Genomic DNA, 57,671 nt, shown 5'->3' with positions numbered 1-57,671 from the left:
CCTCCAACAGCCATGTCGACATCATCCAGCAGGTACGCCCCTATATGGAGGCAATCACCGAGCGCACCGGAGAAACATCGGTGCTGGTCAACCGCAACGGCACCCATCTGATGCTGCTGCACTCGGTGGTGTCGCCGCAGCCGCTGCGCGTGGCGCCCTCCTCCGGCAGCTTTCTCAGTGTCTACGCGACGTCGGGGGGCAAGGCGCTGCTGGCCAAGATGAGCGACGAAGCCGTAGTGCAACTGCTCGGCCCGGTGCTCGAGCCGCTCACGCCGAGCACGCCGGACCTGCCGCACCTGCTTGAACAACTGGCTGAGGTCCGCGCGCGCGACTATGCCTGCGACGCCAATGAGCACATGATGGGCGTTGGTGCCATGGCCGTGGCCCTGCAGACCTCGCAAGGGCAGTACGCCCTGGCGCTGGTTGGTCCGGTATGGCGGGTCGAGGCTCAGCATGAGGCGTTTCGCCAGGCGTTGTTCGAGACCCGCCAGACTTTGACGCGCGCCTTGGGCGCAGGCCTGCGCCCAGACGAGACGTCGTCAATTTGAAACAAAATGCCACTATCTTGATTGGCACAAGTGCCGAACCTAAAGGCAACATGACACTCAGAGAGTCGCCCCTGCCACAGGATAACAGGCAGGAAAAACAAAGACAGGGAGACCCAGGCGGCTGCACGCAGCACGCATTGGCCGGGTGTGTCAGCTAACCCAAAGAGAGTTCAAGACCCATCCTATGAAAACTTTGAGCAACTGTGCCCGGCAGTTGAAACGCTACTACTACGCATTGCCCGCCGTGCTGCTGGCCGGTACCTGTTCTTTCCTTGCCTTCGAAATCAGCGACAGCCGTGCGGCTCCAGTGGATGGCACGCAGACCCTGGTGTTCCTGCGCCACGCCGAGAAACCCGCCGGTGGCCTTGGCCAACTCAATTGCCAGGGCCTCAATCGCGCGCTGAACCTGGCAGAGGTGCTGCCCCAGCGGTTCGGCAACGCCGATTTCGTGTTCGCCGCCGACCCTGGCCGGCACGTGGAGGAAGGCGAGAACGACGAATCCTACAGCTACCTGCGCCCGCTGATGACCATCAGCCCCAGCGCCATCAAGCTCGGCCTGCCGGTGAACATCGAGTACGGCGCCAACGACACCCAGGACCTGGCCAAGGAGCTGATGCGCGACAAGTACCACAATGCAGTCATCTATACGGCCTGGTCGCATGGGTACCTGCCAGAGCTGATCAACGAGGTGGCCGGCCGCGCCGTAGGTCAGAAGATGAACATCACCGACGACTGGGAGTCCGGCGATTTCGATTCACTCTACGTGCTGACCCTGACCTGGCACGACGGCAAGGCCAGCCTGCTCTCGCGCAACGTCAAGCAGGGCCTGGACAACGGCCATACGGCTTGCCCGGCCTGACCACTGCCAGGGTCGTGTGAGCGGCACCAAGCGTTGCGAGGGAGGCTCGGGTATACTGCCCCTCCCTTTCAACGTGCTTGCCCCGGAGTCACCATGCCTGTCAGTCAACACCCCGATGCCGATCCGATCGTCCAGGACGCCGAGCTCGACAGCCAGGCAGCGATCCCGGCGTTCACCTTCCCGTTCAAGCCCGGTGCCTTCGCAGCCAAGGAAGCGGCGCGTTACCCTGGCGCCGGCAAGTCGAACCACGACAAGACCCCAGGCCGCGCGCCGAACGGTACCCGCCGCTCCATGGGCAAGCGCTAAGGCGCCTGCCGCAGGCAAAACCCTAGAATGCAGAACGACAAAGCCACCCTTGGGTGGCTTTGTGGTTTTCAGGGCTTGTGCCGCTGCTGCGAATACTGCCGCGCGATGATCGGCACGATACGCCGTCCGTCGTGCCAATAGCGCCCTGCCAGGCGACGCGGCTCGCTGAGGATGCGGTGCAGCCACTCCAGTGAGAGCTTCTGCACCCACATCGGCGCGCGCTGCACCTTGCCCGACAGGAAGTTCAGCGCAGCGCCCGTGCACAGGCCCACGCCGTGGGCACGACCGCGGTCGGCGATCATCTTGCACAGCAGTTCCTGGCGCGGCGAACCGACCGACATGATCACCAGTTGCGCCCGGTGCTGTTCGACGAACTGCAGGGTGGCTTCCACTTCTGCAGGGTTGTCGATAAAGCCCATCGGCGGGTTGTAGTGCAGGAACGTCACCGCCGGGTAGCGCTGTGCCAGCACCTGCAGCACATCGGTGGTCGAACCGACGACCGTTACGGTCCAGCCTTCACGCTGGGCTTCGTCCATCACCGACACGGTCAGGGTGCTGCCGGGAATGGCCTCCGGTACACCGGCGTCGAACTTGCGCAGCACGGGCATCAGTACCCGGCTATCGCAGACCCGGTAGGCCGCCGCGTCGTAGGCGTTGCGAAAAACCGAGTCGTTTTCAAGCAGCACAACGTGGTTCACGTTGGCGGTAACCACGTAGCCAAACGGCTTGTTCACGTCGCCCTTGATGGCACGGATCAAGTGCGTTTGGTCACCTTTGTAAAAATCTATTCCAAAAACTTTCATCCAGGCCGTCCTATCAGTTCTAGAATGCGTTAATGCAGCGCCATAGAAAGGCTGCGGGAGCTTGGACGATTCGGCTTATTCGTCTGAAGCATGGTAATTGACTGGTTTCCATCCATAGGCTGAGCCAATGAACAGCAAAAGGTTGTATTCACGTGCAGATTCCGGGCGCGCAGTACCTTTCGTGCCTCAACTCCACCCATCTCGTTCTCGTCGTGCACTGCTGAGTGCGGCGATGGCGCTGGTGCTGGGCTCGGGCGCCGCATTCGCGGATGTGCCGATGGTTCAGATCAACGTATCGGGGGCAGAGTTCTCCGAGAATGCGTTTCCGGGCGTGGAAGGTACGCACTATTTCTTTCCGCGCGAAGGTTTCTTTGCCAATTGGAAGCGTCGTGGCATTCAAAGCGTGCGTTTCCCGCTCAAGTGGGAGCGCTTGCAGCCCACGCTGGGTGGGGCATTCGACCCGACCTATGCCAAGTTGATCGACAAGATGCTGGTGCAGGCTGCACAGGCGAACATGCAAGTGATCCTGGACGTGCATAACTATGGGCGCTACCGCGGCAAGATCATCGGCACCAAGGAAGTCACCGTGGCTCACTACAAGAACCTCATGACTCAGATGGCCCGCCGCTGGAGCCCCTACAGTGCGCTGGCCGGCTACGACCTGATGAACGAGCCGCACGACGAATCCGATGCCATCTGGCCGACCGCGGCGCAGGCTGGGATCGACGCCATACGCAGCATCGACAAGACTCGTCCGATCTACGTCGAGGGCCGCTCGTGGGCCAGTGCCGAACGCTGGCCGCACTATAACGACGAGTTGCTCAAACTCAAGGACCCGTCGAACAAGCTGATCTTTTCCGCGCATATCTACATCGATCCCGACGGCAGTGGTAACTACAAGAATCGAATTTCCGGCAAATGGGATCCGGATATCGGGGTAAACCGGGCCAAACCCTTCGTCGAGTGGCTCAAGCGCAATGGCAAGAAAGGCCACATCGGCGAGTTCGGCGTTCCTGACAATGACCCGCGCTGGCTGGACGCGGCCGAGCGGCTGCACAAGTACCTGGCCCTGCAGTGCATGCCGCTCACCTACTGGTCGAGCGGCCCTTACTGGGGTGGCTACTTCATGGCGGTCGAGCCGATCAACGGCAAGGCGCGTCCTCAATGGTCGGTCATGGGCAGGTACCTGAAAGAGCCGAAGTGCAAGGCTATCGGCCCGACCTGATCGGCAGTCCCATGGGGCCGGCCGGTCGTCCCAGCGGACGATCGGCCGGTTGCGATGCCGGCACCCTCACCTGACCGTAATAGACGAATGCCGCAACCGCGAGCGCTGCGATGTTGCCGTCGTACATCATGGCCGGCGACAGGAACAGATTGATCAGGTTGAAGCACATGTCCAGGACGAAGGCAGCCAGCAGGTCGCCTTTGTTGCGGCACTGACGGCTGATTCTCCAGAATCCGACGAAGTACACCAGAATGATCAGCGGCATGATGAAGCCGTAGCGATACAGCACGCCCAGCAAGCCCACGTCCGACAGGTAGAAGTACGAGCTGTACAGGCGCGAGAACCCGCCCTGCCACTGCAGCGACAACGCCCCCATCCCTACGTACCAGTTAGCCGCGGTGTCACGCAGGATGATCGCCGTGGTATCGGCACGCACCCCGCCCGGCTCGGTCGCTTCCTGCACCAGGGCCATCAGTCGCTCGTACTGCGCTTCGAACGGCGCCGGCATCACCATGTAGGCGATCCCGCCCACCACGATCATTGCCAGGCCCAGCTTGACCAGCACATGCAGGTGCGCACGGAAGATCCACAACGCCGCCAGGGTCCACACCAGCATCGTGTTACGCGTCTGCAGAACCAGCCACAGGTAGGCGGCGAACAGGCCGAGCAACAGCACCGGGACCAGTTCGATACGACGGCGCAGGCGGTACATCAGCATCATCGCGCACAGCGACACATACGACCCGCCAATGCTGAAGCGATCCGGACGCAACGGGTTCAGGCCGTAGTCCTTCTCGTCGACGTTGAACGCGACCGCGGCGTTTTCCGGGACGATCTTGAAGTAGTAGAGAAAACCTACCGCGACGCATGCCAGGCCACCGATCAGGAAATAGCGCTCGAGCTGCTCCTGGGTCGGTTGTGCCTTCAACATCAGGTACAAGGCCGGGAAGAACAGCAGGTAGAGGAAGTTGCGGCGCTCTTCGAGCAGGCCGTAGAACAGCGGCTGCTCGAAGTGATACCAGGAGAACAGTGCGGACATCACCGGCAGGGCCACGCCCATGAACAGGATCCACATACTGGCCCGCGACTGCCACGGGCGTTGCCACATGGCCAGCAACAACACCGCTGCGCCCACCACACCGGCCAGGTACAGCTCACGCAGGTACGGCAGCCCCGCCAGCTTGTTGTCGGTCAGAAAAACGAAGCCGGAGTTGACCACCACCAGCAGGCACAGCAACGTGCGCGGATTGAACAAAGCCTGGAGCATGTCCGTTACCTCGTGGACGATAGATCACTCAGCGCCATTTGAACGCCAAGCCCTCGGTGATGCCCTTGATGCCGAACTTGATGTTCTTGGCACTGCCGCGGTTCTGCAGCACGGTGATCGCGCCCAGCGCAATCGCCGAGACGAAGGTGCACGCGGTCGAATGAAAGCGCTTGTTGTACATGATGGCCGCGCGGTTGCGATAGAAGTGGAACATGTGGCTGCGCCCACGGGTGCTGCCGCTGTCGCCATGGCGAGCGAAGCTGTTCAGAGCGACACGACCATGCCAGCCCACGGCGGCAGCGCGACGCTCCCAATCCACTTCTTCGGAGTACATGAAGTAGCGGTGGTCCATCATGCCGACCTCTTCGATCACCTCGCGGCGCACCATCAGGCTGGCGCCCATCAGGTAGTCGGGCTCGGGCAGGCCCGCTGTGGCCAGTTGCGTGCGATCCAGGTTCTTGCCCATCAGCTTGGTCTTGCCCAGCCAGGGGAACAGCATTCCGCCACCCACGCACTGGACCACCTGTGGCCGGTCCGAATACACCAGCACGGACGCCGAGAAACCGCACTTGGGCGACTGTTCCAGGGTATCGCGCAGCGCTTCCAGCGCACCGGCCTCGACGGTCACGTCGTTGTTGAGCAGCCAGATGTAGCGATAGCCTGCGCGTATCGCGTAGTCGATGCCCACGTTGTTGCCGCCGGCGTAGCCGTGGTTGCCTTCGTTGACGATCAGTACGCGCTCGTGCGGTGTGTCATAGCTGCCGGCGGCGCGCTCGTCGATCACCCGTACGTCCGGGCCGGTCGAGTCATTGAGGAACTGCTTCAGGCGCGACACGCTGTCGTCCTTGGAATCGTTGTCGATCACCACGACCGGAACGCGGCAGTGCGCGTCCAGAGCACGGATGCAGTCGATGGTGGTATCGGCGCCATTCCAGTTGAGGATGATCGCGCATACGTCATTATTGGATCTGGTCATGCTTCAGCCTCCTGTAGAGTGCCACGCTGGCGGTTCTGCCAGGCACGCGCCTTGAATACGACGATCGACAGCATCGCCAGATAGATGAAAATGTTTGCCGCCGCGATGGCCATCACCACCGCCAGGGCCGAGCCGCCCCAGAAGGCGCCCAGGGCCACCGCGCCGAAGCGCAGCGAAGTCGCGAAGACTTCGAAGCCCAGGAAGTAGGCCTGCAGGCGCAAGGCCGGGATGGCCACTTCGCACGGCATCGCCGCGAACCGGGCCAATTCCGCCAGGGCCAGCCAGCGCGCGTATTCGCCCGCTTCGTGCCACTGGGCACCGAAGGCCACGGTGAACAGCCAGGGCCCGGCAATGACCAGGATCAGGAAACCCGCCGAGCCGATCGCCGTCATCGCGCCGACGCCCTTGAGCAGCAGGCCGACCACCGCTTCACGCGCATGGACTGCGGCGGCGATGCGCGGGTAGAAGACGCTGCCCATGGCCTTGCCGATGAAGTTGCTGGGCATTGCCAGCACTTGCAGGCACAGGGCGAAATAGCCGGCCGGTATGGCGCCGAACAGCGAGGCCAGTACCAGTGTGGGCATGTGCACCGACAAGGCGTTGATCAACACCTGCGGAGCACGGAAAAGTGGGAAGTCGCGGTATTCGCTGGCCAGTTGGCGCAGGGTCTTGCGCGGCGCTTCGTCGGTTTCGGCAACCTCGGCCGGGGCCGGTTTGCTCATGGCCATGCCGATCAGGATCAGCAGGCTGTGCACCACGTAGTACAGGGCACTGGTGACCACCAGCATGGTTGCGCTGTTGTTGAACAGGCCGCCGACACTGCGCATGCCGTTGTACACCAGCGCATGGCTGGTGGCGGCACGGGCGGTCAGGCGATAGCGACCATGGCGATAGAGCCACTGCTGCAGCACTTCGAGCACCGCCGAGCTGAACATTACCAGCGGCAGCAGCATCAGATATGGGGTGAGCAGTGACAGGTTCCAGCGTTCGGCCAGCATCGGCCCCCACCACAACAGCACGCCGGCAACCAGTATGGAAACCAGCAAGGCGACCACAGTCGCCAGTTTGGCCAGTCCGCTGGCGTCGCGGTGGGTCTGCGGCAGGACGATGGCCATCGACCAGGTCAGGCTGCAAGCCGGAATCAGAATGATCGTCAGGCTGAGGAAGGTACCCACCACCCCGAACGCTTCGGGGCCGTAGATACGCATGATCACCGGGATCAGCGCGAGGTTGATCAGCTGCGCGCCGGCGGAGCCGCCGAGCGCGGTCGCCAGATTGCGCACCATGCGGTTCTGGCGCAGCTGTTGAATGAGGCCGGGGGCCGGTGCCGGCCCCTGGCTCAAATCGTGTTCCATCCCAGCCTCCGGGCTCAATAGATGTTCCGTGAGAACAGGGTGAACGGGGTCTTGATCAGGATCTTGATGTCCAGCCACAGCGACCAGTGATTGATGTAGGCCAGGTCACGCTCCAGGCGCCCCTGCATCTTGTCCAGGGTATCGGTTTCGCCACGGAAACCGCTGACCTGGGCCAGACCGGTGATGCCCGGCTTGATGCGATGACGTGCCATGTAGGCCATCAACTTGTCGCAGTAGTAATGGTTGTGGGCGATGGCGTGGGGACGCGGACCGACCAGGGCCATTTCGCCGCGCAGCACGTTGATCAGTTGCGGCAGCTCGTCGAGCGAAGAGCGACGCAGGAACGCACCGACGCGGGTGACGCGCGAATCGTTGCGGGTGGCCTGCTTCACTTCCTGGTCGTCGTGCATGCGCATCGAACGGAACTTGTAGACGTGGATCACGGTGCCGTTGCAACCGTCGCGACCCTGGCGGAAAAACACCGGCCCTGGCGAGGACAGCTTGACCGCCACTGCGCAGCTGATCAGCACCGGTGCCAGGGCGATGATCGCCAGCAGCGCCAGGCTGCGGTCGATCAGGTCCTTGGCCATGGCCGCAGCAGGGTGCGAACTCAGCGGGGTTTCGTTGAGGTAGATGGCCGGGAACTGTTCGATCTGCGAGATCGACTGGTTGAGCAGCATCATGCTGCCGAAGTCCGGCACCCAGACCACGTCCACCGCCAGGTCGAGCAGGTCGACGTAGATCGATTCGATCTGCACCATGCGATCCAGTGGCAGGGCGATGTACACCCGACGCACTTGCTCGCGCTGAACGATGTCGCGCAGTTCGTCGAAACCGCCCAGGTGCGGCACGCCCGGCACCGGTACCCAGTCGGCGTCGACTTCGGCGTCGGGCGCGATCACGCCCAGCACTGGTACGCGCGGCTTGAGCTGGCGCGCCAGCTTGCCGGCCAGTTCACCGGCGCCGATGATCACGGCCTTGCGCTCGTTCTTCAGGCGCTGGTTGTGGCGGTTGAGCAGGAAGCGCAGCGGGATGAACGTTGCCGCCTGGGCGAGGAAGCCGTAGGCGATCAGCTTGACGGCCATGCCGGGCGCCAGCGTCTGCGGGCTGCCACTGAGCCAGATGACCACGGCCAGGGCCGCGACCAGGGTCAGCCAGCCGCCGAGCAGGCGCAACAGGCCGCTGAGGTAGTTCAGGCGCTTGTGGTAGACGTGCAGGAAACTGTAGACGGGGACCGAAGCGAGAACCCCGATCATCATCAGGACCCGATACTGGGGCGGGAATTCGTTGAAGTGTGCGTACAGGACACTGAATGTCAGCGCGCATGCCAGGGTGGCACCCGCGAGCCACATGGTCCAGAACGTCAGGCCCCGACGATTTACCATCGGGTGCAAGCGAGGCGCAATCATAGATGTATCCTCTGCAGACAAGTGCGGCGTGGTTGGGCATTTTCCGTAACGCGACCAGCCGTGCGCACGGCTCACCCCGAAGGGAGAGCGGCGCGGCTGCAAGGTCGGAAAGGTTTACTGGGCCGGGGCTGCCGGCAGGTAGTCATAGTAGTGGTCGCGACGCTGACCGGGTTCGGGACGCGACACCTGGTTGAGGACCACACCAGTGATCGGCGCGCCGGTCTGCAACAGCTGGCCGATGCTCTTGCGCACGAGCGGCATGCTGGTGGCTTCGGACTTGATCACGTAGATCACCGAATCGGCCATGCCGCACAACAGTGCTGCGTCGCTCACCGACTGGCTGGCCGGGGTGTCCAGAATCACGCGGTCGTAGCGGTGGCGTGCCCACTCCAGGAAAGTCTGCATGCGCGTGCTGGCCAGCAGTTCCTGCGGGTTGTACGGCATTTCACCGGCGCAGATCACGTCCAGGCTACCGATGGTCTGCAGGCAGTCATCGACGCCCGCCTTGCCCGCCAGCAACTCGGCCAGGCCGATGTGCTGAGCGTCCAGGCCCAGGTTGGTTGCCACTTTCGGACGGCGCAGGTCGGCTTCCACCAACAGCACGCGTTCGACGCGGGCCATGGCACCGGCCAGATTGATCGCCAGGGTGGTCTTGCCTTCGCCCGGAGTGGTCGAGGTCAGGACCAGGGTCTTGCGACGTACATCGTCGTCGTTGAGCATCACGCCGGTGCGCAGGGTACGTACGGCTTCGGCGAATGCCGCGTCGTCGTTGCGCTCGAACTGGCGGTGGATGCGCGAACGGTTGCGGCGCTTGAGCAACGGCACCACGCTCAGTACCGGCAGCTGCAGGGCACGCTCGACGTCGGCGCTGTTCTTGAAGCTGTTGTTCAGGGCTTCACGCAGCAGGGCAATGGCGCAACCGGCGATCAGCGACAGCAGCGCGGCCAGCACTACCAGAATGGCCTTGCGCGGCGTAGTCGGGAACAGCGGCGCGATGGCAGGGTCGACCACGCGGGCATTGCCCGAGACCAGGTCGGCAGTCGCCATGGTTTCGCGCAGCTTGGTCATGAACGTGTTGTACACGTCACGGTTGCTGTCGACATCGCGCTGCAGTTCACGCAGGGCGAACTCCTTGCGGGAGATGTCCTGGATTTCCTGCTTGTTGGTGTTGAACGAGGAGCGCAACGAGTTCTCGTTGTCCTGCGCCAACTGATAGTTGTGCTGCAGGCCGGCGACGACCTGGCTGACCTGGCTGCGCAAGCTGGCCTGGGCGGCTTGCAGTTCGGAGCGTGCGGCAACCATCTGCGGATGCTTGTCGCCGTAGCGCTGGCTGTACTCGTCGACCCGCGCCTGGGCAGTGGCGGCCACGGCCTGGAACTGCTGGATCACCGGGTTGTTGATGACCGCAGGCACGCTGGACAGGTCCAGGTTGCCACCGCGGGCCAACAGACCCTGTACCTGACGGTACTGGCTCTGGGCATCGGCACGTTCGCGGCGCGCATCGACCAGACGGTCGCTGGTACGGGCCAGTTCGTTGGCGGTGATGGTAGCCACGCCGCCGACATCGACCAGGCCCTGGCCGTCGCGATAAGCCTGCAACTTGCTTTCAGCCTGCTGCAACTGGGTACGCAGCTCGACCATGCGGGTGTTCATCCAGCGGCTGGCGGTCAGCGACTCCTGCTGCTGCGAGTTCTGCCGGCTGGCCAGGTAACCCTGGGCCAGGGCGTTGGCGGTGGCCGCACCGGTTTCGGCATCGGCCATGGTCACGCCGATGCTGACCAGGTGGCTCTTGCCCACGACGGTCACGCTGGTGCGCTGGCGAAGTTCCATCACGGCGCTGTTGAACGCCTGCTGCTCGGTGTAGTTGAGCTCCTGGTGCCAGCTCTGCGGGAACCAGTCGGCATGCCAGTTGGACAGCTGGGCCTTGATCTTGGCCAGGCGCGACTGCTTCTGCCGTGGGTCCAGTTCCTCGTGGTGCGACAGGTCGAGCTCGCGCACGGCGCGCTCGGCCACTTCGCGACTCTGGATCAGGCCCATCTGGGTCTGCAGGTAATCGCTGTTGGGATCGGGACGGTCCGGCGTCTGCTGGAACGTGATGACCTGGTTGCCGCTGGGCTCGATGACCAGAGTGGCGACGGAGCGATAGGTCGGGGTCATGTTCAGCGCGTAGATCACGGCGGCGGCGGTGCCTACCGCGAACACGCCGAGGATCATGCCGCGGCGACGCCACAGCGTACGCCACAGTTTGCGCGAATCCAGCGCATCGCGTTCTTCTGACGCGGGCACAGCCTGCCAGGGAGCAACGCCCTGGCTGTTTCTTACGGCAATCTGGCTCATGTCAGAAGAACCCCTGGTCAATGGTGATGGTGTCGCCCGGTTCTACCGGTGTTGCCAATTGGGCCGCTTTGGCACTGCCGCCGCGATTGATGTTGATGCGGTTGACCGAAGCACGCTCGGTCAGGCCGCCGGCCAGCGCGATGGCACGGTCCATGGTCAGGCCCGGCTTGTAGGGATACCCACCCGGCGCCTTGACTTCGCCGCCAATATAGAAGGGGCGGTATTCGACCACGCTCACGGTCACTTTCGGATCTTTCAGGTAATCACCGCTCAGACCCTTGGTGATGACGCGTTCGATCTCGTCGGTGGTCTTGCCCAGGGCTTTCACGTTGCCGAGAAAGGGATAGGAAAAGGTACCGGAATCGTTGAGGTGGACTTCTTCGTTGGTCAGATCGGGTTCACCCAGTACGGACACCCGGATGACATCGCCCGAAGCGAGTTTGTAGGCATCGGCCTGGGCTCCCAGGCTGAACAGTGCCAGTACGACAATCAATGCATGCTTGAACATGGTGGCTTCTCCCCTTTGGGTTGAGTTCACAGGGACAGCTTGAGGCTGAGCAGGTAGATGTTGCGAACGTAGTCTTCGCTGTTCACGTTCGAGTTGTTGTCGACGCGGCTGTAGCCCAGGCCAACCTCGGCCCAGCGGCTGGCGGTGTAGATGATCTCGGCGCCGGCGGCGTTCTGCTTGTCGTCGCGACCGCCCGTGCCCAGGTACTCGCGATCTGCATAGCGATAGTTGACATCGGTGGCGAAGAACGACGACCAGCTGTGGCGCCAGCCCAGGCGGCTGCTGGTCACGTGTACGGTGTTGGCACCGTCGTCACCTTCGTCGAAGGCGCGGCGCATGTTGACCGAGATGGTGGAATAGGTGCGTGGCTTGTAGTCCATGCCCACTTCCCAGGTGCCGCTGCCGTAGTCGTTGCTCTGCGAGCTTTCGAAATCCTTGCGCTCGTAACCCAGACGGGCGGTACCGCTGAGCTTGGCGGTGACATCGCGGTCGATACCGAACAGCACGCGGTTGCCCTTGCTGTTGCGACGATCGAAGTCCAGGTAGTCGTAGTCGACGTGGTCCAGTTCGACCAGGGCGCGGGTGCTGCCGCCCAAACGGTGGAACCAGGTGCCAGTGACGCTGGTGGCGTCGTATTCCTTGTCATCGTTGATGCCGTCGGCGTTGCGATAACGCTGCTGACGATAGCCGCCACCGAGCTCGATCTGGTTCAACGCGCTGAGCGCGCCGAAGGTGTACTTCAGGCGACCGCCCTGGCGGGTGTACTTGTCGTTTTCCCGCGCGTCGGCGGAATCCACGGTCTCTTCACCGCGCTTGTAGTCCAGCGTGGCGTCCAGGCGGTTGCGCGAATCGAACGCCCAGATACCGCCCAGCTCGGCGTCGTGGTCGATGTGGCTGGCGTCGGCGTGGTCCAGGTAGGTCTGGCTGTCGGCCGAGTAGCGGAACTTGTAGCCGGTGTTACGGGTTTCGCGGGTAAACAACAGGGTCGGCTTGACCGAGGTGATCCACGACGCGTCCTCATTGCGATCCACTGCACGGAAGTTGTCGTCGTAGCGTTCGCTTATCTCCAGAGTCGGAGTGAAGTTCACGGGACCAAGCTCGACTTTTGCCGGTTCCAACGCCCAAGCGCTCAAGGGCCAAGGCGCCAGCGCCAGGCATGCCATCCACTGTTGTTTATTCATATCCATTCCCACTGCCGTGATTCGGGGTAGACGCCAAGGGCGCCTAGAAAGAAAAGCCGATTTCGTTGCGTCGCAGATCTGCCTCGACCATCATTCGGCACAGCTCTTCGAGACTGGTCTGCGGCTGCCAGCCCAGTATCTCACGCGCCTTGGCCGGGTCACCGATCAACAGATCGACTTCGGCCGGACGGTGAAACATCGGGTTGACCTTGACCAGCACCTTGCCGGTCGCGCGGCAGGTGCCGCATTCCGCATCATCCTTGCCCGACCAGTCCAGGCTGATATCCACCGCCTTGAACGCCATGCTGACGAAATCGCGCACGGTTTCGGTACGGTTGGTCGCCAACACGAACGTGTCGGGTTCGTCGGCCTGCAGCATGCGCCACATGCCTTCCACGTATTCCTTGGCGAAACCCCAGTCGCGCTTGGCGTCGAGGTTGCCCAGTTCGAGCACGTCGAGTTTGCCCAGCTTGATCTTGGCCACGCTGTCGGTGATCTTGCGGGTCACGAACTCACGGCCGCGCAGTGGCGACTCGTGATTGAAGAGGATGCCGCTGGTCGCGAACAGCCCATAGGACTCGCGGTAATTGATGGTCATCCAGTGGGCGTAGAGCTTGGCGACACCGTACGGGCTGCGCGGATAGAACGGCGTGCTCTCGATCTGCGGGATCGCCTGCACCTTGCCGAACATTTCCGAGGTAGACGCCTGGTAGAAGCGGATCTTCGGGTTGACGATGCGGATCGCTTCGAGCAGGTTGACCACCCCTACCCCGGTGATCTCGGCCGTGGTCAACGGCTGGTCGAAAGACACGCCGACGAAACTCTGCGCCGCAAGGTTGTAGACCTCGGTGGCTTCGGTGTTCTGCAGCAGGCGAATGCTGGCCGACAGGTCGGTCAGGTCGTACTCGACCAGGTGCAGGTTGGCATGGGTAGCGACACCCAGCTCTTCCAGGCGCCAGAAGTTCACCGAACTGGTGCGTCGGTAGGTACCGTAGACGGTGTAGCCTTTTTCCAGCAAAAGCTGCGTCAGGTAGGCTCCATCCTGGCCGGTTACACCGGTGACAATCGCTTTCATGCAAATCTCCAGAGTCTTTGGTAAGCAACAACGACCGGTGCAACGCCAACGGCACATCCTGCGAAGCTGACCTTGGACAAGCTATTGCGACAAGGTTCAGTCCGGACGTCGGTTAAACGCAGCATCGGAGCAAAAAAACAGGTACACGCCTCATTCAGTGCTCAATGGCGCTGGAACGAGGCGGTGTGACCGAGGCATTGGCGATCTCGTGCGACCAAAAGGTCGCTGTTTGTCAGTGCCGACTCTGGGGCGGCATCGGTAAGGCGAGGTGATACTAGGTGGCAGAAGTCCGTCAGTGCAAGCCGAGTGCTATCACCCGCATGTAAATAAATTGTCAGAGGTGTATTTTTGTATAAAGTGCTTATAAATCAATAATTTACGCAAACTGGATTGATGGCGCCAAATATCTGCAGGCCCATTTCGTCAATTTTATTGGCGTCAATGAAGCTAATGGCCACATTGTATGGCAAATCGCCAGCGCAAAGCGACGGTTCATTGGCGAAATTGCCCACCGCCCGACGATCGACACGCTACAGCCCCCAGTGGCCGAGGGCTGCACCCATTGTCCGCCGAACACTGTGCAACGCGCACGAAACAGGTTTGCGGCCATATCGCCAGGACCCCGGCCGTTCGCGATGGCACAACCGCCAGTAAACCGACTTAGCGCGTCTCCTGAATCAGCGCATCGGTACGGGCCTTGACTTGCTGGCGCAGCGCTGTGCCAAGACGAGGCACCGTGGGTGCGTTACTGAAACCACCCCTTCAGATCGGTTTCGGTCGCTTCGGCAGACGCAGAAGACTTCCAGCTGTGTTGAATCAGGACACTGCGCGAGTGGTCTGCCGCTCGACGAGGGAGAAGCCGATATCGACGATCCCGTCTACTTGTTCGGAATGCTGCAGACGCCGCAGCAACAGGTCAGCCGCACAGGCACCCAGGTGTGCACCGTCGATGCGCACCGTGGACAAGGCCGGAAAGGTATGGCTGGCGAAGTTCATGTCGCCAAAGCCCATCACGCCCAGTCGCTCGGGCACCGGCAATCCGCGCGCAGCCGCTTCGGTGAGCACGCCATGGGCCAGGGTGTCGGAGGTACAGACCACCATCAATGGCGGCGTCTGCGGGTCAAGCCGATCGTACTCGAGCAGCGTCTCGAGCCCGCGCCGGCCCTGCTCCAGGGTCGGCAAGCCTGCGAAGATCTGCTGTTGAACATCGTCGATACCCGCCTGCGCGAGGGCGTCGAGCAAGCTGCGCGCGCGGCGCAATCCGCGCGGATCGTCCACCGCAAGCAAGGCAAATCGACGGTAGCCCAGTCGCAGCAGGCGTTGCGCAACATCGCTACCCACCCGTTCGTGGGAAAAGCCCACCAGCATGTCGATGGGATCGTCGGTCAGGTCCCAGGTCTCCACCACGGGTACACCCGCGGCGCGCAGGCGCTCGCGACTGGCCCGGGTGTGGAGGGTGCCGGTGAGGATGATGCCGTCGGGGCGGCGGCTGAGGATGACATCGAGCAGCTGCTGCTCCTGCTCGCTCTGGTAACCGGAAACGCCGAGCAGCACTTGGTAGCCTGCCTGCATCAGGCGTTCGTTGATTGCCTGGAAGGTGTCGGAAAACAGCGGGTTGGTCACCATAGGCAACACCACCGCGACCAGGCGGCTGCGATTGCTCGCCAGGGAACTGGCCAGGCGATTCTGCACGTAGCCGGTCTGGACGATGGCCTGCTGAATCTTCAGCCGGGTTTCCTCGCGCACCGCGTCTGGCGCGTTCAGATAGCGCGAGACGGTCATCGGCGCCACGCCTGCCAGACGCGCGACATCCACCAGGGTGGTGCCGCGGGTACTGCGTCCCTTGCTGCCCGGTTGCTTTGCCGTCATGGTGTGCCGCGTGCCTCAGCTTGCTTCAGGATCAATGGCGTGATGGTATCAGCGCGTGCCGGGGCGCTGCACCTGCGGCCCGTTCGATAATTCAAGGAAGTCCCGTGTCGTCGTCTCAATCTGCAAAACGCTGGTGGGTGCTGGTCGCGGTCATGATGGTGTTTCTGCCCGTGGTGCTGGATGTGACCATCCTCCACGTGGCGGTCCCTTCACTGACCCTGGCGCTGCAGGCCACTGGCACCGAAGTGCTGTGGATCATCGATATCTACCCGTTGATCATGGCCAGCCTGTTGATCCCCATGGGTACCCTCGCCGATCGGATCGGCCACCGTCAGCTGTTGATCACCGGGCTGTGCATCTTCAGCCTCGGCTCGGTACTTGCGGCCTTCTCGCCCAGCGTGGCGGCGCTGATCGCCGCCCGCGCGTTCATGGCCTTTGGCTCGGCGATGATCATTCCCTGCACCCTGGCGATCATCCGCCAGACCTTCGACGACGAGCGCGAGCGCGCCCTGGCGCTGGGCATCTGGGGTTCCACCGGTTCGGCAGGTGCGGCCATCGGGCCATTGGTGGGCGGCGCACTGCTGGAGCACTTCTGGTGGGGTGCGGTGTTCCTGGTCAATGTGCCGGTGATGCTGGTGGTGATGCCGCTGGTGCTCAAGCATGTCCCGCGCACCTCCATCACCGGCAACGGCAACTGGACCATCGCTCAGGCATTGATTCTGATGCTGGGCATCATGGCCACCGTCTATGCGCTCAAGTCCGGGTTCAAACCCGGCAGTTCGGCGTCCCTCACTACCGCTTCGGCGCTGCTCGGCCTGACCATGCTGGGCTGGTTCGGGCACAAGCAACTGCACGCGGCACAACCCATGCTGGACCTCAGCCTGTTCCGCTCACCGGCGATCAGCGCAGGCGTGGTCATGGCGTTGGTGGTAATGGGCGCACTGGCCGGGGTCGAATTGATGTTGGCCCAGGAGCTGCAATTCGTTCTGGGCCAGACCCCGCTCCAGGCCGGCATGTTTCTGTTGCCCTTGATGATCGCCTCGGCGGTCGGCGGGCCGATGGCAGGTCTGCTGTTGCGCGCCATCGGCCTGCGCTGGGTCGGCAGCCTGTCGCTGGCTGCTGCCAGCGCCAGCCTGGCAGGGCTGGCCATGGCTGACCTGCACCACAGCGGATGGGCCGTGGTCGGTCTGTTGGTGGTGCTGGGCCTGTCCCTGAGCATTGGCCTAACGGCGTCGTCGGTGGCGATCATGAGCAGTACCCCGCCGCACAAGGCCGGCTCGGCCGGCGCGCTCGAAGCCACCAGCTATGACCTGGGCACAGGGCTGGGCATCACCGGGTTCGGTATCGTCCTGGGCAGTGGCTACACTCGCTCCATCCAGCTGCCCGAAGGTCTGCCCCTGGCTATTGCGGAGACGGCCCGGCATTCGATCGGCGAAACCATGAGCGCAGCGAAAGCGCTGGGTGGCCCACAGGCTGCCGAGCTGGTCGCCGCTGGCCAAGCCGCGTTCAGCACTTCGCATAACCTCGTGCTGGGATCGGCGGCGACCTTGATCGGGGTTCTCAGCGTAGTGATCTGGGTGGCGCTGCATCGCCATGGGCATACCCACAGCCAGGCGGCATGATCGGTGCGGGCGGTTCGTCGGTCCGGGTGAATTTCTGCAGGCGGACTCACTCGAAACCAGACACAAAAAACACGATGGGTGCTGTCATGATCCCGCTTGAATCCACTGGTCTTCCGCATTCGGGGGCCAGGCCCGAGCGCACTGCCCTGCCGCTCTACCGGTCGCTGCTCGACGAGCCCGACGCCACCGAGCCAGGTCTGGTGAAGCAGTTTCTCGAAGAACAACTGGCGCTGGCGGCCGAGTTGCCGTGCCCGATGCCCGCGGACCCTGCGCAGTTGTTGCAGTGGGTGGCCGAAAATGCCGCGGCGGTGGGCCGCCAGTATGCCGAGTATCTGGAGCTGCGCCATGCCGGTGCGCCCCGACGGTTCTTCAGCAACAAGGCCCACGCGCTGTATTTTCTGCAGCAGGTGGCGCCGAGCAAGCTGGTGGATGGCGCGTGGTTGTTCGGCACCGTCAAGCATGCCGCGGACTGGCGCTATCACGGGCTGATCCGCACCTACCTGGAAGAGTTGGGCGACGGCGATCCTTCGCTCAACCACGTCACGCTGTACCGCGCGCTGCTGGCCGAGCACGACTGCCTGGCGACCCACGAGCTGGCCGACGAGCTGTACCTGCAAGGAGCCATTCAGTTGGCCTTGGGGCAAGCCATCGAGGACTTTCTGCCCGAGGTCATCGGCTACAACCTGGGCTACGAGCAACTGCCGTTGCACCTGCTGATCACTGCGTTCGAACTGAACGAGCTGGGCATCGACCCTTACTATTTCACCTTGCACGTGACCATCGACAACGCCGGTACCGGGCATGCGCACAAAGCGGTAGCGGCTGTTCTCGATATGCTGCCGGGCGGTGCGAACAACGCTGCGTTTCTGCAGAGGCTGCGGGCAGGTTACAACCTCAATGACCTGGGTATCGGTTCTGCCGCAGTGATCGACGGCTTCGATCTGGACCATGAAGTGGTGCAGATGCTGGAGCGCAAGCGCGGCTTTGGCCAATACATGCATTCAGACTACTGCCGCCTCGAAGGCCGGACCGTCAACGAGTGGCTGGCCAAGCCCGGCCAGTGCGGCGATTTTTTGACCGCATTGGAGAACAAGGGCTGGATCAAGCGACACCAGGACCCCGAGGCCAGCCGTTTCTGGCAGATGCTCGATGGGCCGGGAGCGCCCATGTTCGGCGTGTTCAACGGTTACGAACGGCAGTTGCTCAAGGACTGGATCGCCGGCGATTGGCTGGACGATCAGTCCGGCGCCAGCAACCCCTTCAGGGCACGATTCCGTCGGCGTGCACCCGGTGTGGCAAATCCCACTGGCGTGACCAGCCCCGCGGAGTCGACCCAGGCACTGATCCGCAAGATGTCGCCGTCCCTGCACGCATCGCCCGAGGGGTTGGAAGCGACCCGCGCGTTCACTGAGCGGCTGAGCGAAGGGGTGCTGAGCCATGAATATTGAGGTGCGAGGATCTGACATGACCCAGGCGAATGCTTGCCCAGCAGTGGAGGCGGCAGAACTGGACCAGGTGCTGCTCCAGTTGGGGCGCCGCTTGCAAGCAGACGGCTACCGCTTTGTGACGGTGACGCCACTGACCCATCAGCGCAACAACGAGCGGCCTGACAACTCGATCGCCCGGGACCTGCGTGACGTGTTCGGTTGGAGTCGCCCGTTCGCATCCGACCTGTTGCCTGAAGTGGAGACGGCGGCGTTGCTGGAAAATGCCATCGTCAGCGAGCAGTCGGGGCTGCTGCGCAGCGAGGTGCGCTGGTCCAGCCTGGGCGGACAGTTGTTTGTTCACTCGGCCTATCCGACCGTCGCCCACGATTCGGTTTTCTTTGGGCCCGATACCTATCGTTTTGCACGGGCCATCGAGAAGCACCTGCGCGAGGTCAGGCAGCCGATCCGTAGTGCGGTCGATATCGGTTGCGGCAGCGGCGCGGGTGCGATTCTGATTGCGTTGGCGTGCCGCGAGGCGCAGGTTCAGGCGGTCGACATCAATCCTACAGCGTTGCGTTTCACTGCGGTCAATGCAGCACTCGCGGGCGTCACCAATGTAGCGGCCTGGCACAGCGACGTGCTGCAGGGCACCAGCGGGGACTTCGATCTGATCGTTGCCAACCCTCCCTACATGCAGGATCCCCAGGCGCGGGCCTACCGTGATGGCGGCAGCGAACTGGGGTCGGCCTTGTCGGTACGCATCGCCAGCGAGGCGTTAGGTCGATTGGGGCCTGGCGGCAGTCTGCTGCTGTACACCGGCGCACCGTCGGTGGCAGGCGTCGATTTGTTTCTGAGCCAGGTGCAGCCGCTGGTGGACGTACCAGGGTTTCAATGGACCTACGAAGAGGTGGACCCGGACGTATTCGGTGAAGAGTTGGACACCCCTGGGTATCGCCAGGCCGAACGAATCGCCGCCGTGGTCCTCACCGTCACCAGAACCTGACCTTCCGATGGTTTTGCAAAGCCCTGTAGCAGCGGCACGAGCCGCGTCCGGGTTCACTGCTTTGTGTCAGGCGAATCGCATTTGCCGCCGACGCGGCTTGCGCCGCTGCTACAGGGTGGTGCGCGCTGCTAGGACAACTGTAGCAGCGGCGCGAGCCGCGTCCGGGTTCACTGCTTTGTGTCAGGCGAATCGCATTTGCCGCCGACGCGGCTTGCGCCGCTGCTACAGGGTGGTGCGCGCTGCTAGGACAACTGTAGCAGCGGCGCGAGCCGCGTCCGGGTTTACTGGGGTATGTCAGGCGGATCGCATCTGCCGCCGACGCGGCTTGCGCCGCTGCTACAGGGTGGTGCGCGCTGCTAGGACAACTGTAGCAGCGGCGCGAGCCGCGTCCGGGTTTACTGGGGTGTGTCAGGCGGAGCGCATTCACCGCCGACGCGGCTTGCGCCGCTGCTACAGGGGGATGCGCGCTGCTAGATGCCGCTGAACCAGTTGTAACCCTGGTCTTCCCAGTAGCCGCCGGGGTAGTCGTTGCTGACGAAGATCTCGACGATGTGCTTGGGGTTCTTGAAGCCCAGCTTGGTCGGCACCCGGACTCTTAACGGATAGCCGTATTCAGGCGGCAGCGCCACTTCGGCGTAGTCCAGCGCAAGGAGGGTCTGTGGGTGCAGCGCGGTGCGCATGTCCAGGCTCGAGTAGTAGCGGTCGGCGCACTTGAATCCGACGAATTTGGCTGTGGTATCGGCGCCAATGTGCTCGAGGAAGGTTTTCAGCGGCACCCCGCCCCACTGGCCAATGGCGCTCCAGCCTTCGACGCAGATCAGCCGGGTGATGTCTGTCTGCTGCGGAAGCTTGCGCAGGCCTTCGAGTGTCCACGACGCCTTGTCGCGAACCAGGCCGGATACCGCCAGGGCGTAACCCGGCACGTCGATGTCCGGGATGTCGTCCTCGCTGTAGAAAGCGTTGAACGGAAAGGGTTGGGTCATCTGCGCCTTGCTGTAGGTAGGCGCCAGACGTTGGCCATTGAACAGCCAGGCTTGCACCCGATCGTTCCAGCGCGACATGGCCCAGAGCACCTTGTCGACCTGATCGCCATCCTGCAGATTGCAGCCGCTGAGCATCGCCATGGCGCCGACGGTAAGGCCGCCGCGCAGAAAGTGTCGACGTTGCAGGCTTTCGAGCTGGCTACGCTGGGCGGGTTCCAGCGTTATCGGGGCAACCCGGCGCGGTTTGGGTTCATTCATGATCGTTCTTCCCGGTGGTCGAAGGCCTAACCCCGCCGGTGATCATCGGCGGCAGCGTCCTGGGCACCAGCAGCACCAGGGCCAGGTGCACGACAGTGAAGGCGCCGATGGCAGACATGGCGGCGAAATGGACGTAGCGGGCGAAATCGTAGCCGCCCAGCAGTGCTACCAGTTCCTGGAATTGGATGGGCTTCCAGATGGCTACCCCGGATACCAGGATCAGCACCCCGGCCGCCAGTACCAGCCAGTACATCAAACGCTGTACGGCGTTGTAGACGCCCTTTTCATGGATCAGCCGCAGACGCAGCGCATCACGCAAGTCGCGTTTGACCGCGCTGGGGGTGATCGGCAGCAAATCGCGCTTGAAGTGGCGGCTGATCAATCCGTAGAGGACATAGATGAGGCCATTGATAACCAACAGCCACATCACCGCGAAATGCCACGCTATCGCGCCGCCCAGCCAACCACCCAGAGTGAACGAGGGCGGAAAACGGAACGCGAACAGTGGGGAAGCGTTGTAGATGCCCCAGCCACTCATGAACATGCAGGTCATGCCGAAGGCATTGATCCAGTGGGTGAGGCGTACCGTCAGTGAATGTATGCGACGCACGGCCATGGAATGGCCCTCCCATGTCAAAGAAACACACCACCGCGCCCTTCGCGGCCAATGACCGCTCCTACAAGGGGAAGGATGCGCCAACCCCCTGTAGGAGCGGTCCACGGCCGCGAAAAGGACGCCGCGGTGAATCAGGCATACCGCGGTGCGTCCTTCGCGGGCAGAGACCCGCCCCCACAAGGAGCAGGATGCGCCAACCCCCTGTGGGAGCGGGCTCTGCCCGCGAAAAGGATGCCGCGGTGGGACAGTCATACTGCGGTGCGTCCTTCGCGGGCAGAGACCCGCCCCCACAAGGGGCAGGATGCGCCAATCCCCTGTGGGAGCGGTCCGTGGCCGCGAAAAGGACGCCGCGGAGAATCAGATATACCGCGGTGCGCCCTTCGCGGCCGATGACCGCTCCCACATTGACGCGGTGACTGAGCGGGTACGGCGCGGGTTACATCGGTGGCTGGAAGCCATCTTTGCCTACGGCCACGCCACGGGCGATCTTGCCGTCTTCGGCAGGGAACACGACGATCTTGGCGCCTTTCACCAGTTGCTCAGACTTGCCGGCTTCGACATAGGCAATCGGCACATCTTCAGGCACGACGACCTGTTTCTCGCCGCCCTTGTAGTTCACGGTCAGGGTCCGACCATTGGCCTGGGCCAGCTTGCCCACCGTGCCGTTGGTCATGGTACCGGTAGTGCCGTCAGCGTTTTCCCAACCGTAGTGCCCTTCCCCGCTGCCCTTCAGGCTGGGTTCGAACACGGTCACTTCCAGCGCTTTCAACGTACCGTCTGCCTGGGGCGTAGCCGCCGAGCCGATGAAGCTGTCAGCCTTGATCGAGTCGATGTTGGCCTTGGAGACCAGGCGGATGCCGGTCTTGTCGGTGAGGCCGATGGTCTGGTGCGCGCCGCTGCGGGTGGTGAAAGACAAGGTATTGTTGTCCAGCCCATCGACCGTGCCACGCATCGGCTTGACCACCGGCATGTCTGCAGCCGAAGCCATCACGGCGGCGCCGAGCAGCAATGTGCCGAGGGTGGTCGACAGGGCAGTTTTGATCTTCATCGGTACGACTCCTTGCGGTAGGTGTGCCCCCATCCTCGGCCACCAACCCGCACGCGCGCATGACCGCTCGATGACATTTCTGTCATTCGCGCGGCATGCGCCTCAATGACAGTAATGTAACCGACAGCGCCGCGCCGCTTGGTTAGACTGCGCTGTGCGAACCCACCCGCCGCAAACCCTCAACGGCAACCGTGAACGCCCGAGCGAGCCTGATCGATGCATATCCTCTTGATCGAAGACGACACCAAGACCGGCGAGTACCTGAAAAAGGGCCTCGGCGAATCCGGCTATAACGTCGACTGGGCGCAGCACGGCGCCGATGGCCTGCACCTGGCGCTGGAAAACCCCTACGACCTGCTGGTACTCGACGTCATGCTGCCCGGCATCGACGGTTTCCAGATCATGGAGGTGCTGCGCGCGCGGCAGAATGTACCGGTGCTGTTCCTGACCGCCCGCGACCAGCTGCAAGACCGCATTCGTGGCCTGGAACTGGGCGCCGACGACTACCTGGTAAAGCCCTTTTCGTTCACCGAACTGCTGTTGCGCATCCGCACCATCCTGCGTCGTGGCGGCGCCCGTGAGGCCGATCGCTTCCACCTCGCCGACCTCGAACTGGACCTGCTGCGGCGCCGGGTGACTCGGCAACAGGAAGTGATCACCCTGACCAACAAGGAGTTCGCCCTGCTGCACCTGCTGCTGCGTCGCGAAGGCGACGTACTTTCGCGCACCCAGATCGCCTCGGAGGTATGGGACATGAATTTCGACAGCGATACCAATGTCGTCGACGTTGCGGTCAAGCGCCTGCGCAGCAAGGTCGACCAGCCCTACCCGGTCAAGCTCATCCACACCGTGCGCGGCATCGGTTACGTCTGCGAGGTGCGGGCATGCGAAGCCGACGCCAACCTTCCCTGACCCTGCGCTCGACCCTGGCCTTCTCTCTGGTGGCCATGCTCACCGTGGCCGGCGCCGGCTGGTACCTGTACGAATCGATGAAAGCGTCGGTGCTGCAGCGCAGCGACAACGCCGTGCTCGGGCGCCTCGACCACTTCCGCAAACTGCTGCACTACGACCTGACCCTGGACAAGCTGTCGAGCAGCCCGCAGATCTTCCAGAACATGCTCGGCAGCGAAGACGACATCTTCGTCATTGCCGAGACCGGTCAGCCACCGGTGATTCAGGTCAATCCGCTGCACGCGACCCTGCCCTCACTGCCTGCGGTCGGCCATGACGCCGTCCCCGGCAGCGCCGACCTGCGAACCGGAATGGCACCTTCGGGCATCCCGTTGCGGGCCGCGAGCGTATTGACCACCTCCGGCGGCCGCGAAGTGAAGCTCACGGCTGCGCACATCATGGTCAAGGAGATGGCCATGCTCGGCGAGTTTCGCCAACGGATCTACCTGGCCGTGGGCATGGCTTTCCTACTCACCGCGCTGCTCGGCTTCGTGCTGCTGCGCCGCGGCTTGCGGCCACTGCGCGAGATGGCGGCGCACGCCACCGACATCTCCCCGGCACGCCTGCACAGCCGCATGAGCAGCGACAACACGCCGGTCGAACTGCAGCAGTTGAGCGAAGCCTACAATGCCATGCTTGATCGCCTGGCCGAGGGCTACCAGCGGCTGACCCAGTTCTCCGCCGACCTCGCCCACGAGATCCGCACCCCGGTGGGCTCGTTGATGGGGCACTGCCAGGTCGCCCTGCGCCAGGGCCGCAGTGCGGACGAATACCAGGCACTGCTGGCGTCGAATCTGGAGGAGCTCGAGCGTATTTCGCGCATCGTCGAAAGCATCCTGTTCCTGGCGCGCGCCGACGACGCCCAGGCGGTGGTGCAGCGTCAGCCGCTGCAGGTGCACGACGAGCTGGAGCGGGTCACCGACTATTTCGAAGGGCTCGCCGAAGAGCGAAAGATCCGCCTGCTGATCTCGGGCGACGCCACCCTTCACGCCGACCCGCTGCTGTTGCGGCGCGCGTTGAGCAACCTGGTCGCCAACGCGATCCGCTACGCCGACCCGCACAGCGATGCACTGATCAGTGTCGAGTCGGCAGAGGGGCAATGCGTGATCGTGGTAGAGAATCAGGGCCCTGCGCTGGAGCCTTCGGCGCTGAGCAACCTGTTCGATCGCTTCTACCGAGGCGACGCGTCGCGCCAGCAGAATTCGGACTCCAATGGCCTGGGACTGGCCATTGTCGCGGCGATCATGCAGCTGCATGCCGGCGAGGCCAGCGTGACCCAACCGCAGCCCGGACGCATCCGCTTTGCGCTGCATTTCCCGGCGCTGGGAAGCCACTGAAACAAGTCTATTGGGGTTTCTGCCTGGACCGAAACGCCGCCACTTTCATGCGATTGCCACAGGTCGCCATGCTGCACCAGCGGCGTCGATGGGACTTGCTCAGGTCGTGAAAGAACAGCACGCAGTCATGGGCTTCGCATTGCCGAACGAACGCGAACCTGTCCCCGGTGACCAGGCTGACCAGAGCGTCGGCCACCGGCCACAGCAGGCTTGCCGAGCCGGCATCCCTCGGCTCGGCCTCGATGCGAAACGCCTGAGCGGCGCCATTCCACTGCACGCGGCTGACCGGGCGCCCGGCCTCGAGGACCTGGTTGACCACGCCAGGGTCGGCTTCTGCGCCGGTCATCGCGGCGCTCACCAATGCCCTGGCACACGCGCGCAGCGCACGGGCCTGGGTCAATAGCCCGCGCGCAGTGTCCGTCTGGTCATGTCGCGCGGGCAGGCCGGCAGCCTCGAGCCACTTCAGTACGTCCTCGTCGTCGCGCAGGCAATCGTGCTGCTGATCGCCCACGCCGTATTCGGTATTGATGAAATCCAGCGCAAGGTTGTCGGCCACGAACAACGTGTCGGGCGTGGTAAGGGTGAGATCCATGACGCACCGTAACTTATAAAAATAGTTTGACAGGTTACCAAAATCATCCGTAACCTTCAAACACACAAATTAAGGGTTACTCAAGGAGCCGTCATGACTATTTCGAAATCTGCAGCCGCACTTGCCGCCTCGCTGCTGACCACCGCGGCGCCGAATGCCCATTCCGACAGCACCGTGCACTACCGTCACGAACAGGTCGGGGATGTCAAAGTGTTCTATCGCGAAGCCGGCAATCCGAATGCGCCTACGGTACTGCTGCTGCACGGCTTTGCCGCTTCCTCGTTCATGTTCCGCGACCTGATTCCGCAACTGGCCGACCGCTACCATGTGATTGCGCCGGATCTGCCTGCATTCGGTTTCACCGAAGCACCCGTCAGAGGCCAATACGCCTACACCTTCAGCCAACTGGCGCAGACCATCGGCCAGTTTACCGAGCAGCTCGAGCTGGACCGCTACGCGCTGATGGTCCACGACTACGGTGCTCCAGTAGGGTGGCGTCTGGCCGTGGCTCACCCCGAACGCGTGAGTGCGATCATTTCGCAGAACGGCAACGCCTATGAGGAAGGTTTGGGCGCTGGTTGGGCACCCATCCAGACCTACTGGCGCGAGCCCACCCAAGAGCATCGCGATGCCTTGCAGGAGTTCCCGACACCGGCCTCGATCAAATGGCAGTACCTGGAAGGCGTCAGCGACCCGAGCGCGGTTTCGCCGGACGGCTACACGCTGGAAGGCCTGCAGATCTCGCGGCCCGGCAATGCCGACATCCAGCTGGACCTGGTGCTGGATTACGCCTCCAACGTGGCGATGTACCCGGCCTTCCAGGACTACTTCCGCCAGTACCAGCCGCCCCTGCTGGCAGTGTGGGGCGAGCATGACCCGTTCTTCCTTCCGGCCGGTGCGCAGGCCTGGAAGCGCGACCTGCCCCAAGCGGACATTCGCTTCTACGACACCGGCCACTTCGCTCTGGAAACCCATGGCCGGGAGATCATTCCGGTGATCCGCGAGTTTCTCGACAAGAACGTTCGTTGAGGGGTCGTTGGCGAACGCGCCGCCGAGCGAGACGGTATGAGCAATAGGTGGCAGGATGCTGTCGTACCAGCACCTCCCACCAAGGACCCCCATCCATGCTCTACGTCGTTCTGCTTGGCGGCAAGCACCCCAAGGCACGCATCGAAGTGCACGACATCGCCTGCGTCGTCGCCGACTCGCTCGAAGCGACCTATCCGCAGCTGAGGGCAGACTGGTTCGGCAGTCAGAAAGGTTTGCACGTCGATGCCTGGATGGCGGTGGACGGTGTCGAACAGTGGAAGGTCGAGTTCAGCCCGCTGGCGCCCAGCGCCGGCATGCCGCGGCTGTATGTGATCAACCTTGGCGGCTACGAGGCGCGCTCGTTCGGCGAAGCGCACCACTATTCGCTGGTGGTGGCACACACGGCTAGGGAGGCCAAGAATCGCGCCCGCCGCCAGTGCCTCGAAGACTGGCGCCAGCCCCATACCGACGCCGTATTGGACGTGGACGATTGCGTGCCGATCGACCAGGTCGGCGGTCGTTACGTGCACCTGGTCGAGGGGCCTCATCAAGGCATCGAACAGCGCAATGAATACATCGTGCTGCCGTAGAACATCAGTCGGACCGCGGTGCGCCCTTCGCGGCCGATGACCGCTCCCACAAAGGTTCACTCACACCCTGTAGGAGCGGTCCGTGGCCGCGAAAAGAGCGCCGCGGTGAATCAGCCGTAACGCAATGCGCCCTTCGCGGCCGATGATCGCTCCCACAAAGGTTCACTCACACCCTGTAGGAGCGGTCCGTGGCCGCGAAAAGAGCGCCGCGGTGGATCAGCCGTAACGCTATGCGCCCTTCGCGGCCGATGACCGCTCCTACAAAGGTTCACTCACACCCTGTAGGAGCGGTCCGTGGCCGCGAAAAGAGCGCCGCGGTGGATCAGCCGTAACGCGATGCGCCCTTCGCGGCCGATGACCGCTCCTACAAAGGTTCACTCACACCCTGTAGGAGCGGTCCGTGGCCGCGAAAAGGGCGCCGCGGTGGATCAGGCATTGCCTGATCGGGTCGCACGCCAGTGGGCGATCTGCTGCTGGATGTTCCAGTGGATGATCTGTTCGAACAGCGCTTCGGTAAATGCGGGGTCGAAGCCGGCGGCAGTGGCCCATTCCAGGCGTTGCTCGAGCATGGCCGCGACTCGCTCGGGGGCCGGGATCGATTCCTCGCTGGGTTTGAATTGCGCAGCGGCCTTGACGTACTGCAAACGCTGCACCAGGGCGTCGAAGATCTGCCGGTCGTGCCAATCGATGCCGCAGCGGATGTCGTCCAGGTGGCTACAGTCCTGGGGTGTGGGTGGCTGATTCAAGATGGTCGCTCTCGTTCGTCAGGTGGAGTGGGCAAATTGGTGTCCAATGAGCGGGGCATCACGCACGGTCGAGGCCGGCCCCGCCAGTCCAGGACGTGCTGCGCGGTGGCGGCTGGGTGTTCGAATGCCAGCTGCGCTGCAAGGTGGCGCGCCAGGCCTCCGGACGCGCCTCGGCAATCACCTCGTCGATCAACGCATCGATGACCCGGGTGTCGCGGTGATGCGGCGTGGTGATCAGGTGCGCGGTAGCGCCCGAGGTGGCCAGACCGTAGTTGCGGGCAATCCCCGGTGAAGGGCAGGGAAACACCACAGTGATGGAGTTCGGGTTGCGCCACGCGTCGATTCCGCCGGCACGCAACCGATTGACCGCGTATTGGGCACTCTTCAGGCTGTGCGCGACCCGGCGGCGCCACTGGGCCGGGGAATGAGTGCGCAGCGCCGCCCACATGATCATCGGCGTGTGGCCGTTGCGCGAACCGCTGATGGTCTTGTCGCTCGCCGAAATGTAGTCCACCTCCACCGAGATGCGCTCGACGTTCCTGCGTTTGGCCACGACGATGCCGCAGGGGATCGGTGAGCCGATCATCTTGTGCCCGGATACGCAGATGGAGTCGATGCCCGCGGCAAAGGTGAATGGCTGCGGCGTATCCACGAACGGCAGAATCATCCCGCTCAGCGCGGCATCGGCATGCAGGTAGTAGTCACGCCGCGCAATACCTGCCTGTTGCAGGCGCGCCTGGATGATCGCGATATCGTCGACGGCGCCGCGCATGGTGGTGCCGATGTTGGCAAAGATGATCGGGTGCCTCTCCCCGTCCGCCGCGATCTTCGCCAGCAAATCGTCATAGTCGATCTCGCCATTGGGCAGTGCATCCACCGCGCGGCACTTGATGCGCAGCAACTTGACGATCTTCGCCACTGAATAGTGGGTATCCCTGGAATAGTACAAGGTGCCATCGGGAAACAGCTCCCGCGCCAGATAGCAGCCGAACATGTTGCCCTCGGTGCCGCCGTTGGTGACATAGCCCCAGCTGTCCTCGCGGCGAATCTCGAACAGATCGGCGAAGTACGCCATGACGTCCTTTTCGAAGTCAAAGGAGTTGAGCACGTAGTTGCTGTGCTCGCCCCAGTCGCCGCAGTTGTTGATGGAAAAGCGCAGAAAGCGCTCAAGTGCGCTGTAGTCGAAATCGGCATTTTCCGGGTAGCCAATGTTGAAGAACTGATGCTCCAGGCAGTGTCGCCAGAAATCATCGAGTCGAGCGGTGTCGGCAGTAGACAATGTCATCGTGGATCCTTTCTGGAATGACCAAGCGAGCCGCACTGCACCGGCACGGCTCGCCGTTTGAATCAGGCGGCTTTCTGACGGCTCTCGACCAGCGCCCACCAGTTGGCCAGGGTCGGTTCGGTGGCCAGTTCCTCGAAGCTCACGGCCACGCCGCGCTCTTTGAGCTCGGCCGCCAGGCGCATCACCTGGAGGGAATCCAGCCCGTAGAAAATCAGGTTTTCCTGAGGGTCGAGGGCGTCACCGTCCTCGATCAGTTGCAGCAGACGTGTCTGCAGCCAGGCGCGGTTGTCTTCCACCGCCAGCAGTTGGCGCAGCCGCTTCTTGTCGATCTTGCCCACGGCCGTCAACGGCATGCTCGGGATCATCCGAATGCGATCGGGCAACTTGTATTCGGCGATGCCCAGCGCCAGCAGGTGACGGCGCAGCGCGGGCGCCTTGAGCGTCGGATCGCGGCTGACCACGAACGCGCAGCTCTTCTCGCCCAAGGCCTGGTCCGGCATTGCCACCAGCCCGGCGTGAGTCACGTCCGGGTGCAGCACGATGAGGTTTTCGATCTCTTCGGAAGCGATCTTCTCGCCACCACGGTTGACCTGATCCTTGATACGGCCGACCACGCGCAGATCACCACTGGGCAGACGCTTTACCAGGTCGCCGGAATAGTAATAGCCCTGTTCGTCGAACGCCTGGGCGTTCTGCTGCGGACTGTTGTAGTAGCCGCAGAAGGTGTACGGACCTCGGGTAGCGAGCATTCCCGGCTGGCCGCTGGGCACCTCGGCGCCCTGCTCGTCGACGATTTTGATTTCATCACCGGGGCTGACCGGACGCCCCTGGGTGGTGAACACCTGCTCGTCGCTGTCGTCCAGGCGGGTGTAGTTGATCAACCCTTCGGCCATGCCAAATACCTGCTGCAACTGGCAGCCCAGCACCGCCGGCACCTGGCGCGCCAACGAGTCGGCGAACACCGCGCCGCCCACCTGCAGGTAGTGCAGCGATTGCAACTGCGCGCAATGCTGGGGCGCGGCCTGCAACCACAGGGCAACGGCACTGGGCACCAGGGCCACGGTATTGACCGCATGCCGCTGGATGAGGGCGAAGCACGCCAGCGGCTCGGGGTTGTCGGCCATGATCACGCAGCCACCGGCGTGAAACACGCCCAGCGCGCCTGGCGAACTGAGCAGGAAATTGTGCGCAGCCGGCAAGGCACACAGAAAGCGCGTCTGCGCGGTAAGGGCGCAGACCTCGGCGCAGGCGCGCGCGTTGTAGTGGTAGTCGTTGTGGGTGCGCGGGATCAATTTCGGCGTACCGGTGCTGCCGCCGGACAGCTGGAACAGCGCCACTTCATCAGCGGCCGTGGGTGCATAGGTGACCTGTTCGGTGGCCGGCGTCTCGATCCATTCGGCAAGGCTGTGTTCGCTGCGCGAATCGCCCAGAAACAGAGCTACCCGAGGCTGGGCCGCGGCCTGCTCGAACAGGCTTTGATAGCTGTCATCGCGAAACACTTCGTGCTCGCGCGAGCCTATCAGCAAGCGCGGCGACAGCTGCTTGACGTAAGCGCCCAGCTCCAGCTTGCGGTGGCTGAACAACGCATTGAGCGGCACGATGCCGGCCTTGAACAAGGCAAACAATACGACGTAGAACTCGGCAATGTTGGGCAGCTGGACCAGCGCCGCATCGCCACGACCCAGGCCGCGTGCAGCCAGGCGCGAGGCCAGGTTGGACGAGAGACGGTCAAGCTCGGCGTAGGTGAAGCTGCGCTCGCCGCAGATGATCGCCGGCGCGTCGGGTTGTGCCTCGCAGCGCTCATCGAGAATGCGCGTCAGTGGCTGGTCGAGCCAGTAGCCGAGGTCGCGATAGGCCTGGGCACGGTCCTGCGGCCAGCGGGTGAATTCGATAGTCATGGTTTCACTCGTCATGAGGAAGGGGGAATCACGCGTGCAGTCCGCACGCCTGGAGCATGGTGCGCAGCTTGGTCTGGACCTCGGCCCATTCCGCCGCTGGTTGCGAGGCTTCGACGATACCGGCGCCGGCGAACAGCCTGACCCGCGGGCCTGAAACCGTGCCGCAGCGAATGGTCACGACCCATTCGCCGTTGCCCTGGGCGTCGCACCAGCCGACCATGCCGGTGAACAGGCCGCGCTCGGTGGGTTCGACGAAACGAATCAGACGCCGCGCCAATTCGGTGGGGAAACCGCACACGGCAGGCGTGGGGTGCAGGCGACAGGCCAGTTGCAGAGCCGACACGGAGGCGTCGGCCAAGGTGCCTTCGATGCGCGTCGACAAGTGCCAGAGGGTCGGGGTGCTAATCAGCGAGGGCCGCGGCGGTACGTCCAGCCGGGTGCACAGCTCGCTGACCCGCGCGGCGATATCCGAGGTGACGAAGCCATGCTCGTAGTGGTCCTTGTCCGATTCGGACAGCCACTGGGCATTGCGGCGGTCGGCGTCGGCATCGGCCATGCGCTTGGCCGAACCGGCCAGCGGATTGGAGACGAACGAGGCGCCGTGCTTGCGCACCAGCAACTCGGGGCTCACGCCCAGCAAGGTGGCGCCGTCGGCCATGGGTACGCGGAAGTGATAGCCGCTGGGATTCTGCACGCGCAGGTTATGGGCCAGGGCGTCCACGTCGATGTCCTGGCTGAACACCAGTTCGCGCTGCACCGACAGCACCGCCTTGCGCACGTCGCTGTAGCCGAAGTTGGCCACGGCGTGCTCGACCGAGCGCATGAACGCGTGCTCGTCGGGCAGGTTGCGTTGCTCCAGCAGCGACGGCATGGGACTCGGCGTGCCCGCCGCGTCCGGCTGCAGATCGTGCCACTGCGCCTGCTCCGGAACGTAGAGGCACGACGCTTCGGACGGGTCGAAGGGAATGGCGCCGACTATCATCGGCACGGCCTGCCCGGCCTTTCGCGCCTGCTCGAAAGCGCGCTGGACCGCCTGCTGGAAGCGACCTTGCGCGTCCTGTCCACCTACCGCCGGCGCCTCGATGCGTTGCAGCAGCCCATGGGCCCGCAACTCGCGCTGACCCGACATGAACGAAAAATTGTCATTTTTCACAACGTGTTGCACGTGTTGCGGCGCAGTCGCCCTGACGATGGCTGATCTCATCTTCGGTGTCGCCTCCCTGCCCTGAAATGTAAGTTTTAATTGCGAATGTGAATGATTATTGTTTCTAATGGTGACGACATAAACGGAACGTTGTCAATCACGTGAGACGAGTGAGCCATGCGAGAGTTAACTTCAATGCAAGCCGCCTGCTGGATCGGGCGCACTGCTCATGCGGCCTTGGGGAACGTGTCAGCTCACCTGTACGCCGAATTCGATGGCCAGGGAATCGACCTTGAACGCCTGCGCTCGGCGCTGGAAGATGCCTGTAGCCGTCACCCGATGTTGCGGCTGCGAGTCAGCCCCGAGGGCTTGCAACACACCCCGCCAACGGCGCGCGGGCCGGCGCTCGAAGTCGACGACTTGACCGATCTGCCGGACCTGCAAAGGCAACAGGCACTGCAGCGCAAACGCGAAGCCTGGACCCATCAGCAGCTGGACCTGGTCCACGTCGGCGGACTGCGCGTGGGCGTCAGCCTGCTGCCCGAGAATCGCTTTCGCCTGCACGTCGACAGCGACATGATCGCCATCGACCCGTCCAGTTTTCCCACGCTGATGGAAGACCTGGCCGCCGGCTACGAAGCCCCCGGGCAGCCGTGTTCGACGCCGCCGACGTTTTTCCAGTGGCTGGACACCTTGCGGGCAGACCCCGCGGTGAAGGCTGCCCGCGACCGCGATCGCCACTGGTGGCGCCAGCGCCTGGACCACATCGCACCCGCCCCTACCCTGCCCCTGCTCGAATCAAGCGCAGCGCAGCCACACAGCCAGCGCCTGCACACCTGGCTCGACGCCGGGCACTACCAGGCCCTGCAGAAGCTGGCGCGGGAGCACCGACTGACCCTGTCCAACCTGATGCTTGGGCTGTTCGCGTCGGTGCTGGGCGAGCGCACCGGCGATCCACGCTTTCGCCTCAATGTCCCCAGCTTCTGGCGCGCGCCGGTACAGCCGCAGGTGCAGGGGACCATCGGCGAGTTCGCCAACGTGCTGATCGTCGACGTGGAGATGGCCCGCGCCAGCAGCCCGGCGACGCTGTGCCGCCAGCTGGGTGACGGTTTGATCCAGGCCCTGGAGCACTGCGCCTATTCCGGCGTCGACCTGATGCGCGACCTGTCGCGGCATACGGGCTCGGCGCAACTGGCGCCGGTGGTCTTTACCGCTGCCTTGGAGCGCAGCCAGGGCGAGCTGTTGTCCGACCGTGTGCGGCGGGTGTTCGGCCCGATGAACTGGGTGATCTCGCAAGGCCCGCAGGTGGTCCTGGACGTTCAGGTCGCTCACATCGACCAGGGGCTTTCGATCAACTGGGACATCCGTGTCGATGCCCTGCCGCTGGCCTGGGTGTCCCCCCTGTTCGAGCGCTTCGTCGCGCTGGTGCAAGCGGTTGCCGCCGATCCGGCACGCCTCGATCAACCTCTGTCGCCGCCGGCTCGACGGCCGTTGAACGCTCTGCAGCAGGCCTACCTGCTGGGGCGCGGCGCGCACATGCCGCTGGGCGGCGTGGCCATGCAGGAATTCCGTGAATACCGCGGGCACATCGACGCAGTCCTGCTGCGTACGCGCCTGGCCGACATGGTCCGGCGCCATCCGAGCCTGCGTACCCACATCGATGCCCAGCACTGCGTGCAGTACGTCAGCGATGTGGTCGAGCCCCATCTGGATGAAATCGACCTGCGCCACTTACCCCTGAGCGATGGCCTGCGCGAGGTGGAAGAGCGCCGCGAAGCCTACGCACATGCCGTGTTCGGTCTGCACGCAGCGCCCTGGAACGTCACGCTGTTCGCGCTGGCGCAGGACCAGCACGTCGTGTTCGTGCGCATGGACGCCCTGATTCTTGACGGCCACTCCATCGCCGCCTTGCTGGTGGAGCTGTTCACCGGCACGCCCGCGCAGCACTCGGAAACAGGGGCCTCGCTACCGGCGCCGGCCGCGACCGAGCAACGCAAGGCAGACATGGCCTACTGGCGCGACAAGCTGGCGGCCGTCAGCGGGCCGCCCTGCCTGCCGTGGAAACAACCGCTTGCCAAGGCCGGCCCGTCTCGCTACCAGCGACAGAGTCTGCAGGTGCCGCAATCGCGCTTTGCAGCACTGAGCCGGCGGGCCGCACAGCAGCGTCTGTTCAAGAACTCCGCACTCATGGCGGTGGTTCTGGAAGTGCTCTCGCACTGGCTCGACGAGGGCGACCTGTGCGTTGCCCTGCCGGTCGCCCCCAACAGCGGCGCCGACCTGGCCAACCACTCGAGTTTCATCGCTATCAATTGGGCCGTCGATGAGCGCCCGTTCATCGAGCGCGCCAAGGCGTTGCAGGTCGATGTGTTGGAAGGGTTGCAGCATCTGGCGTATTCCGCTGTCGACCTGACCCGGCTGCTGTTCGAGCGACACGGCCCCGGGCCGGTGCTGCCTGTGGTGATCACCAGCGGCCTGTCGTGGCCGGTCACGCCTGCCGACAGCCCCATGCGGCTGCATACCGGGCTGACCCAGACGCCGCAGGTGGCCATGGACATTCGCCTGTCGACGGACGCCGAAGGCTCGCTGCGGGTCGATATCGACTATGCGCACGAGGTACTGGATTCGGCGCAGGTCGGCGACATCCTGCGCATGCTGGACAAAGCCTTCAGCCAGGTTGCCACTCACGACAGCTTCACCCTGGCCACGGCGCCTCTGCTCGACACCAGTCATTACCGCTCCAACAGCCCTGAACGCGATGCCTGCCAGGCGCCTTTCCTGGCCCGCATTGCCGAGCATGTTTTCGATGCCGACAACACCCGCACTGCGCTCATCTGCGGATCCAGGCGGCTGAGTTATGCCGAACTGGGCGACGGCGTGGCACGGGTAATCGCCGCCTTGCAGGCCCGAGGTCTCACGCGTGGTCAGGTGGTCGCGATCTGTCTGCCGCGCAGCCCGGAGCACACGATGCTGACCCTGGCCTGCGCGCTGACGGGGGTGATCTGGGTGCCCATTGATGCTCAAGCACCCGAGCAACGTCGCCGCTACCTGCTGGACAACTGCCAACCCGATCTGGTCGTGCTGGCGGCGCTGGAACCCATCGATCAGCCAGTGGCCGTCATCTCCGAGCTGCTCGCCCAGCACGCGCCCTTCCCGGTGTCGTTGCCTGATTTTTCCCTGAGTGAAGCACCTGGCTACTACCTGTACACCTCGGGCACCACGGGCCAGCCCAAATGCGTCGTGCTGAACAACCGCGCGACCGCCAACGTCATCGGCAGCACGCTGGCACGGTGGCAGGTCACCCAGAACGACGTGCTCATGTCAGTGACGCCGCTGCACCACGACATGTCGCTGTTCGACGTGTTCGGCAGCCTGAGTGCCGGTGCCACGTTGGTGCTGCCGGCGGTGAACGAAGACAAGGACGCGGTGCGCTGGAACCAATTGATCGCCGAGCATCGGGTCAGCCTCTGGTGCTCAGTGCCGGCGATCGTGGAAATGCTTCTGGCCTGCCGCGGCGATCACGACCTGCGCAGTCTGCGCCTGATCGCTCAGGGAGGTGACTACATCAAGCCGGTGGTGATCGAGCAATTGCGCGAATGCCTGCCGCACGCCCGCCTGATCTCCCTGGGCGGGCCCACCGAGACCACCATCTGGAGCATCTGGCACGAGATCGGCAGCGACGACCGCACGCTGATTCCCTACGGCCAGCCGTTGCCGGGCAACCGCTACCTGGTGCTTGATGAACACGGCCGGCATTGCCCGCCGGGCGTTGTCGGCCGTATCCATACCGCGGGCGTGAACCTGGCGCTGGGTTACCTGGACGGCGGCGAGTACGCGCAGACCGATTTCATCACAGTCGACGATGAACAAGGCCAGCCGATCAGGGCCTTCCGCAGCGGCGACCGCGGACGCTACCGCGCAGATGGCACGCTGATCTTCGACAGCCGGGTCAACGGTTATGTGAAGGTGCGCGGCGTGCGGGTGTCGCTGCCCGATGTCGAGAAGGTCCTGAGCCACCACCCCGCGCTGCGCCAGGTGCTGGTGGTGGATTACCAGGACCCCAGCCAGGGCGAAACCAATCTCGGCGCGCTGTATGTGAGCGCTGCCGGCACGCAGGCCATCAGTGTCGTCCAGTTGCGCAATTACGCCCGCGAACATCTGCAGCCTTCCCACCTGCCGACGCGCCTGCTGGCCGTTACCCAGCTGCCGCTGTCGCAGAATGGCAAGGTCGACCGCCGGCGAGCACGCGAGCTGCTCGCCGTCCCGGCCACCGAGTCGGCGCCGGGTGCGGACACGGTGGCGCTGTCCGTGCTGCAGGTCTACCTGAACGTGTTGGGCCGCCCGGCGCAGCACGCCGACAACGCTGCCACCGGCTTCATCAGCCTGGGCTTGCGACCACAGCACCTGAAAGCCATTGCGGCCGGGCTGCGCGAGCGTTTCGCGGTGACGCTGTCGCCCGGCCAACTGCTGCAGTGCCGTAACGCCCACGACGTGCAGCGCCTGCTGGCGAAAGACGCGGTCACGCAGGCCCACTGAATCGAATGCGGCGCCCCGCGACGGCGCCGCGCCCACCCGACAATGCTCATGGAGAGACGGGATGACGGATGTAACGACGATAGACATTGCGGGCATAGGCATCGGCCCGTTCAATCTGGGCCTGGCCGCGCTGCTCGATGGCCACGCCGAGGTGAGTCATCTGTTTTTGGAACGCAAGAGCGAGTTTCGCTGGCACGAGGGCCTGCTCCTGCCCGGCACCACCCTGCAGGTGCCCTTTCTGGCGGACCTGGTGACCATGGCCGATCCGACTCACCCTTTGAGCTACCTCAATTACCTGCATCATCATGATCGGCTGCACGCGTTCTATTACTACGACAACTTCCAGGTGCCTCGCCTGGAATACGACCACTACTGTCGCTGGGCCGCGCAGCGCCTGGGTGCCTGCCGATTCGACGAAGAAGTCTGCGAGGTGACTTATGACGCCGACACCCAGCGCTTCCTGATCCAGAGCCAATCGATCTCGGGGTTCAAGCGTCATTACCGCAGCCGACACTTGGCCGTCGGCATCGGCACCCAGCCCCTGTTGCCCCAGTGGGCACAGGTCAAGAGCACCGCGCCGATCATGCACTCGGCGCAGTTCGGCAAACGCCAGGCGGAGCTGGCCGAGTGCCGTCAGGTTACCGTCATCGGTTCCGGGCAAAGCGCAGCGGAATGCGTGCTGGCGCTGTTCAGCGAGCTAACACCGGCGCGGGTCGCGGCCGGCGCCTCGATCCGCTGGATCACGCGCTCCCCGGGGTTCCATCCGATGGAATACTCCAAGCTGGGCCAGGAATGCTTCACCCCTGCCTATATGGACTACTTCCATAGTCTGGCGCCCGAGCGACGGCGCGAAGTCGTTGCCGGGCAAGGGTTGCTGTACAAGGGCATCAGCTTTTCCACCATCGGCGCCCTGTACGACCTGATCTACGAACGCTCCATCGGCGGGCGCGATCCGGGCCTGACGTTGCTGTCGAACTGCGAGGTACAGCGTGTGGAGGATGTTCACGGCGCGCTGCGTATCGCCTACCGACACCGCGAACTGGACCAGACCGGCATGCTGGAAGCTGACGCCATCGTTGCGGCGACCGGCTACCGGCACACCTGGCCGCAGTGGTTCGAACGGCTCAAGGACACGCTGCTGGACACCGACAGCTATGGTGACTGCGTGGTGCAGGCGGACTTCACCGCGCGCCGCCGTGACGACGGCGCCGGCAAGATCTTTATCCAGAACGCGGAAATCTTTCAGCACGGTGTCGGCTCACCCGACCTGGGCATCGCCCCGACGCGCAACGCCACCATCGCCAACCAACTGCTGGGGCGTGCCCGCTACCGACTGCCGAAACGCTCGTCGTTCCAGCGCTACGGCATGCATCAGGACTGAACTGCGCCCCACGGCCCGCCGTAGGAGCGGTCCGTGGCCGCGAAAGGAACGCTGCGGTCAGCCTGATACACCGCGGTGAACCCTTCGCGGCCGATGACCGCTCCTACAGGGAATCGCACTACATCCGTAGGAGCGGTCAGTGGCCGCGAAAAGCACGCCGCGGTCAGCCTGATACACCGCGGTGAATCCTTCGCGGCCGATGACCGCTCCTACAGGGAATCGCACTACATCCGTAGGAGCGGTCAGTGGCCGCGAAAAGAACACCGCGGTCCGCCTGACACACCGCGGTGAATCCTTCGCGGCCGATGACCGCTCCTACAGGGAGTCGCGCTACATCCGTAGGAGCGGTCAGTGGCCGCGAAAAGGACACCGCGGTCAGCCCGACACACCGCGGTGAACCCTTCGCGGCCGATGACCGCTCCTACAAGGGACGGCGCTAGACGCTCAACTGCCCCACCGAAGCTTTTGCCCCTTCCCTGTCCGCGAACGCGGCCAACACCTGTTCGATCGCGCGACTGACCCGGTCCATCTGCGCGGCGCTGTAGCGCGCGGTTTGATAGGTGACGACCAGACGCAGCGAGCGCTGGCCCTGAACCATGTTTTCCATGATTTCGAACTGCATGCCGAACATCGACTGGCTCTTCTCCGGGTCGATCTGCCGGTAGCGAATCGCCTCGCCGTCGGCCCCGCGCAGCGCGCCATTCAAGGCGTTGTTGGCGTGGATCTGAATGTAGACGTCGAACAGCAGGCCGTCCGCAGGCGTCATGCCCAACGCCTGCTGGATCTGCTCCAGCGGCACGTCGGCGTAGGCCATGGAATCATTGATCAGGCTGCTGACTGCCTCGACCACCGACCCCAGCGCCTGCTGCGCATCGAAGCGCACGCGGTGGGCGACCATCGTGGTGAAGTAGCCGACCGTGTTGTAGTAGGCCGGATCGGTACGCCCGGAAGCCGAGGTACCGATGACCAGCTCCTCGAGGCCGCCAACCTTGTGCAAGGCCAAGGCAATGGCGGTGTACAGCACGCCGAACAGGGAAGCATTGTTGTGCCTGGCAAACCGCTGCAGGTCATCGGTCAGGGTCTGGTTCGGCAATATCTCGAACCATTGGGCCTGGGTGCCGGATTCGGTCGAGCGCGCGCCGGTCGCATCGGCGTGGTCAGGCAGCTGCAGGCCGCGCGTGGCAGCGCCCAGCATGTCGGTCCAGTAGGCCAGGTGGCGTTGGTCGATGCCGGCGATTCGGGCGCGCGTGGCGTACTCGTGGAAGGCCGGCGCCGGCTCGTGCCAGACCGGTGCCCGGTCGGCAGCGCGCGCGGCGTAGGCCTGGCTCAGGTCCTGCATCATCACATTGAGCGACCACTCGTCGATGGCCATGTGGTGGACCAGCAACGAAAGCGTCTGCCCTGCCTGCTGCCCGTCACGCAGGAAGCGTACGCGCATCGGCAGCTCGCGGGACAGGTCGAACACATGCCCCGCTTCGCTGGCCAGGCTCGCACCCTCGCTGTGCTGGCTGGACCAGAACCAGCGGTACTGACCCAAGCGCTCGACGGGTACCTGCCGTTGGTAGGGTTCGCCCTCATCGAAATGGAAGGTCGTGCGCAGGCTGGCATGGCGCTCGACCAGATCGTGGAAGGCCTGCTCGAAGACGGCCTCGTCGACCGGCTCGCGAAACGCCACGGCGAACGGCAGGTTGAAGATCGTGCCGAAATCGAAGGCGGCGTAGGCACGTCCCAGCGACGCCTGCGCGGGCGCGAAAGGGGCGGTTTGCGCGGATGACGACGAGGCCGCAGTGGCCAATGCACGCTGCTCGCGCCGCCGCGCGCGTTGCGCCAGCGCACCGGCCGTGGACGCGCTGAAGAAGTCGTTGAAGTCCACTTCCACGCCGTGGCTGTCCGCAAGTTTGCCGATGATCCGTGTCGCCAACAGGGAATGACCGCCGAATTCGAAGAAGTCGTCTTCCAGGGTCATACCGGGTTCCGCTAGCGTGTTGCGGAATTCGGCGAGGATCAGCGCGCCCATGGCATCGGCGTCGTTCGACACCTGCGGATGGACCGATGGCGAGGGCAGCGGCGAGCTGTCGGTGGCCTGGCGTACCAGCCACGGCAGGTGCGGCACGCCCACGGGACGTCCGTCGTAGGCGTCCATGACCAGCCGATACAGGTCGTCTTCGCGACAGGTCTGATCCAGCACCTCATGCAGCACGAACCCGAGGATCACGCCCTGCTCGGTCTGGATCACCAGGGCGGCAAGCGGCGCCTGGGTTTCGGCGTCCCAGAGCGACGCCTGGCGGTCGAGCAACAGCTCACCTGCCTGCGTCGGGCTATCGACCTGCAGCACGGCGACACAGGCTTGCCAATCCTCGGCCGTGACCTTGCGCAACTCGCCTTCATCGTCGAACAGATAACGGGCATTGAGCGCCGGCAGTGCATCGATGACCGCTCTGAGGGCGGCCTCCAGGCGCTGGGTATCGAATGCGCAGCCCAGCGACCAGGCGCTGAAATGCTTGCGGCGCTGTTCCGGATACTGCTGCTGGAGCAGCCAGACCTGCTCTTCATGGGGCGTGAGCGGCGTCTGCAATGCGTTGTCGGGACGGGTTTCCATCATGGAAATAAACACCTTGGTTGGCAGGGAAAAACGAGGCCGCGGCCGATGCATGAACGCGGCAAGACGGTGAGGGCGAGCGGTGCGTTTGCACTCGCGAAACAAACACCGTATCGTGCAAATGATAATCATACTTATTAGCATTCGTCAAAATCGCAGCATCGACATGAGGTAGGGAAAGGCATCGTGGACAACGGATCGTTCGCGCTCAGACAACAAGTGGAGCGGCTCTACAAAGACCATCACGGCTGGCTCAGCGGCCTTTTGCGACGCAAGCTGGGCAACCCGACGGACGCCGCTGACCTGGCGCACGACATCTACCTCAACCTCATCCGCAAGGGCACCTTGCCGGCACCCGAGCACTGCCGCTGCTACCTCACGCAGATCGCCAAGGGCATGCTCATCGACCTTTACCGTCGTCGCAGCCTGGAGGCCGGGCACCTCGAACGCCTGAGGCAACAAGAGGTGCCGCTGGGGCCATCGGAAGAAAGCCGCGCCCTCGCGTTCGAAGCACTGACCCAGGTCGACGCCGCCATCAACCTTCAACCGGCCAAGGCCCGCCAGGCCCTGCTGTTGCATCGTCTGAGCGGGATGGGCCATCGCGAAATCGCCAGCCAGATCAATGTGTCGGTGTCTTCCGTGGAGAAGTACATCGCCAGTGCGATGCGCGCCTGCCAGCCCTTCGCCAGCGATCGCCCTCGCGATCGCTGCACCCATTGAGGATTTTTCGCCGCCGCTCGTAATACACGGTAAGCACCGTGTGTCCACGACCCGTGCCGAGCCTGCACACCCAGCCGAGGGCCCTGCCCCCTTACGGAGATTCAATGAGCGCTGCACCCGCTACCGACCCCCCTATCGCCGAAGGCGCAATGGCTCAGTTGCTCAGGCCCGTTCGCGGACGCCTGATCGTGGCGGCCGTCCTGGCCAGCCTGGGCACCGCGCTGACCTTGCTGCCACTGGCCGCAATCGCCTACCTCGCCGAGTTGGCCCTGGCCCCTGCCGACGGCGGTATCTGGACGACGGATTCGACTGCGCACGTGTGGCCCGTGATCGGCGGCAGCCTGGCCTGCCTCGTGCTGGGCATGATCCTGGTGTCCCTGGGCGAGATGCTGGCCCATCTGCTCGACAACCAGATCACTTCACACCTGCGCCTGGCCATTACCCGCAGGCTGGGCAAGGTGCCGTTGGGTTGGTTCACCGCGCGGGCCTCGGGCGAGGTCAAGCAAGCGATGCAGGATGACGTCGATACCTTGCACAGCCTGACCGCGCACTTCTACACAACTGTCGGCCGGTCGCTGGGGGCGGTTTCGTTCGCCACGGTGTACCTGTTCGCCATGGACTGGCGCATGGCGGTCATCTCCCTGCTGCCCTTTCCGCTGTTCTTTCTCTTCGTTTCCAGAGCCACCCGCGCGAGCAGCGCCAACATGCAGGCGTTCGGCGCCGGGATGGCGCGCATCAACAACGCCGTGGTCGAGTTCGTCAACGGCATCACCGTGGTCAAGTCCTTCGGTGTCGAGGGCAAGGCCCAGGCCAACTACCGTGAGGCCGTGGACGGCTTTGCGGTGGCGTTTGAGGATTTCACCCGCCCCCTGGTCGGTGCCATGGCCAATGCCCACGCGCTGATCACCCCGGTCGTGGTACTCGGCATCGTACTGACGTTCGGCACGCTGTTCACCTGGCTGGGCTGGATCGAAGCCATCGACCTGCTGCCTTTCGTTCTGGTAGCACCCAGCCTGTGTGCGCCTTTGCTGCTGCTCAGCTACATCACCCATGACCTGCACAATGCAACGGCCGCGGCCCTGCGCATTCAACAATTGCTGGCCACCCCGGAACTGGCCAGGCCAACGCAAGCACCCACTGTCCTGCCGGCACGGGCCGAACTGCAGGTGGAGAACCTGAGCTACAGCTATGACGGCGAAACACCGGTACTGAGCAATATCGATCTGACCCTCAGGCCCGGCACGGTGACGGCCGTGGTGGGGCCGTCCGGCGCGGGCAAGTCGACCCTGGCGAGCCTGCTGCTGCGCTTCTTCGACCCGGATGCCGGGCGCATCACCTTGGGCGGCGTCGACCTGCGCCAGATCGACAGCACGCAGTTGTATCGGCATATCGGGTTCGTGCTGCAGGACGTGCGCCTGATCCATGCCAGCCTGCGCGACAACATCGCCCTGGGCCGCGCCACGGCCAGCCTCGACGAGATCGAGCAGGCCGCGCGCCTGGCCAACGTGCACGAGCGGATCATCGCCCTGCCTCGTGGCTACGATTCGGTGGTGGGCGAAGACGCGCAACTGTCCGGGGGCGAACTGCAGCGCGTCAGCATTGCCCGTGCCATGCTGCTCGACCCCGCCATCCTGGTGCTCGACGAAGCTACCGCCGCCGCCGATGCAGAGAACGAAGTGCACATCCAGCAGGCCCTGTCACGCTTCGCCCACGGGCGCACCGTGCTGGTCATCGCCCACCGCCTGGATACGGTGATGCACGCCGACCACATCATCGTGATCGACCACGGCAGCATTCAGGAGCAAGGCACCCACGCACAGTTGCTCGCCAGCGGCGGCCGGTATGCGCGTCTGTGGCGAGCGGGCGACTACCCGAACAACGAGCGCACGGAGCACGGCCCATGCTGAATACCTTCCTGCGACTGCTTGGCAACGACGCCGACGTGCTCTATCGCTACCTGGGGCTGACCCTGCTGTACGGGCTGCTCAACGGGCTGACCATCGTCGCCGTGATACCGGTACTGACCGGCTTGCTCGGTCACGACATCACAGCCGCCACCCGCGGGCTGGTCCCGATGCTGGTCGGCGTAGCGTTGTGCTGGGCGCTGCGGCGGGTGGTCGAGAAAGCCGGCGTGCGCTTCGGCATGGCCGTGCTGCAAACCGGCCGTCATCGCCTGAGCGAGCACGTCGCGCGCCTGCCGGTCGGCTGGTTCGACCCGGACAACACTGCCCGTCTGAGCCATGTCTCGACCCAAGGCATGATGGCTCTGGCGCAACTGCCTGCCCACGTCCTGACACCCCTGATCACCAGCATCATCACCCCATTGGCAGTGGTGGTCGGGCTGTTCTTGCTGAATCTGCAGATGGCCCTGATCGCCTTGGTGACCCTGCCGCTGTTGCTTGCCGTGTTCACCCTGACGGCGCGCATGGGGCAACGCAGCGATGTCCAATTCCATGCCAGCACCGCCCGAGCCAGTCGGCGCATGGTGGAGTTCGCCCAGGCCCAGTCGGTCCTGCGCGCCTTCAACGGCGAAGACGGCGGCACGCGGTTTGTGCAGCAGGCGATCGCCGGCCAGCAGCAGTCGGCCCGGCGCCTGATTCACGTCTCGGCCATGTCGGTAGTGCTCAACAGCTGGGCCGTCCAGGTCAGCTTCGCAGCACTGCTGGCGGCGGCCGGGTGGGCGTTGCACTCGTCTGGCGGCAGCACGACACCCGCTTCGATGGCAGCGCTGGTGGTGGCGCTGGTGCTGGTCAGCCGGTTCATCGACCCATTGCTGGAAGTCGCCAGCTACAGCGAGATATTGCGCGGCGCGCGCGGACAACTGGCCGTGGTCGATGAGCTGTTCGCCGTGCAGCCGCTGCCAATGCCAATCCCGCAAACAGCGGCGGAGCCTGCCGACAACAGCGTGGCGTTCAACGACGTCAGCTTCGGCTACAGCGCCGACCAGGCGCCGATCCTGCAGGGGGTCAATCTGCACATCGCGGCGGGAAGCATGACCGCCGTGGTCGGTGCTTCAGGATCGGGCAAGACCACTCTGGTGCGATTGATCGCGCGCTTCTTCGACGTTGGCCAGGGCAGCGTACAGATCGGCGGTGTGGACGTTCGGCAGCTGTCCAGCGCCTGGCTGGCGGCGCAGACCAGTCAGATATTCCAGGACGCCTACCTGTTCCAGGGCAGCATCGCTGCCAACATCGGCGTCGGCAGGGCCGATGCCAGTCGCGAGCAGATCCTGCAGGCAGCCGAGCAGGCCGGCGTGCTGGAGATCGTCGCACGCTTGCCGCAGGGGCTCGACACCCAGGTCGGCGAAGGCGGCGCGCGGCTGTCCGGCGGCGAGCGCCAGCGCATCGCCATTGCCCGGGCACTGCTCAAGGATGCACCGATCCTGCTGATCGACGAAGCCACCTCGGCCCTCGATGCCGAGAACCAGGCAGCCATCGCGCAGACCTTGGCGCGGTTGCGCGGCAAGCGCACGCTGGTGGTGATCGCGCACCAGCTGTCGACGGTGGAAATGGCCGACCAGATCGTGGTGCTGGCGGACGGGCGTATCGCCGAACAGGGCAGCCATGCCCAGCTCAGCCGCCAGGCCGGGCCCTACGCGCGCTTCCTGGCGCAGCGACGCGCCGCCAAGGGTTGGCGGCTGGCCGCGGCAGCGGCGGATGAGGACGCTACGTGAGGGCGGCGAGCTGGCCGGTTGCGTTCGCGCTGCTGTGCGGCCTGTCCTTGACGCTGGGGGTCAAGGAGGTGTCCTGGAGCGAGCTGTGGAATTTCTCCGGCGATGCCTGGCTGACCCTCACCGCCAGCCGCCTGCCGCGCCTCGTGGCGTTGGTGTTGACTGGTGCCGGGCTGGCCATGTGCGGGGTGATCCTGCAGCAGATCGTGCGCAACCGCTTCGTCGAGCCGGCTACCTGCGGCGGCCTGGATGCGGCCAAGCTGGGAATCCTGGTCGCGCTGACCGTCGCTCCGGCCTCGAGCAGCACGGTCAGGATGCTGTTCGCCCTGGGCTTCTGCTTTCTGGCCAGCGTGCTCTTCGTGGCGATCATTCGCCGCATCCAGTTCAAGAGCGTGGTGCTGGTGCCCGTGGTCGGCCTGATGTACGGCAGCGTGCTCAGCGCGCTGGCCGAATTCCATGCCTATCGCCACAACCTTCTGCAGAGCATGCAGGGCTGGATGCTCGGCGACTTCTCGAAGATCGTGCAGGGCAACTACGAAATCATCTATCTGATACTGCCGATCGTGCTGCTCACCTACCTGTTCGCCCAGCGCTTCACCATTCTGGGCATGGGCGAAGGCATGGCCAGCACCCTGGGCGTGAACTACGCCGCCAACGCCGCCGTGGGCCTGATGCTGGTGGCCGTGTGCGTATCGGCGACGGTGATCACCGTAGGGGCGATACCCTTCGTAGGCCTGGTGGTGCCCAATCTGGTGGCGCTCTACCACGGCGAAAACCTGCAACGCACGCTGCCCATCGTGGCGTTGTGCGGGGCAGCGCTGCTGCTGGTCTGCGACAGCATCGGGCGCCTGCTGATCTACCCGTTCGAGGTGCCGATCGGCCTCACCGCAGGCAGCATCGGCGGTGTGATGTTCCTGATCGTGCTGCTGAGAAAGTACACATGAGCCCGAACGCGACCCGCTACGGACTCTGGCTCTCGGTACTGGTATTGGCTGTGGCTTTCGTGCTGCTGGGCTCGGGAATGGATTTCGCCTACGTGATCCCGCGGCGCCTGATTCGTCTGGCCGCCATGGTCATCGCCGGCGTCTGCATCGCCTACTCCTCGGTGATTTTCCAGACGATCGTCGGCAACCGAATCCTGACTCCGGCGGTCATGGGTTACGAGTCCATCTACCTGCTGTTCCAGGCCCTGTTGATCCTCTGCCTGGGCACGCACAGTTTGGTACTGCTGGGCCGTGGCGGCAACGCGCTGCTGTCGATCGTGCTGATGCTCGGCTATTCGTGGCTGATCCACCGGTGGCTGTTCCGCGATGGGCGCAACAACGTCTACCTGCTGTTGCTGCTGGGGCTGGTGTTGAGCATGGTGATGACCACTTTCACCCAGTTCATCCAGTTGAAGATCAGTCCGGGCGAGTTCTCGATACTGCAGGGCTTCAGCTATGCCTCGTTCAACAGGGCACGGCTGGACCAAGTGATCTATGGCGGCGTGCTGGTGGTCGGCGCCTGCCTGCTGGTGCACCGCACCCTGCCGGTACTCGATGTGCTGGCGCTGGGCCGCGACCAGGCTGTCTCGCTGGGCGTCGACTACGCGCCCAGCGTGCGCCTGCAACTGGCGCTGATCGCGGTGCTGGTGGCCGTGTCCACCAGCCTGGTCGGCCCAACCGCTTTCATGGGGGTGATCGTCGCCAACATCAGCTACGCCCTGGCCCGCACCGCACGCCACCGCGCCATCCTGCCGACCGCCTGCGGCGTGGCCATCGGCGTGTTCATCGTCGCCCAGTACCTGGTCGAGCAGCTGTTCAACTACAACACCTCTGTCAGCATTCTCATCAACCTGGTGTGTGGCGTGTACTTCCTCACGCTGATGATCCGTACCCGAGGCAGCCCATGATCGCCCTCAGCCACGTGCATAAATCCTATGGCAGCACTCAGGTGCTTAACGATGTCAGCGTGCAGTTTCCGACCGGCAAGGTGACCTCGTTGATAGGCCCCAATGGCGCCGGCAAGACCACCCTGCTGATGCTCATTGCCCGCTTGCAGAAGCCGTCGCAGGGCAGCTTGACCCTGAACGGCCGCGACAGCGCCGCCATTGCCGTGCGCGAGTACGCCAGGCGCGTCGCCACCCTGCGCCAGACCCAGGCATTCAGCTTGCGCCTGACGGTCGAAGAGCTGGTCGCCTTCGGCCGTTTTCCCTACAGCCAGGGCAACCTCACCGACGCCGACCACACGGCGATCGACCAGGCCATCGGCTTTCTTTCCCTGCAGGCACTGCGCACCTGCTACATCGACGAACTGAGCGGCGGTCAGCGGCAGCTGGCGTTCCTGGCCATGACCATCGCCCAGCAGACCGACTACCTCCTGCTGGACGAGCCGCTCAACAACCTCGACATGAAACACGCCGTGATGATCATGGGCGCCCTGCGCAGGCTGTGCGACGAACAGGGCCGCACGGTGATTCTGGTGGTGCACGACATCAATTTTGCCGCCAATTATTCCGACCACATCGTGGCCATGAAACACGGTGCCGTCCACAGCCAGGGCTCGGTGGCGCAAGTGGTCAACGAAGCGTGCCTGCGCGATCTCTACGAACTGGATTTTGAAATCCTGCGCAGCGAACGCGGGTTCGTCTGCAACTACTTCAACCCCTCGACATCAAGGCAACCGCTATGAACACCGCACACAACAAGGTCGCCGGTGCCCTGCTGGCATTGGCCATCAGCGCGCTGTATGGCTGCGACAAGCCTACAGCGGGGGCCACACCGCCCGCCGCCGTTCAAGCCGCGCCTGCTGTTACCGACTACACCTCAGTCACCGTAGAGCATGCCTTGGGGACGACCACCATCGACACGCTGCCGCAACGTGTCGTGGCCTTCGACATGAGCGAACTGGACAGCCTCGACCAACTCGGCGCGCCGGTGGTGGGCATCGCCAAGGACTACGTCGCCGACTTTCTGCTCAAGTACCGCGATGATCCGAACGTAGCCGATGTCGGTACCACCATCGAACCCAACCTCGAGCGCCTGCACGCGCTCAAGCCCGACTTGATCCTGATCTCGCCGTTGCAGGCGCGCAGCTATGACGAGCTCAGCCAGATCGCACCGACGGTCTACGACGACATCGACCTGACCAACAAACAGGGCAATTTCATCGAAACGGCGAAGCGTCACCTGACCCTGCTCGGCCGCATCCTGAACAAACCGGCATTGGCCGAGGAAAAGGTCGCGCTGATGGATGCCAAGGTCGCGCAGACGCGCAAGGTCACCGAGGGGCGTCCCGAGAAAGCGCTGATCGTGCTGCACAACAATGGCGCCTTCACCTCATACGGCGTGAAATCGCGCTACGGCTTCATCTTCGACACCCTGGGCGTGAAGCCCGCCAGCAGCGACATCGAAGCCGGGTTGCACGGCCAGCCGATCTCCAACGAATTTATTCAGCAGGCCGACCCGGACATCCTCTATGTCATCGACCGCACGGCAGTGATGGAACGCCGTCCGGCGCTGAATCTGGACAGCCTGGACAACCCCCTGCTGCGCAAGACCAAGGCATGGACCCAGGGCCGTGTGATCTTCGTCGACGCCCGCACCTGGTACCTGTGCACAGCCAGCGTGACCTGTCTTTCGCGCATGGCCGATGAGGTGATGCAGGGCTATTCGCACTGATCCGACGCGGCAAGTGTGGGCCCATCGGAGACGAATCGTCACGAAGACGAGAATTTTTATCGAATGCCAACCATTTGCATTGAGGATATTTCGTTTTGTTTCGGAACCCTAGTGAGCCTCCACTCATTCCCGAATCGAAAGGAATCCAGCATGTTGCCACACAGTCACCCGCGACCCGTGAATCCAGCGCCGAAATTCGCCTTGAGCCGTACCTGCACCGCCGTGCACATGGCCTTGCTGTTCGGCCTGAGCGGCGTATCGATGGGCGCCCTCGCCGAGACTCAAGAGCAGGCGGAAAAAGCTCGCACAGCGGCCGGCCTAGGCAGCCTGGTACTGTCCGAGACCACTATCGAAGGCACCCAGGACACGCTCGGCACCCTGATGCCCGAGTACGCCGGCGGACAAGTGGCGACCGGTGGGCGGGTCGGTCTGCTCGGCAACAAAGACATCATGGAGACGCCCTTCAGCACCATCAGCTACACCGACAAATACATTCGGGACAGGCAGGCAAAGGACATCACCGACGTGATCGCCGCCACCGACCCATCCGTCTTCAACAACGGTATCAAGGGCACCTACGGCGAGAACTATTCGATCCGCGGTTTCGGCGTGAGCGTCAGCGACATGACCGTCGACGGCCTCTACGGCATGGCACCCTTCTACCGGGCATCACCGGAAATGTACGAGCGCATCGAAGTGCTCAAGGGCCCCTCGGCGCTGCTCAATGGCATGCCACCCGGCGGCTCGGTGGGCGGCATCGTCAACTTGATTCCAAAACGCGCTGGCGATACCCCGCTGACGCGCCTGACCGGCACCTACCAATCGGATGCGCAGTTCGGTGGGCATCTGGACATCGCTCGACGCTTCGGCGAAGGCAACCAGTTCGGCGTGCGCTTCAACGGTGTCTACCGTGACGGCGACACCGCCACCGATGACCAGTCGTCGCGCAACGTGCTGTCGTCGCTGGCGCTGGACTGGCGCGGCGCGCGCGCCCGGCTGTCCGTCGACCTCTTCGACGCCGACGACCGTGTCAACGGTCAGAACCGCGGCATTGGCCTGGCTGCCGGCATCGGCATTCCCAAGCCGCCGAAAGCGGGAACGCTGCTCAACCCCGACTGGGCCTACGTCGAAACCAAGGACAAAGGCGTCATCCTGCGCGGCGAGTACGACCTCAGCGACGCCGTGATGGCCTACGGTGCGGTGGGCACCAGCAAAACCCATTACCAATACAGCGGAGCCATATCCTCGGCCGTGATCAATGCGGCGGGTGATTTCAGAACGACCATGGGGCTGCTGAAAACCGAAATCGAGAAAACCTCGGCCGAGGTCGGCCTGCGTGGTCATTTCGATACGTTCGGCATCAATCACCAGTGGTCGGTGAACGCTACCCAATACAGTGACAAGGAAAAAAACTTCGGTCTTCGTGCGGTACCCAATTCAATCGTGACTACCAACATCTACCACCCTGTCTGGGGAGCAAAATCGCCCGAGTCGTGGCCGCCGGTTTCGCACACCGAAAACGACCTGAAAAGCTACGGCATCGCCGACACCCTGTCGATGTTCGACAATCGCCTGCAGGTCACTGCGGGCGTACGCCGTCAGGAAGTGGTCACCGATACGTTCAGCGTCGTCACCGGCGCGCGCAACCGACCCAATTACGATACCCATGCCACCTCCCCCGCAGGCGCCATCCTGTTCAAGCTCACCGACAACCTGTCGCTGTATGCCAACTACATCGAGGGCCTGAGCAAGGGTGCCTCGGCGCCTGCGAGCGCCGCCAACGCCGGCGATGTGTTCGCGCCGTTCAAGTCCAAGCAGAAGGAAGTCGGCCTCAAGCTCGACCTGGGCACCTTCACTCACACCCTGGCGGTGTTCGAGATCAAGCGCCCGAATGCCTACACTGACCCGGCCACCAATATCTATTCGTTCGGCGGTGAACAGCGCAACCGCGGCGTGGAGTGGGGTTTCTTCGGCTCGCAGATGATGGATGTGCGGCTGATGGGCGGTGTCGCCTACGTCGACCCGGAAGTGACCAAGAGTGCCGGTGGCGCCACCGACGGCAAGAAGGCCACCGGTTATCCCAAACTGCAGGGCAAGCTCGGCATCGAATGGGACACGCCCCTGCTTGAAGGCCTGACGCTGACCGCCAATGCCACGGCCGTCTCCGAGCAATACATCAACGCCGACAACAGCCTGTCCGTCCCCGGCTACACCCTCTTCGATGCCGGTGCGCGTTACACCACGCACGTCTCCAACAAACCCGTGACCTTGCGTGCCAACGTGCGCAACCTGACCGACAAGGATTACTGGGGCATGCCGCTCACCCAGAGCCTGGGCCTGGGCGCTCCGCGCACTTATGAGCTGTCGGCCAGCGTCGATTTCTAGAACCAGGCCGGCCCGTCGGCACTCGCGTCCCTGGGCGCGGGTCAAGGTGCCGGCCCAGGGCCTTTTCGCGGCCACTGGCCGCTCCTACAAGAGCGCCGCGCGTTTTATCGGAGCGGCCACTCAGGTGCTCGACTCAGTGCAAATGAACTTGTGACCACGGACGGTTACAGTCACTCTTTGTCGATCTCCGCCCATCGAGCCCAACAGCCGCCATGACCCGTCAGTCCCCCACGTTTCCCTCGCGAGGCCCCTCCGATCACAGCGTTCGCGATCAGATCGTCGAGGCCGCCATGGCCCATTTCGGCCATTACGGCTATGAAAAGACCACGGTGTCGGACCTTGCCAAGGCCATCGGCTTTTCCAAGGCCTACATCTACAAGTTCTTCGAATCCAAGCAGGCCATCGGCGAAATGATCTGCGCCAGCCGGCTGGCCATGATCATGGTCGTGGTCGACCAGGCCATGAGCGAAGCCAGCAGCCCGTCCGACAAGCTGACGCGTCTGTTCAAGGCCGTGGTGGAAGCCGGCAGCGAGCTGTTCTTCCATGATCGCAAGCTCTACGACATCGCCGCTGTCGCGGCGCGGGACAACTGGCCCTCGGCGGCGGCACACGGCCAACGCCTGCATGGGCTGATCGAGCAGATCCTGCGCGAAGGCAGAGAAACCGGCGAGTTCGAACATCAGACGCCTTTGGACGAAGCGAGCCATGGGATCTTTCTGGTGATGCGGCCCTACATCAGTCCAGTGCAGTTGCAATACAACCTCGAGAGCGCCTCGCTCGCCGCCGCGCAACTGCCCGCGTTGATACTGAGGAGCCTGGCACCCTGATATGTGACCATTGACTGATTTGGTCACTAGTATCAGAATCGGATTCCTTCTACCCGCTTGCGTAAGGAATCCCATGTCTCGGCTTCGCGCTCCAGTGCTCGGCATTTGCCTGCTGCCTGTGCTTCTGACCGCCTGCGACGGCCAGCCCAGTACCGTCGACCCACGCAAGCAGCCACCTTTGGTAAGGGTGATCGAGGCCGGCCATGCAACGGATGTCGACCGCGCGTTTACCGGTGTGGTGGCAGCGCGCGTGCAAAGCGACCTGGGCTTTCGAGTGGGGGGCAAGGTCGTGGAGCGTTTCGTCGATGCTGGCCAGTCGGTCAGCCGTGGACAGCGGTTGATGCGACTCGACCCCGCCGACCTGGCACTGCAGTCCAACGCCCGCGAGCAAGCCGTGGCCGCCGCCCAGGCGCTGGCCACGCAGACTGCGAACGATGAGCGGCGCAATCGCCAACTGGTTGCCAGCGGCGCCATTTCCGCTGCCAACTACGACCGTTTCAAGTCAGCGGCCGACACTGCCCGAGCCGATCTGGTGGCACTGCAGGCGCAGGCAGCCGTGGGCCGCAACGAAGCCAGCTACGCTACCCTGACCGCGGATTCCGACGGTGTGGTCGTGGCCACCCTGGCCGAACCAGGCCAGGTCGTGAGCGCCGGACAACCTGTGGTGAAGCTGGCCAAGGCAGGCCCGCGCGAAGCGGTCGTGCAACTGCCCGAGACCCTGCGGCCGGCGCCGGGCAGTACCGCTCAAGCCAGGCTGTTCGGCAGCTCCGGCAACAGCGTCAGCGCCACGCTGCGACAGCTGGCCGACGCTGCCGACCCGCTGACCCGCACCTTCGAAGCGCGCTATGTGCTGACCGGCGAACAGGCCAATGCCCCCCTGGGCTCGACCGTGACCCTTGCCATTGCCCCGACGCCTTCGGTAGCCGACGCCCTGAGCGTGCCCATGGCCGCCATTCACGACCCAGGCAACGGGCCAGGTGTGTGGATCGTCGCGGGCACGCCGGCGGTGATCGCGTGGCGGTCAATCCAGGTCGTTGGCCTGGGAGATGACACAGCCACGGTGCGCGGCGTGCGTCCAAGTGAGCGGTTGGTTGCCCTCGGCCCGCACCTGCTTCATGAGGGCGAGGAAGTGCTGGTGGCGCCGCAGGATCTGCGCGTCCAGGCCGGATCTCAGCCATGAGCGGCAGTCGCTTCAACCTGTCCGCCCTCGCCGTGCGCGAGCGGTCGGTGACGCTGTTCCTGATTTTCCTGATCGCCATCGTCGGCACCCTGTCGTTCTTCAAGCTGGGCCGCGCCGAGGATCCGCCGTTCACGGTAAAGCAGATGACCGTGGTCACGGCCTGGCCCGGCGCAACCGCGCAGCAGATGCAGGACCTGGTGGCCGAGCCTCTGGAGAAGCGTCTGCAGGAATTGAAGTGGTATGAGCGCAGCGAAACCTACACCCGACCGGGTCTTGCCTTCACCCTCCTCTTTCTGCAGGACAAGACCCCGCCTGCTCAGGTCGAGGACGAGTTCTACCAGGCGCGGAAAAAGCTCAGCGACGCGGCCGGCAGCCTGCCGGCCGGGGTGGTCGGGCCCATGGTCAACGATGAGTTCGCCGACGTCACCTTCGCCCTGTTCGCGCTCAAGGCTCAAGGCGAGCCGCAACGCCTGCTGGTGCGTGAAGCCGAATCTCTGCGCCAGCGCGTGCTGCACGTGCCTGGGGTGAAGAAGGTCAATATCATTGGCGAGCAGTCCGAGCGGATCTTCGTGTCCTTTTCCCATGAGCGCCTGGCGACGCTGGGCGTTTCGCCGCAGGACATCTTCGCAAGCCTGAACGGACAGAACAGGCTGACCGCCGCAGGCGCCATAGAAACCAAAGGCCCCCAGGTGGTGGTGCGACTCGACGGTGCCTTCGACAGCCTGGATGCCATTCGCGACACACCGGTGATCGCCAGCGGGCGCACGCTCAAGCTGGGCGATGTGGCCACGGTTGCGCGCGGCTACGAAGACCCCGCCACATTCATGGTGCGTCATCAGGGCGAACCGGCGTTGCTTCTCGGCGTGGTCATGCGTGATGGCTGGAACGGTCTGGACCTGGGCAAGGCGCTGGCCGCCGAAACCGCGAAAATCAACGCCGGGATGCCCTTGGGCATGACTTTTTCGCAGGTTACCGATCAGTCGGTGAACATCGGTTCGGCAGTGAACGAGTTCATGATCAAGTTCTTCATCGCCCTGCTGGTAGTGATGGTGGTGTGCTTCGTGAGCATGGGCTGGCGCGTCGGCGTGGTCGTTGCGGCGGCGGTGCCACTGACGCTGGCGATCGTCTTCGTGGTCATGGAAGCCACCGGCAAGCATTTCGACCGCATCACCCTGGGCTCGCTGATCCTGGCACTGGGACTGCTGGTTGACGATGCAATCATCGCCATCGAGATGATGGTGGTGAAAATGGAGGAAGGCTACGACCGCATCGAGGCGTCGGCCTATGCCTGGAGCCACACCGCGGCGCCCATGCTGGCCGGCACCCTGGTGACCGCTGTCGGCTTCATGCCCAACGGCTTCGCCCAGTCCACGGCCGGCGAGTACACCAGCAACATGTTCTGGATCGTCGGCATCGCGCTGATTGCGTCCTGGGTGGTGGCGGTGGTGTTCACACCCTATCTGGGGGTGAAGCTGCTGCCGGCAATCGAGGCCGTCGAAGGCGGTCACACGGCGATCTATGACACCCCTCACTACAACCGTTTTCGCAGGTTCCTGAGCCAGGTCGTCCAATGGAAATGGGCCGTGGCAGGTATGGTGATGCTGTCTTTCGGCTTGGCGATCGTGGGCATGGCACAGGTCAAGAAGCAGTTCTTTCCTACCTCCGACCGCCCGGAAGTGCTGATCGAGGTGCAGATGCCCTATGGCACGGCCATCGAGCAGACCAGCGCAGCCACTGCCAAGATCGAGGCCTGGCTGCGCCAGGAGGACGCGGCAAAGGTCGTGACTGCCTACATCGGCCAGGGTTCGCCGCGGTTCTATCTGGCGATGGCGCCCGAACTTCCGGACCCCTCGTTCGCCAAGATTGTCGTGCTGACCGACAGCCAGGCGGCGCGCGAGGCCCTGAAACTGAAGATCCGCGCGGCGGTGGCGGGCGGCCTGGCACCCGAGGCGCGGGTGCGGGTGACCCAACTGGTGTTCGGACCCTACTCGCCCTACCCCGTGGCCTACCGCGTCATGGGGCCTGATCCGCAGGTGCTGCGCGAAATCGCCGGCAGGGTGCAGACGGTCATGCAGGGCAGCGCGATGATGCGTACCGTCAACCTCGACTGGGGGCCGCGGGTGCCGACGTTGCATTTCGTCCTCGATCAGGATCGCCTGCAGGCTCTGGGCCTGAGCTCCGCTGCGGTCGCCGATCAGTTGCAGTTCCTGTTGTCCGGAGTACCGATCACCGCCGTGCGCGAGGACATTCGTTCGGTGCAGGTGGTGGGCCGGGCTGCTGGGGGGATCCGCCTCGACCCGGCGAAAATCGGAGGCTTCACCCTCGTCGGCGGCAATGGCCAGCGCATCCCGCTGTCGCAGATAGGCGCTGTCGAGGTCCGCATGGAAGATCCGATTCTGCGCCGCCGCGATCGCGTGCCGACCCTGACCGTGCGCGGCGACATCGCCGAGCACCTGCAGCCGCCGGATGTTTCCAGTCAATTGACGAAGGCGCTGGCGCCGATCATCGCCACGCTTCCCGACGGCTACCGCATCGAACAGGCAGGCTCCATCGAAGAGTCCGCCAAGGCCACCGCCGCACTGGTACCGCTGTTTCCGATCATGATCGCCATCACCCTGCTGATCATCATCCTGCAGACCCGCTCGATGTCAGCCATGACCATGGTGTTCCTCACCGCACCCCTGGGGCTGATCGGCGTAGTGCCTACACTGCTGCTGTTCAACCAGCCGTTCGGCATCAATGCCCTGGTCGGGCTGATCGCGCTGTCTGGGATTCTGATGCGCAACACACTGATCCTGATCGGGCAGATCGACCTCAATCAAAAGGCGGGTCTGGAACCCTTTCACGCCGTGGTCGAAGCCACCGTGCAGCGCGCGCGACCGGTGCTGCTGACGGCGCTGGCGGCGATCCTGGCGTTCATCCCGCTGACCCATTCGGTGTTCTGGGGCACCTTAGCCTACACCCTCATAGGGGGCACGTTCGGCGGGACGGTCATGACCCTGATATTCCTTCCCGCGATGTATTCCATCTGGTTCCGCATTCGTCCGGATACCCGTTCAACACGTCATCCAATGACAGGCTTGGAGAAACACCCATGAACAATCGACAGGGTCAGAAACGCATCGTCGTCACCGGTACCGGGCTGGTAACGCCGCTGGGATGCGGCGTCTACGAGGTCTGGCGCCGACTGTTGGCGGGCGCGTCGGGCATCAGCCCTCTGCCTGCGCACATCGGTGAAGGTACCGGGGTCGCCGTGGCTGGGCAGGTTCCCACGCTGGAGGCCGACCCGGTGGCAGGCTACGACGCGCAGGCGCTGATACCGGCCAAGGAGCGCAAGAAGATGGACCGCTTCATCGAGTTCGCCCTGGTCGCCGCGCATGAAGCGCTGGCCCAGGCCAGATGGCACCCCACCGGTGAAGCCCAGCAGCAGCGCACGGCGACCGTCATCGGCTCGGGCGTGGGCGGCTTCGGCGCGCTCGCCGGGGCCGTGCGCACGACCGACGAGCGCGGACCGCGACGGTTGTCACCGTTCACGGCGCCATCGTTCCTGGCCAACATGGCGGCCGGGCACGTGTCCATCAGCAATGGATTCAAAGGCCCCCTGGGCGCCCCGGTCACCGCGTGCGCCGCTGGCGTGCAGGCGATCGGCGATGCCGCTCGACTGATCCGCAGCGGTGAAGCCGACATTGCCATCTGTGGCGGAACCGAGGCGGCCATCGACCGCGTCACCCTGGGCTGTTTCGCGGCCGCGCGTGCGCTGTCCACAGGGTTCAACGACCGGCCGAGCGAGGCATCGCGGCCGTTCGACCAGGATCGCGACGGGTTCGTGATGTCTGAGGGGGCGGGCCTGCTGGTGATCGAATCGCTCGAACACGCGTTGGCCCGAGGCGCAACGCCGCTGGCGGAACTGGTGGGCTACGGCACCAGTGCCGACGCCTACCACCTGACGGCCGGCCCGGAAGATGGCAGCGGAGCCCGCCGGGCCATGGAACAGGCCCTGCGCCAGGGCGGCATCGACGCGCAAGACGTGCAGCACATCAATGCCCACGCGACGTCCACGCCAGTCGGCGACAAGGGTGAGCTGGCGGCCATTCGCGCCCTGTTCGGCACTCGGGCCGGCCTTGCCATCACTTCGACCAAGTCGGCCACCGGCCACCTGCTGGGCGCCGCCGGTGGAATCGAGGCCATCTTTACCGTGCTGGCCTTGCGCGATCAGATTGCACCGCCGACGCTGAACCTGAAGACGCCGGATGAAGCGGCCGACGGGCTCGATCTGGTCGGTCCGATCGCCCGCAAGACAGCGATGACTTACGCCCTGTCCAACGGCTTCGGCTTCGGCGGCGTCAACGCCAGTGCATTATTCCGGCGCTGGGAGGGCTGATAGCCGTCGGCCTGGCCAACCCGTAGGAGCGGTCCGTGGCCGCGAAAAGGCGCTGCGGTGCATCAGGCAGACCGCGGTGCGCCCTTCGC

General features: G+C 64.0%; 44 protein-coding genes (1 of these 44 running past the window's edge). 25 read left to right on the top strand and 19 right to left on the bottom strand.

Annotation, left to right across the window (positions count from 1 at the left end; genetic code table 11):
- The 3 genes from IFT57_RS23610 to IFT57_RS23600 form a co-directional block, all read left to right on the top strand.
- Positions 1–548 carry the 3' portion of an IclR family transcriptional regulator gene (locus IFT57_RS23610; RefSeq protein WP_192152856.1) on the top strand. Its footprint begins 229 nt before the window's first position, so only the last 548 of its 777 coding nucleotides appear in the window; the start codon falls outside the window, past its left edge; the stop codon is at positions 546–548.
- Positions 549–732: 184 nt separating this feature from the next.
- Positions 733–1,407 carry a histidine phosphatase family protein gene (locus tag IFT57_RS23605; protein WP_122795600.1) on the top strand — a complete coding sequence of 225 codons (675 nt, stop codon included), beginning with the start codon at positions 733–735 and terminating at the stop codon, positions 1,405–1,407.
- Between the two features lie 93 nt (positions 1,408–1,500).
- On the top strand, positions 1,501–1,713 hold the full coding sequence (locus tag IFT57_RS23600; protein WP_122795599.1) for a hypothetical protein: 213 nt from the start codon (positions 1,501–1,503) through the stop codon (positions 1,711–1,713).
- Positions 1,714–1,781: 68 nt separating this feature from the next.
- On the opposite strand, the gene IFT57_RS23595 is transcribed toward IFT57_RS23600, so the two are convergent.
- Positions 1,782–2,516 carry a WecB/TagA/CpsF family glycosyltransferase gene (locus IFT57_RS23595; RefSeq protein ID WP_192152855.1) on the bottom strand — a complete coding sequence of 245 codons (735 nt, stop codon included), beginning with the start codon at positions 2,514–2,516 and terminating at the stop codon, positions 1,782–1,784.
- A 181-nt stretch (positions 2,517–2,697) separates the two neighbouring features.
- Between IFT57_RS23595 and IFT57_RS23590 the strand changes: the two genes are divergently transcribed.
- The gene (locus tag IFT57_RS23590; RefSeq protein ID WP_342030376.1) at positions 2,698–3,741 is read left to right on the top strand and encodes a glycoside hydrolase family 5 protein; all 1,044 of its coding nucleotides are present in this window, start codon (positions 2,698–2,700) and stop codon (positions 3,739–3,741) included.
- Here the strand turns inward: IFT57_RS23590 and IFT57_RS23585 are convergent.
- The 9 genes from IFT57_RS23585 to IFT57_RS23545 all read right to left on the bottom strand — a co-directional run bounded on the left by IFT57_RS23585 (position 3,725) and on the right by IFT57_RS23545 (position 15,718).
- Positions 3,725–5,008 (bottom strand): hypothetical protein, encoded by a 1,284-nt coding sequence (locus IFT57_RS23585; protein WP_122795596.1) that lies wholly within the window; start codon positions 5,006–5,008, stop codon positions 3,725–3,727. The genes IFT57_RS23590 and IFT57_RS23585 overlap by 17 nt on opposite strands.
- A gap of 28 nt (positions 5,009–5,036) precedes the next feature.
- A complete protein-coding gene (locus IFT57_RS23580) occupies positions 5,037–5,984 on the bottom strand; it encodes a glycosyltransferase family 2 protein (protein WP_122795595.1) in 948 nt (315 codons plus the stop codon).
- Positions 5,981–7,339, bottom strand: a complete 1,359-nt coding sequence (locus IFT57_RS23575) for a lipopolysaccharide biosynthesis protein (protein ID WP_122714742.1) — start codon at positions 7,337–7,339, stop codon at positions 5,981–5,983. Before IFT57_RS23575 ends, IFT57_RS23580 begins: the two co-directional genes overlap by 4 nt.
- A 14-nt stretch (positions 7,340–7,353) precedes the next feature.
- Positions 7,354–8,748, bottom strand: a complete 1,395-nt coding sequence (locus IFT57_RS23570; RefSeq protein WP_122478513.1) for an undecaprenyl-phosphate glucose phosphotransferase — start codon at positions 8,746–8,748, stop codon at positions 7,354–7,356.
- Positions 8,749–8,862: 114 nt separating this feature from the next.
- Positions 8,863–11,085: a GumC family protein gene (locus IFT57_RS23565; protein WP_122478515.1), complete on the bottom strand. Its 2,223-nt coding sequence runs from the start codon at positions 11,083–11,085 to the stop codon at positions 8,863–8,865.
- Position 11,086: 1 nt separating this feature from the next.
- Positions 11,087–11,593 (bottom strand): polysaccharide biosynthesis/export family protein, encoded by a 507-nt coding sequence (locus IFT57_RS23560; protein ID WP_122478517.1) that lies wholly within the window; start codon positions 11,591–11,593, stop codon positions 11,087–11,089.
- A 26-nt stretch (positions 11,594–11,619) separates the two neighbouring features.
- The gene (locus tag IFT57_RS23555; protein WP_192152854.1) at positions 11,620–12,774 is read right to left on the bottom strand and encodes an outer membrane beta-barrel protein; all 1,155 of its coding nucleotides are present in this window, start codon (positions 12,772–12,774) and stop codon (positions 11,620–11,622) included.
- Positions 12,775–12,817: 43 nt separating this feature from the next.
- Positions 12,818–13,849 carry a GDP-mannose 4,6-dehydratase gene (gmd, locus tag IFT57_RS23550; protein WP_122795594.1) on the bottom strand — a complete coding sequence of 344 codons (1,032 nt, stop codon included), beginning with the start codon at positions 13,847–13,849 and terminating at the stop codon, positions 12,818–12,820.
- Between the two features lie 816 nt (positions 13,850–14,665).
- Positions 14,666–15,718, bottom strand: coding sequence for a LacI family DNA-binding transcriptional regulator (locus IFT57_RS23545; RefSeq protein ID WP_192152853.1), 1,053 nt, complete (start codon positions 15,716–15,718; stop codon positions 14,666–14,668).
- 104 nt (positions 15,719–15,822) lie between these two features.
- Between IFT57_RS23545 and IFT57_RS23540 the strand changes: the two genes are divergently transcribed.
- The 3 genes from IFT57_RS23540 (at position 15,823) to IFT57_RS23530 (ending at position 19,770) form a co-directional block, all read left to right on the top strand.
- Positions 15,823–17,340: an MFS transporter gene (locus tag IFT57_RS23540; protein ID WP_342030375.1), complete on the top strand. Its 1,518-nt coding sequence runs from the start codon at positions 15,823–15,825 to the stop codon at positions 17,338–17,340.
- A gap of 86 nt (positions 17,341–17,426) precedes the next feature.
- Positions 17,427–18,788 (top strand): iron-containing redox enzyme family protein, encoded by a 1,362-nt coding sequence (locus tag IFT57_RS23535; protein ID WP_192152852.1) that lies wholly within the window; start codon positions 17,427–17,429, stop codon positions 18,786–18,788.
- 16 nt (positions 18,789–18,804) lie between these two features.
- Positions 18,805–19,770, top strand: a complete 966-nt coding sequence (locus tag IFT57_RS23530) for a methyltransferase (RefSeq protein WP_192152851.1) — start codon at positions 18,805–18,807, stop codon at positions 19,768–19,770.
- 470 nt (positions 19,771–20,240) lie between these two features.
- On the opposite strand, the gene IFT57_RS23525 is transcribed toward IFT57_RS23530, so the two are convergent.
- The 3 genes from IFT57_RS23525 to IFT57_RS23515 form a co-directional block, all read right to left on the bottom strand.
- Positions 20,241–21,011: a molybdopterin-dependent oxidoreductase gene (locus IFT57_RS23525; RefSeq protein WP_192152850.1), complete on the bottom strand. Its 771-nt coding sequence runs from the start codon at positions 21,009–21,011 to the stop codon at positions 20,241–20,243.
- A complete protein-coding gene (locus IFT57_RS23520) occupies positions 21,004–21,627 on the bottom strand; it encodes a cytochrome b/b6 domain-containing protein (RefSeq protein ID WP_192152849.1) in 624 nt (207 codons plus the stop codon). Before IFT57_RS23520 ends, IFT57_RS23525 begins: the two co-directional genes overlap by 8 nt.
- 436 nt (positions 21,628–22,063) lie before the next feature.
- A complete protein-coding gene (locus tag IFT57_RS23515; RefSeq protein WP_192152914.1) occupies positions 22,064–22,669 on the bottom strand; it encodes a hypothetical protein in 606 nt (201 codons plus the stop codon).
- Between the two features lie 222 nt (positions 22,670–22,891).
- Between IFT57_RS23515 and IFT57_RS23510 the strand changes: the two genes are divergently transcribed.
- Positions 22,892–23,587 (top strand): heavy metal response regulator transcription factor, encoded by a 696-nt coding sequence (locus IFT57_RS23510; RefSeq protein WP_122478529.1) that lies wholly within the window; start codon positions 22,892–22,894, stop codon positions 23,585–23,587.
- Positions 23,560–24,963 carry a heavy metal sensor histidine kinase gene (locus IFT57_RS23505; RefSeq protein ID WP_192152848.1) on the top strand — a complete coding sequence of 468 codons (1,404 nt, stop codon included), beginning with the start codon at positions 23,560–23,562 and terminating at the stop codon, positions 24,961–24,963. The genes IFT57_RS23510 and IFT57_RS23505 overlap by 28 nt, the downstream gene beginning before the upstream one ends.
- Positions 24,964–24,970: 7 nt before the next feature.
- Here IFT57_RS23505 and IFT57_RS23500 read toward each other — a convergent pair whose 3' ends face one another.
- Complete coding sequence (locus tag IFT57_RS23500) at positions 24,971–25,555, bottom strand: CGNR zinc finger domain-containing protein (protein WP_192152847.1); 585 nt, start codon at positions 25,553–25,555, stop codon at positions 24,971–24,973.
- A gap of 93 nt (positions 25,556–25,648) precedes the next feature.
- On the opposite strand from IFT57_RS23500, the gene IFT57_RS23495 reads away from it, so the two are divergent.
- Together IFT57_RS23495 and IFT57_RS23490 are read left to right on the top strand one after the other, a co-directional pair.
- A complete protein-coding gene (locus IFT57_RS23495) occupies positions 25,649–26,584 on the top strand; it encodes an alpha/beta fold hydrolase (protein ID WP_192152846.1) in 936 nt (311 codons plus the stop codon).
- Between the two features lie 95 nt (positions 26,585–26,679).
- Positions 26,680–27,174, top strand: a complete 495-nt coding sequence (locus IFT57_RS23490) for a DUF1543 domain-containing protein (protein WP_192152845.1) — start codon at positions 26,680–26,682, stop codon at positions 27,172–27,174.
- A gap of 428 nt (positions 27,175–27,602) precedes the next feature.
- On the opposite strand, the gene IFT57_RS23485 is transcribed toward IFT57_RS23490, so the two are convergent.
- The 4 genes from IFT57_RS23485 to IFT57_RS23470 all read right to left on the bottom strand — a co-directional run bounded on the left by IFT57_RS23485 (position 27,603) and on the right by IFT57_RS23470 (position 32,232).
- Positions 27,603–27,920: an isochorismate lyase gene (locus IFT57_RS23485; RefSeq protein ID WP_199869086.1), complete on the bottom strand. Its 318-nt coding sequence runs from the start codon at positions 27,918–27,920 to the stop codon at positions 27,603–27,605.
- Between the two features lie 58 nt (positions 27,921–27,978).
- Positions 27,979–29,205: a histidine decarboxylase gene (locus IFT57_RS23480; RefSeq protein ID WP_192152844.1), complete on the bottom strand. Its 1,227-nt coding sequence runs from the start codon at positions 29,203–29,205 to the stop codon at positions 27,979–27,981.
- A 62-nt stretch (positions 29,206–29,267) separates the two neighbouring features.
- Entirely contained in the window at positions 29,268–31,103 is a 1,836-nt protein-coding gene (locus IFT57_RS23475) for a (2,3-dihydroxybenzoyl)adenylate synthase (RefSeq protein ID WP_192152843.1), read from the bottom strand.
- 28 nt (positions 31,104–31,131) lie between these two features.
- Positions 31,132–32,232, bottom strand: a complete 1,101-nt coding sequence (locus tag IFT57_RS23470) for an isochorismate synthase (protein ID WP_244657419.1) — start codon at positions 32,230–32,232, stop codon at positions 31,132–31,134.
- Positions 32,233–32,424: 192 nt separating this feature from the next.
- Here IFT57_RS23470 and IFT57_RS23465 point away from each other — a divergent pair, with 192 nt between their 5' ends.
- Both IFT57_RS23465 and basC read left to right on the top strand, forming a co-directional pair.
- Entirely contained in the window at positions 32,425–36,780 is a 4,356-nt protein-coding gene (locus tag IFT57_RS23465) for an amino acid adenylation domain-containing protein (RefSeq protein WP_192152841.1), read from the top strand.
- Positions 36,781–36,841: 61 nt separating this feature from the next.
- Positions 36,842–38,161 carry a putative histamine N-monooxygenase gene (gene basC / locus IFT57_RS23460; protein WP_192152840.1) on the top strand — a complete coding sequence of 440 codons (1,320 nt, stop codon included), beginning with the start codon at positions 36,842–36,844 and terminating at the stop codon, positions 38,159–38,161.
- Between the two features lie 436 nt (positions 38,162–38,597).
- On the opposite strand, the gene IFT57_RS23455 is transcribed toward basC, so the two are convergent.
- Entirely contained in the window at positions 38,598–40,763 is a 2,166-nt protein-coding gene (locus IFT57_RS23455; RefSeq protein ID WP_192152839.1) for a condensation domain-containing protein, read from the bottom strand.
- A gap of 183 nt (positions 40,764–40,946) precedes the next feature.
- Between IFT57_RS23455 and IFT57_RS23450 the strand changes: the two genes are divergently transcribed.
- The 12 genes from IFT57_RS23450 (at position 40,947) to fabF (ending at position 57,582) form a co-directional block, all read left to right on the top strand.
- On the top strand, positions 40,947–41,480 hold the full coding sequence (locus tag IFT57_RS23450) for a sigma-70 family RNA polymerase sigma factor (RefSeq protein WP_192152838.1): 534 nt from the start codon (positions 40,947–40,949) through the stop codon (positions 41,478–41,480).
- A 104-nt stretch (positions 41,481–41,584) separates the two neighbouring features.
- Positions 41,585–43,387, top strand: coding sequence for an ABC transporter ATP-binding protein (locus IFT57_RS23445; RefSeq protein ID WP_192152837.1), 1,803 nt, complete (start codon positions 41,585–41,587; stop codon positions 43,385–43,387).
- Entirely contained in the window at positions 43,381–45,153 is a 1,773-nt protein-coding gene (locus tag IFT57_RS23440) for an ABC transporter ATP-binding protein (protein ID WP_192152836.1), read from the top strand. Before IFT57_RS23445 ends, IFT57_RS23440 begins: the two co-directional genes overlap by 7 nt.
- Entirely contained in the window at positions 45,150–46,094 is a 945-nt protein-coding gene (locus IFT57_RS23435; RefSeq protein ID WP_192152835.1) for an iron chelate uptake ABC transporter family permease subunit, read from the top strand. Before IFT57_RS23440 ends, IFT57_RS23435 begins: the two co-directional genes overlap by 4 nt.
- On the top strand, positions 46,091–47,041 hold the full coding sequence (locus IFT57_RS23430; RefSeq protein ID WP_192152834.1) for an iron chelate uptake ABC transporter family permease subunit: 951 nt from the start codon (positions 46,091–46,093) through the stop codon (positions 47,039–47,041). The genes IFT57_RS23435 and IFT57_RS23430 overlap by 4 nt, the downstream gene beginning before the upstream one ends.
- Entirely contained in the window at positions 47,038–47,820 is a 783-nt protein-coding gene (locus IFT57_RS23425; protein WP_192152833.1) for an iron ABC transporter ATP-binding protein, read from the top strand. The genes IFT57_RS23430 and IFT57_RS23425 overlap by 4 nt, the downstream gene beginning before the upstream one ends.
- Positions 47,817–48,809: a siderophore ABC transporter substrate-binding protein gene (locus tag IFT57_RS23420; RefSeq protein ID WP_192152832.1), complete on the top strand. Its 993-nt coding sequence runs from the start codon at positions 47,817–47,819 to the stop codon at positions 48,807–48,809. The genes IFT57_RS23425 and IFT57_RS23420 overlap by 4 nt, the downstream gene beginning before the upstream one ends.
- 150 nt (positions 48,810–48,959) lie before the next feature.
- The gene (locus IFT57_RS23415; protein WP_244657414.1) at positions 48,960–51,194 is read left to right on the top strand and encodes a TonB-dependent receptor; all 2,235 of its coding nucleotides are present in this window, start codon (positions 48,960–48,962) and stop codon (positions 51,192–51,194) included.
- A gap of 212 nt (positions 51,195–51,406) precedes the next feature.
- Complete coding sequence (locus IFT57_RS23410) at positions 51,407–52,021, top strand: TetR/AcrR family transcriptional regulator (protein ID WP_192152831.1); 615 nt, start codon at positions 51,407–51,409, stop codon at positions 52,019–52,021.
- A gap of 73 nt (positions 52,022–52,094) precedes the next feature.
- Positions 52,095–53,201 carry an efflux RND transporter periplasmic adaptor subunit gene (locus IFT57_RS23405; RefSeq protein WP_192152830.1) on the top strand — a complete coding sequence of 369 codons (1,107 nt, stop codon included), beginning with the start codon at positions 52,095–52,097 and terminating at the stop codon, positions 53,199–53,201.
- Entirely contained in the window at positions 53,198–56,299 is a 3,102-nt protein-coding gene (locus tag IFT57_RS23400) for an efflux RND transporter permease subunit (RefSeq protein ID WP_192152829.1), read from the top strand. Before IFT57_RS23405 ends, IFT57_RS23400 begins: the two co-directional genes overlap by 4 nt.
- The gene (fabF, locus tag IFT57_RS23395; RefSeq protein ID WP_192152828.1) at positions 56,296–57,582 is read left to right on the top strand and encodes a beta-ketoacyl-ACP synthase II; all 1,287 of its coding nucleotides are present in this window, start codon (positions 56,296–56,298) and stop codon (positions 57,580–57,582) included. The genes IFT57_RS23400 and fabF overlap by 4 nt, the downstream gene beginning before the upstream one ends.
- The last annotated feature ends 89 nt before the right edge of the window (positions 57,583–57,671 follow it).

The organism is Pseudomonas sp. CFBP 13719 (assembly GCF_014842095.1).
GTDB lineage: Bacteria > Pseudomonadota > Gammaproteobacteria > Pseudomonadales > Pseudomonadaceae > Aquipseudomonas.
The sequence above is the reverse complement of the archived record's forward strand: the minus strand, read 5'-3'. Positions and strand labels throughout refer to the sequence as shown.

Bases quoted from the DNA above. Each gene is read 5' to 3' on its own strand.
- IFT57_RS23555 (WP_192152854.1), bottom strand. From the start codon at position 12,774: ATGAATAAACAACAGTGGATGGCATGCCTGGCGCTGGCGCCTTGGCCC.
- IFT57_RS23530 (WP_192152851.1), top strand. From the start codon at position 18,805: ATGACCCAGGCGAATGCTTGCCCAGCAGTGGAGGCGGCAGAACTGGAC.
- IFT57_RS23430 (WP_192152834.1), top strand. From the start codon at position 46,091: ATGAGCCCGAACGCGACCCGCTACGGACTCTGGCTCTCGGTACTGGTA.
- IFT57_RS23475 (WP_192152843.1), bottom strand. From the start codon at position 31,103: ATGACTATCGAATTCACCCGCTGGCCGCAGGACCGTGCCCAGGCCTAT.
- IFT57_RS23510 (WP_122478529.1), top strand. From the start codon at position 22,892: ATGCATATCCTCTTGATCGAAGACGACACCAAGACCGGCGAGTACCTG.
- IFT57_RS23410 (WP_192152831.1), top strand. From the start codon at position 51,407: ATGACCCGTCAGTCCCCCACGTTTCCCTCGCGAGGCCCCTCCGATCAC.
- IFT57_RS23440 (WP_192152836.1), top strand. From the start codon at position 43,381: ATGCTGAATACCTTCCTGCGACTGCTTGGCAACGACGCCGACGTGCTC.
- IFT57_RS23465 (WP_192152841.1), top strand. From the start codon at position 32,425: ATGCGAGAGTTAACTTCAATGCAAGCCGCCTGCTGGATCGGGCGCACT.
- IFT57_RS23545 (WP_192152853.1), bottom strand. From the start codon at position 15,718: ATGACGGCAAAGCAACCGGGCAGCAAGGGACGCAGTACCCGCGGCACC.
- IFT57_RS23420 (WP_192152832.1), top strand. From the start codon at position 47,817: ATGAACACCGCACACAACAAGGTCGCCGGTGCCCTGCTGGCATTGGCC.
- IFT57_RS23600 (WP_122795599.1), top strand. From the start codon at position 1,501: ATGCCTGTCAGTCAACACCCCGATGCCGATCCGATCGTCCAGGACGCC.
- IFT57_RS23585 (WP_122795596.1), bottom strand. From the start codon at position 5,008: ATGCTCCAGGCTTTGTTCAATCCGCGCACGTTGCTGTGCCTGCTGGTG.
- IFT57_RS23415 (WP_244657414.1), top strand. From the start codon at position 48,960: ATGTTGCCACACAGTCACCCGCGACCCGTGAATCCAGCGCCGAAATTC.
- basC (WP_192152840.1), top strand. From the start codon at position 36,842: ATGACGGATGTAACGACGATAGACATTGCGGGCATAGGCATCGGCCCG.
- IFT57_RS23400 (WP_192152829.1), top strand. From the start codon at position 53,198: ATGAGCGGCAGTCGCTTCAACCTGTCCGCCCTCGCCGTGCGCGAGCGG.
- IFT57_RS23500 (WP_192152847.1), bottom strand. From the start codon at position 25,555: ATGGATCTCACCCTTACCACGCCCGACACGTTGTTCGTGGCCGACAAC.
- IFT57_RS23445 (WP_192152837.1), top strand. From the start codon at position 41,585: ATGAGCGCTGCACCCGCTACCGACCCCCCTATCGCCGAAGGCGCAATG.
- IFT57_RS23575 (WP_122714742.1), bottom strand. From the start codon at position 7,339: ATGGAACACGATTTGAGCCAGGGGCCGGCACCGGCCCCCGGCCTCATT.
- IFT57_RS23520 (WP_192152849.1), bottom strand. From the start codon at position 21,627: ATGGCCGTGCGTCGCATACATTCACTGACGGTACGCCTCACCCACTGG.
- IFT57_RS23605 (WP_122795600.1), top strand. From the start codon at position 733: ATGAAAACTTTGAGCAACTGTGCCCGGCAGTTGAAACGCTACTACTAC.
- gmd (WP_122795594.1), bottom strand. From the start codon at position 13,849: ATGAAAGCGATTGTCACCGGTGTAACCGGCCAGGATGGAGCCTACCTG.
- IFT57_RS23490 (WP_192152845.1), top strand. From the start codon at position 26,680: ATGCTCTACGTCGTTCTGCTTGGCGGCAAGCACCCCAAGGCACGCATC.
- IFT57_RS23470 (WP_244657419.1), bottom strand. From the start codon at position 32,232: ATGTCGGGTCAGCGCGAGTTGCGGGCCCATGGGCTGCTGCAACGCATC.
- IFT57_RS23595 (WP_192152855.1), bottom strand. From the start codon at position 2,516: ATGAAAGTTTTTGGAATAGATTTTTACAAAGGTGACCAAACGCACTTG.
- IFT57_RS23505 (WP_192152848.1), top strand. From the start codon at position 23,560: ATGCGAAGCCGACGCCAACCTTCCCTGACCCTGCGCTCGACCCTGGCC.
- IFT57_RS23405 (WP_192152830.1), top strand. From the start codon at position 52,095: ATGTCTCGGCTTCGCGCTCCAGTGCTCGGCATTTGCCTGCTGCCTGTG.
- IFT57_RS23455 (WP_192152839.1), bottom strand. From the start codon at position 40,763: ATGATGGAAACCCGTCCCGACAACGCATTGCAGACGCCGCTCACGCCC.
- IFT57_RS23525 (WP_192152850.1), bottom strand. From the start codon at position 21,011: ATGAATGAACCCAAACCGCGCCGGGTTGCCCCGATAACGCTGGAACCC.
- IFT57_RS23425 (WP_192152833.1), top strand. From the start codon at position 47,038: ATGATCGCCCTCAGCCACGTGCATAAATCCTATGGCAGCACTCAGGTG.
- fabF (WP_192152828.1), top strand. From the start codon at position 56,296: ATGAACAATCGACAGGGTCAGAAACGCATCGTCGTCACCGGTACCGGG.
- IFT57_RS23560 (WP_122478517.1), bottom strand. From the start codon at position 11,593: ATGTTCAAGCATGCATTGATTGTCGTACTGGCACTGTTCAGCCTGGGA.
- IFT57_RS23565 (WP_122478515.1), bottom strand. From the start codon at position 11,085: ATGAGCCAGATTGCCGTAAGAAACAGCCAGGGCGTTGCTCCCTGGCAG.
- IFT57_RS23580 (WP_122795595.1), bottom strand. From the start codon at position 5,984: ATGACCAGATCCAATAATGACGTATGCGCGATCATCCTCAACTGGAAT.
- IFT57_RS23535 (WP_192152852.1), top strand. From the start codon at position 17,427: ATGATCCCGCTTGAATCCACTGGTCTTCCGCATTCGGGGGCCAGGCCC.
- IFT57_RS23480 (WP_192152844.1), bottom strand. From the start codon at position 29,205: ATGACATTGTCTACTGCCGACACCGCTCGACTCGATGATTTCTGGCGA.
- IFT57_RS23495 (WP_192152846.1), top strand. From the start codon at position 25,649: ATGACTATTTCGAAATCTGCAGCCGCACTTGCCGCCTCGCTGCTGACC.
- IFT57_RS23570 (WP_122478513.1), bottom strand. From the start codon at position 8,748: ATGATTGCGCCTCGCTTGCACCCGATGGTAAATCGTCGGGGCCTGACG.